The following is a 57,671-nucleotide window of genomic DNA, read 5'->3' as shown; positions in this document are numbered from 1 at the left end:
ACGGTAATCATTACAATTTTAATTTGCGGATATTTAGATTTGATGATTTCCGTTGCTTTAATTCCGTTCATTACTGGCATTTCGATATCCATTAGGATTAAATCTACCACATGATTTTTCTCTAAAATAGCGATTGCTTCTTCACCATTTTGAGCCGTATCTTTAATGACAATATCCGAAAAATTAGATAGTTTTTCTTCCAATGCTTTTTGCAGAAAGAAATTGTCTTCCACTAAAATTACTTTTATCATAATTACAATTTAACCGTAATGGAATAATTAGTTCCTTTTGCTTCATTAGATTCAACTTGCAAACTTCCGTTTACTTCTTGAACTCGATTTTGGATATTGGTTAACCCAAATGATTTTTTCTTTTTGGATTCGTAATCAAAGCCAATTCCGTTATCTGAAATTTTAATTTGCAATTCATTTTCTATTTGAGAAATTGAAACCGAAATATCTTTTGCATTAGCGTGTTTAATGGCATTATTTACAATTTCTTGAAGAATACGATATAAATTAATGGCTTGTTTTGAAGACAACTGAACATCATTCTGAATATCAAAATCAAACTGAAAACGAATAGTATCTACCGATTCTCCTGCATCTTTTATAAAGTTAAGCATTCTAGATTTTAATTCAGACAAACTCAATTGTTTAGAATTTAAAACCCAAATTGTGTCACGCAACTCAGAAATAGATTTGTTGGCGAAATTAGTAAGTGTATCTATTTTTTTGTCAATGGCATCATCAAACTGAACCGAAGAGCTTTTTAAATTATCTAAAATCGAAATGATAAATGTTAATTGCGAACCCACATTATCATGCAATTCTCTGGAAATATCCAAACGTTGTTCCTGAATTTTATAATTAGATTGTTCTTCTAATAATTTATTTTCTAATTCTAATTGCTCTTTTTGCAATTTGGCTTTTGCTCTAAAATTTCTAAACAGAATAAAACCAATGATTACGAAACTTGAAATTAAGAGTAACCAAATATTTTTTTGCTTCACCTCGGCTTGTTGTTGCAAAATTTGTTTTTCTTTTTTTTCAGTTTGGTATTTAATATCCAACTCTTTTACATCTTTGTTGTTCTTCTCATTAATTAATGAATCCTTTTGTTTTAAATACAATTTATGAAAATGCAAAGCTTGCTTGTAATCATTTTTTGATTCATTTAAATAGGAAAGAAGTCGAAAACTCTCTGTCAATTCTCTTTTATTATTTGCTTCAATTGCATACTGCTTAGCTTTGATGATGTTTTCTTCGGCTAACTCGAATTTTTTTAAACCAATGTAAATATTTGCGATATTGTTATAACTAAAAATTAATCCGTTTAAGTCTTTCAATTGTGTTCGTATATCAATTGATTTTTTTAGGTAATTTACCCCTTGAATTGTGTCACCTTTATCTTCGATATAAACGCTACCAATGTTGTTATACACAAAACTTAAATTTTCTAAGTTATTTGTTTTAATGGAAATTTTCTCCGCTTTTTTATAATTGTCAAGTGCATTATTAGCATCATACTGATTGAAGTAACAATTTCCAACATTAATGTAAGCACCCGCAATTTGCTCATCATCTTTTAAATTAAGAAAAACTTGCAACGCTTTATTTGCATACTCTAAAGCTTCTTTCTGTTTGTCTTGATTTGAGAAAACAACACCGATGTTTTTATAAATTAAACCTGATTGATGGTTGAATTTGTTTTTTTCGGTAATCTTTAATGCTTCAAAATAATTAATCAAAGCGTTTTTGTTATCGCTTTGCCATAAAAACAAATTTCCTTTATTCATTGTTGACAACGCAACTTGTTTCAGGTTATTCGCTTTTTTATAATAGCTAATAGATAATTCGATACTTTTTAAAGCTAAATCTCGTTTTAAAAAGTTATTGTAATGATTAAATTTCACTCGATGATATAACCCAAACAATGAATCAACATCTTGCGCTTTAAGTTTTGGCTCTAATGATTCAATTGATTTTAAAGACGTTTGTTCGTTCTCGAATTTTTTCTTACCCAACAAACTTAATTCTTCAAATAACTTTTTATTTTCTTTTGAAAAATCATTGCTCTCTTGTCCAAATGAATGAGAAACAAGAAAAAACAGTATAAGAATTTGATATATTTTAATCATTTTGTAGAATTTAATTTAAAAGTAATAATTTTTCATAAATTATTTAAAATATTTATGAAAGACTAACTTGTGCAAATCGCAAACTTGTTTAAAAATCTGATTTACATGACCTGATTGCTCTAAAATAGTAATCTTCTTATCTTCAATTAGGTCATTCCTTTTTTTAAATTCCTCAATTTTTTGCTGAATTTCCATTGATTTTTCTCTATAATCTTCTTCCATTTTAAAAAATTTAAAAGTTAAAACTATCACTATTAAAACAACTGGAACCAGAATAAAATACAAATTTTCCATATTCATCTATTTTTAGACAAAAATGGAAAATCGTAACAAGGCAAACAATTAGCCGAAAAGCGTATTTTAATTTGAGATAAATTCAGAGTATGTACTTTTTATTATAATCTCCGAATTCACATACGGATTTTGAGCATTTGAAATGATTATTTTCGTTGGATTTCCTTCTGCATCATATTCGTATTGATACAATGTTGGCGTTTCGTTATCTTTTTGTTCGGAAATTACATTTCGTTTTTCGTCGTACTGATAAACTACTTTACTTTTTAAATCGAAAATCTGATAATTTGCTTCTATTAATAATCCGTTTTTATATATTTCGATTGCCAAATTTGCTTCTTTCTTGGCATCTTTGTAATACGAAGTTTTGGTATAACTATCGTCAGACGTGTAATTAGAATATTCGGTAATTTCAGAAAAACCGGTTTCTTTTTCTCTACAAACTAATTTCATCAATCTATTCTGCTTGTCATATGAATATTTCGTTTCCGAAAACAATCTCCCTTGCACAAATTCTTGGGATTTGGTTAATCGCAATTCTTTATCATAGAAAAATAAGGTTTTATCTTGTGTTTCGCTTTGTAGATAATAAGTATATTTTACTTTTAAATTTCCATCGATGTTATAATTACACTCGGTAACTTCTTTTGCATTTCCTAAATCAACCACCATTGTATCTAAATAGGTATTATAAAAAACATAAGTTTCCGTTTTTATCCATTCCTTTTCATTGGTTTCCGAATTAAAACCATAAATTTCTTTTTGAATGCTTTGTGTTTTTGGTGACCAATTAAAATGCGACGTACGAAATTGTTCTTGCGCTTGTAAACTCAAACCCAATAAAACAATAATTGAATATAATAAACTTTTCATTCTGTTACTTTTTAAATAATGGATATAATCTTCCCGCTTCTGAAGTTTCAACATTTTGAATTTGGTAAGTTGTGCCATCAGCTGATTTTACAATCAAATGATTTGGATTTTCGTCATCATAGATAGAAAAATTACTGCTTTGTAAATACTTTCCATCTTGGTAAAACGAAATTTTAAACTTGTTATCTTTTACCCAAAATATTCTTGTTGGCGATTCCAATTTTATAGCATCATGCCATTCATGTTTTGCAAAATCATCCAAATAAAATCCTTTCACAAAATGCACGGATTGATCTACTTCATTAAAAATTACTAAACTGGAATGTTCTGGTGTATCTACTAATTGTACTACTTTTTCAAAATTATTATCATACGAATCTTGGATTTCGATTACACTATCTTCGCCTTTTAAAACCGATAAATAATCTTTTCTTGAATACACTACTTTTTGATATTGTTGCATCAAGGAATCTTTCTCTCTGAACAATTTATCGTGTTTTTTAACGAAGTCTATATCCAACGATGCACTTCCTGAAGTAGTTCCATCAGCATACGTAATTTTAATAAATGTAAACGAATTATCATCTGGCACTGCTTGACTCAACTTTGCAATTTTGATTCGGTTATTTTTGGCGTCGAATTCGTAATTAAAATCAATTCGAGAACTGTCTTCATAAACCTGTGACAATATATTTTTATTCTTATCATAAGTGTAAGTCGTAATTGATTTAAAATCACCAGAAACTAATTCTTTGCGTGCAACAATACTGTTTTCAAAGTATTCCTTTGTAAAATCAGCTCCTGTTCCATCGCCATCTTTTTGAATTTTTACATAACTACTTTTCCCTTTGTAATCTTGATAAATAGTCACTTTTACCACTTCATTTTTTACATCTTTTTGAATTTCTTTGATTAGATTTCCCGTTCTATCATATTCGAAATAAGTGGTTGATATACCTTGAATAATCATTTTTACCAACTTCCCTTTTTCGTACTGAAATAAAAATTTCATTGGGTAACCAAAATTTCCTTCCAATGGTTTATAATTGATTTCTTTAAGTGTGAAATCTGAATTATAACTATACGTGTATTCTCCAATTAATGTTTTATCACCAAAATAAGATTCAAGTGTTTGCTTTTGGAAATAGGTGTTTTTGATTTCAGTTGTATAGGTGTTTTCTCTAACAAATTCTTTTGTTTCAATATTAAATTTATAAAGCGATTCTTCCACTTTTACCACATCATCAGAATAACCAAAATCGGAAGTTCTAAATTGTTGCTGGGCAAAAATATTAGCAAACCAAAAGAGAAAAAGAATAGTAAATTTCATATGTAGATAATTATTTGTTTTTAAAAGGTCATATGTAATCGCCTATCTTCATTGGTGTTGCTTACGCAACTTGTTGTTAGTGGCGATTTCATGTTTAATTATTTAAAAATTCCAATGGATAAAATGTTTCAAAACCTTTTGAATTCAAATTGCGAATGATGTATTTGTCAATTCCGGCTTCTTGTACAATGAAATCATCGTCTTTTTGTGTTTTTACCAATTTGTACAAAGATGAATCTAAGATTACTCCGTTTTGAATCACAAAAAACTCTGGTGCTTCTGAAAATATCCAATACATTCCTGTAGGCGAAGACAATTCTTTCATTTCATACCATTCTCCAACTATTACTTCATCGTTATAAAAGTTTTTTAGTAATACTGATTTTTCATACAAAATGTCATAAACCAAAATGTCATTTTTACTTCTAACGGCATCTACGCTATTTGTAATTTCTTCCTCTTTTGAATCTTTTATTGTAAAAGAATTATCTTGATTTTTCTTAATCTTATAGGTTGATTTTAATAACGCTTGCAAATCGGCTAAAGCTTTATTTAATTCTTCGTCAGAAGCGCCATGAAAAGATGTGCTCACGTCATAAGAAGCCGAATTTGAATCGTACTTTTTAACATAATTTACATCAAAATCAGTTTTACCAGCAGTTTTACCGTTTGAATATGTAACCTTTGCAAATGTGAAATAGTTAACTTTATCATCAGTATCAAAATCGAGTTGTTGAATTTGTGAACGCACAATATTCCCTTTACTGTCGTATTCATAACTGCTTTTAAAAACCTTATCATCTCTTGTGTATTGAACTTGATTTCTGCTTTTATCGTATTGATAGGTTTCGGTTAAAGTTGAATATTTAGTCGTGTTTTTTTCTGAAATCAATAACCCATTTTTGATAATTTGCTCATTAACTTGATCTTCTTCATTGTTAGCATATTTAATTGACTTTTTAGTGTATGAATTTGGTGCAGTGTAATTAGCATAAGTAATTTTTTCAACCATTGCATCTTTTTCATACACTGTTTCTTTACTCAAATTTCCTTTGGCATCATATTCAAATACACTTTTTTTAGTAGTATCCTTTTTTTCAACGATTTTACCATTTTTGTGCACAAAGTTTTCGGCGTATTCACCCATTTGTGTTTTAGTATGAATCGATTGTAGTAATCCATTTTTATAATTAAATGTGTTAGTCGCTTCCATATACATGAAATAATTGGATAGGTTTTCGATTTTTGTTACCAAACCTTTCTCTAAATAAATCGTTCTTGTGTTTGATAACTTATATTTATTTAATTCGAAATCATAATAAAATTCTTTCTCTTCATATTTTGTCACATCAGCAGATAAATTAAAATCCGAAGCTTTGTATTTTGCGATTTGAGCATTCGTAAAATTGATTACCAATACTGCTATTAAAGTGATTATTTTTTTCATTTTTATACTATTTAGAAGTTATATTGAACACCAAAGCCTACGTGGTTGCTTTTGAAAGATGAAGTTCCCCCGCCAGCATTTTTCCAAGAATATTTCCCGAAATCGAAAACTGCATTACACGACCATTTTTCTGAATCGGATTGGAAAATTTGTGGTTGAAAACCCCAGCCGAAATATTTCATAGTGCGTTTTACCGTTTCGTCTTGAAAGTTAACTTCATCCACATAAGCAGTTTCAAGAATTTTACCACTTCCTACACCATAATCAAAATGTAAACTATTAAAAACTGAATAAATACCGATATAAACAGGAATTTCAACTAAAAAAGGTAAACCCTCTGGAAGTAATTGTTCTAATCCATCTTCAATATTTCCGTCGTATGAAAGTGGATATACTCTTAGCTTTGCACTTGTAACAGCAACTTTTAATTCGGTACTTCTATCAGCTGCTAAAAAGTTAGCCCAATCTCTACCAATAACTGCTGCACCTTTGAAACCAAATTTGGTGTTTTTGGTGAAATTTACATGGTAAGAGCCTTCTAAACTGGCAAATAATTGCATTGCTTTTCCTTTGTCGGCTACTTCACCTAAATCGTCTCCAGGTTTTGAGAACGACATTCCCGTATTGAATTTTACGGCTAATTTGTCTAATTGCGCAGTTGCATTTTGAAAAGCAAAAGCCAAAATAAGTATTGAAAATAATTGCATTTTTTTCATAATAATCTTCAGAATTAGTGAAACATTTTTTGTTCTTAATTATGAAGTAAAATTATGCGGTAGAAATACGTAAAGAAATACGTAGAAATTCGTATATTGATTAAATCAACTTATTATTTTTTGCTTTTTGAATGGCTTCTAATTTATTGTGGACTTGAAGTTTAGTGTAAATATTCTCCACATGTTTACGAATAGTTCCTGGTGAAAGAAACAAATTTTCGGCAATGGCATTGTATTTTAATCCTTTGCTTAATTGTTCCAACACTTCAATTTCTCTAGTAGTTAAACTGATTTCTTCTTTGGTAATTGAATCATCAAAAACTAAAGGTTCACGTAATAATTTAAGCGTTTTTAATGCAATTGAAGGCGTCATTCCTGCCCCACCTGATAAGGTTTCTTGAATACCATTGTACAATTCTTGTGGATTCACTTCTTTTAGGAAATAACCATCAGCTCCCGCTTTTATGGCTTTGAAAATATTCTCATCATTATCAAAAACCGTTAGCATGATTATTTTGATTTGTGGAAACTTTGATTTAATAATTGCCGTTGCTTCGATACCATCCATTTTTGGCATTTCGATATCCATTAGAATTAAATCGAGGTTGTGATTTTTTTCTAATTTTTCAATGATATCTTGTCCGTGAATGGCTTTCATTCGCACCTCAACATCAGCAAAAAAACTCAATTTATCTTGTATCGTTTTTTGCAGAAATGTATTATCGTCAACTATGGCAATTCGAATCATGGATTATTTGTTTAGTGAAATTGTAATTTGAGTTCCTTTTGTAAGTTCGGATTGGATTTTGAAAACACCCCCAATTTCTTCGATACGCTTTTGCATGTTTACAATTCCGTTTCCAAAATCAATTGTTTCCAAATCGAAACCTTTTCCGTTGTCTGAAATATCAATTACAATTCCGTTTTCATTTGGTTGTACTTGAACTGAAACTTCCGTTGCATCGGCATATTTAATGGCGTTATTTACCGCTTCCTGAATCGTTCTATACAAATTAACACCTTCTAAAGATGAAAATTTACTGTTTTTCAAACTATCATCAACCAAAAATTTAAATGCTGTGTTTTCTTTAGCCGATTGCGCTTTTTCAATAAAATTATAAATTCTGGAACTTAAATCATCAAACGTAAATTCGTTGGCATTCATGGCCCAAATCGTATCGCGAAGTTCTACAATTGTGGTTTTCGTAAAATCGCTAATCTTGGTCAAATGATTTTTAATGGAATTCTCAATCGTTGGAAAACCGAATTTTAAATTCTCAACCGAAGAAATAATAAATGTCAATTGTGCACCAATGTTATCATGCAAATCTCTTGAAATCGCCAATCGTTGTTCGTGTAATTTATTTTGATTTTCAATTTGAGCAATAGCCGATTGCAATTCAAATTCTTGCTTTTGTTGCACATTTTTCAAACGTTGTTGACGGTAAATTAAAAATCCAACAATCGCAATGAAAAAAGCTAATAGCGAAAGAATAATTATGGTTGTGGTTTTCTTTTTGGCTTCAGCTTCTTTTTGTAACAGTTGTTTTTCTTTTTCGGCTGTTTGGTATTTGGTTTCCAATTCAGCCGTTTGTTCTAAAACAGAAGCCTTTAGCTTTTCCTCTTTCAAATTGGTGTATTGATTGAAATAAAAAGCACTACTATCTTTCATTTCTTGGTACAAACAAACCAAAGTTAACTTTTTGTAGGTTTCTAATAAATATCGGTCAGACTCGTATTCTTTGTGAATCTTTTTAACTTGCAACAATATTTTATAAGCTTCACGATATTTTTTTTGTTGAATGAAGTCTTCCGACTTTGATAATAAAACATTGGTTTGTTCAATTTCAGAATTTAATTCTTTCAAAAGTTTTTCTGAAATTTGATAATATTTCTTAGCACTTTCCGAATTTCCTTTTGCGGAATGAACAGCACCAATTCGTTGATTTAAAGTTGAAATTCCAAGATTATCTTTACATGATTTACAATTTTCAAGGCTTGTTTTATATGAATTCAATGCTTTTAAAGTATCTTTTTTATCCAAATACACATCGCCTAGTGAAAGATAAGTATGACACAAACCTTGCTTCATGTCGTTTTTCTTTAAAAAATCGGTTGATTCTTCTAAATATTTAATGGCTTTTGCATAGTTCTTCATCTCAAAGAAAATCAAACCCAAATTTCCTTTAGTCAAACTTACAATGGTATCGTTTTTGCCTTCAAAATATTGAATTGCTTGAATAAAATACTTAGTTGCTGGTACATAATCTTGCTTACTTGCAAATACATTTCCAATATTGATTTTTGCTTTAGCAACTCCCTCAAAATCTTTATTAGCGGTTCTAATTTGAATGGCTTTTTGATAACTTTCTTCTGATTTTTTAAAGTTTTCTTTTCGCAAATAAACGCCACCTAGGTTAGAATAGCATTGAGAAATGAGTTGATGTTTCTTCGTTTTCTGGGCGAACAATAATGCTTTTTCCCCATAAACTAATGCAGAATCAAGAGAAACATCGATATAATCCCAAGTTAAATCCGAAAATATTTGAGTAGTTCTTTCTAAATTAGGATTTGATTTTAATTCTTTCTTCAACGTTGCAATATGTTGCTGCAAATCTTGAGCAAAACCAAAACAACTCATTAAAACCAATAAAATAGCGTATTTTTTCATTTAAATATTAGGTTCTATTGTTAACTAAAAATACAAATTTATTTCTTTGTAAGTAACTCAAATATTCTTTTTTGCAACACAAAAATTTCTTCACCTAATTTCTTCATATCCGATTTATAATTGGATTGAAAATCAGTTGAAATAGAAGCTTTTTGACTTAATATTTCCTGCTTACTTGACAAGTTTTTGAAAATATCTTTTAGTTGCTTCATCTTCAAATAATGCATTTGCTTAATTCTTTTATTTGCAATTATGAGCTTAATCGCTAAAAGTGATAATAAAACAAGAACTAATATTATTAATTTATCCATAAAAAAAAGTCATTAAATCAATTACAAATTTGACTTAATGACTTGGTTTTTTCAATACGAATAAATGCGTATTTAATCGATTATTTTTAATTCTAAATCTTTATCGTTTTTTACTACATTTCCTTTGTAAGATAACGTCCAACCTAAAGAGTTTGTTACGATCAACATTTTAGAAAGCTCGCTCAATAATCTATTTTGAGCATTAGTTTTTAGTGTAGATTTTTCGATTTTTTTAGCCAAATTTGCTCTCGCAATTTTATTGATCTTATTGTAATCTTCGCCTGTAAATTCATTAAAAGTAGAAGATTCAGTGTCATAATATTTAAAATCGGGACTAATCTTTATTTCTTCTTTTGGAATATTAGTAATGGTTAACATTTTATTTTTTGCATCAATATCATACGTTACTTTGCTCAAATCAAAACCAACCGTAACATCAGCATTTATAACAACCAATGCTTTTTTGTCGAAAGACAAGCCTGGAATATAAGTTTCTTTTTTGTCTTTATACGTTAAAACTTCGGCAAAATGTCCTTCCGTTACTACTAATTTTCCAACATTTTTAATTTGAACTTGAATCAAATTGGTATCGTATTCAATTGTCGTTGTATTCGATTTTTTTGTAAAAAACTGATACCCCAAAAACCCAACGATCAAAAAAATCAACAAGTAAATTAACTTTCCCGAGCGGCCAATAGCTTGCACTAATGGAATGAGCATATTTTTTATTGCGGTTTCGGTAGAACTTGTTCGTGCCATGTTTTAAATTTTACACGAAGATAGAAAAGTTCCTCGAATTATTTTTCTAAAATCACAAACTCTACTCTTCTGTTTAATTGTTTTCCTTCTTCGGTTGTATTTGGCGCAATAAACTTGGTTTCTCCGTATCCTTTTGCTACAATTCTATCTGAAGAAATACCTTTTCCCAACAAGTATTTTTGAACTGAGTTTGCTCTGTTTTTAGACAATTCCATATTAGCAACATCAGAACCAACTGCATCTGTATGACCAGCAATTTCAATTTTAATATTTTTATTGTCTTTTAATAATCCGAATAAAATATCTAACTCAGCAAATGATTCTGATAATAAATCGTACTTTCCAGAATCGAAAAATATATTATTTAAACGAATAATCGCACCTTTTTCAATTGGTGTTAAATACAAATCCACTTCCATTTCTTTGTATTCTTTCAAATTAGATAAATCAACGTTTTGAGTGATGGCGTAATAGTTTTCTTTATCTGCCATGAAACTATAATTAAATCCGTAAGGCAATACAATTGAGTAACTTCCAGTTTTTGGATCAGAAATAGCTGTTCCAATCATTTTGTTGGTTTTTAAATTGTTGTATTCAATTTTAGCACTTAAAATTTCTTTGGTTTTAGCATCGTAAACTTTTCCTTTAACTAAGACAACCGGATCTTGCTTTACAGTGTTATCAACTTCCCAGATATCTCTTTGTTTTCCTATGTAGGCCTTATCTCCTTTAGCTGAAAGAAAAATACTTAATTCATATAATGGAGAATTGATAATATTACCTAAATTTTCAGGTATTGTCCAATTTGTCCAAGAATCATCTAATCGCTTGGTGACGAATAAATCAAACTGACCATATCCTGGATGTCCTTTACTTGCAAAATATAATGTTTTACCATCTGAAGCTAAGAACGGATTTGCCTCATCTTCAAAAGTATTAACAACATTACCCAAACTTTTAGGTTTAGAAAATGTTCCATCTTCTTTAACGAAACTAACATAGATGTCTTTTAATCCAAGCCCTTCAGGTCGTTCTACCGTCATTAATAAATTTTTATTATCGTTAGAAAGAAAATACCCAACATATCCATTTGTATTTATAAAATCCTCAATAACTACATCTTTCGGAATTTCCCATCCCGATTGTCCTTTTTGAGCAATTGAAACGCCACCTCCATTAGGTGAAACACCATCTGATGCATATTTATTTCCCAACAATAATGTATTATTATCAGGTGAAGATGAAATAACAAAATTGTTGTCGCGATTATTTAATGGTCGACCAATATTTTTAGCTTCTGACCAGTTTCCATTTTTATCTTTTACCGAATACCAAATATCGTCTTTAGGGCTTTCAACATTTAATGGATTTTCTTTTCTATCAAAATATAAGATAGTACCATCTGCCGAAATTACAGGATTTGCTTCTTCTATAGTTGGACTAGATACTGTTTCTGGCAATTTTACCATTTTCAAGTTTGGATTGAATTCTTCAACTACTTTGATTGAAAAAGGCTGTTCTGTTATTTTTAAATCTTCAACTTCAACAGTAACGCCAGCATCTACAATAAATCCAAACGAAGTGCCATAATACGAATTATCTCCCGTTTGATGCTCTAAAACACCATTAACATATACCTTAAAAGTATTAGCTCTTTTCTCTACTTTTATCTTATTCTTTTTGCCTTTACCTCCTACATTTTTTGAGGCAGTCCATTTCTTACCATAATGAAATTCTTTACCGTAATAATGATAAATTTGTATTTGATTGTTTGCAGATAATTGCACAACTCTGTAATCAGAATTATCGCTATACATGCCCCAAACCAAACCATAAGTAGCATAATCATTTGGAGTTTTATCTAGAGTTATTGTAGCTTCAATATCAAAATCTACCACTTCGGTATTTTGAGTTATTGAAATGTAGCGCCACTTAGAATTAGTAGCATGCTTATTTTCTAAAATTAGTTTTCCGTCATCAACTTTTGAGTCGAATCCATCTCCACTGTATGTCCATTTGTTAGTATCATCTTGAAATGTATCATTGAAAAGTGCTTTTTGAGCAAATCCAAAAGTTGTAACAAGAAAAAAAGTTAAAAGAGTAAAAGTAAATCGCATAATTGTAAAGATTTGATTGTATTAACTTTACAAATATAATTTAATCCTTTTTAGATTATATACGTAATATGCCGTATTTTATTTAAAAGGATGACGTTGTTGCCAATGAAGTTCTGGCTCTAATTGTTTGAAGATTTTACCAATAAATTTGTTTACCAATTTATTATTGTGATAAATAAAACCCGACATTTGAACGGGTGTTGCTCCTACAGAACTCTTTATTTCCAGAGCCGTTCTTCCGAAAATAATCTTTTTGAATCCGTTTTCAATTCCATATTTCGTCATGTTGTACAACATATTCAAATACAGCATATTTTCTTTTTGAATGGTTTCATCATAACCTAGAAAGTAGGTTTCTAGTGTAAATTCGTTAAGCAATAACGTATGAAAACCTACTAATCTATCATTCAAAAAATATCCAAAAATTTGAAAACGATTACCACATTGCCCTTTTAAAGTTGAAAAATGATTTTTTGCTAAAAAGAACGTATTAAAAGGCGCATTTTTAGCAACATAATGATACAAATCGTAAATCGTATTTTCATGCTGAACCACTTCTTCGAAAGAAAGATTTTTAACGATTATTCCGTCATTCTTTTTTCGAGCCCTTTTAAATTGGTCACGATATTTCTTCGAAAGTGCGGCTACATAATCTTCTTCTGATTTCCATTTTTCATCTAAATAGAAAATCATATTAGGTTGCGTATTGAACTCGTATACATTAGAAAAACGAAACTTCTTCAATTCCACCGAACAATGCTCGTAAAAATCCTTGAAAGAAACCAAATGAATATTTATCCCTTTTTTCTTAAAATACAAGGTTATTTCCTCTGCACTTTGAATTAGAATATCACTGATACACTCAAAATCGATTTCTTTTGTAAAAACATAACCGTTTTGACCCGTAATCATGTTATTACCAAGGAAAAGTGTGTGAGAAGCGAAATTTTTGAAGATAAAATTTCGAATAGCAATTTTAAACGATTTGTCTCTTTCTCCAAAAGATTCCAATTTATTCAAATCTAAATATTGCGCCAACGAAACACCTATTAATTCCGATTTTTCAAAAATACCAATATAAAAACACTCCATATTTACAGGAGCCGAGCGCTCAAGCACAGATAGATAAGGCGTTTGTAGAAAAACATTACTCTGAGCCACAATGTCCCAAAGTGCTGGTAATTCCTTAACTGAATTGTATATTTTAAATGAAATTCTGTCCAATGTAAAAGTAAAATCGCCCCACAAATGTAGAGCGATTCCTATATAATTAAATGTTAAAATTTATTTTATTTCCAGCCACAAATAATAGCTCCCATTATGGTCATAACTATAACCCAATAACCCGATGTGATTGCTGCATATCTAAATGATTTTTGCTCAAATAAACAATTGGTCGCTATAACGGGTAAAGCAATAAATAATCCTGCCATTAATCCGTGCAATGCTCCATGTTTAAAAGATCTAAAAGCATCTCCATAATCTGCCATAAAAGCTGCATAAGAAGGCTTAGCATGAGCAACATCTCCTCCCACTAATCCCATAACAGAAAACTGGTGAATTGTTAGGGGTTGCATAAAAAAGGCTAACATAAAAGCAAAAACAAAAGTCAATCCAAAGATTTTTGCCATATTTCCTTGTTTGGCTTTTTCCTCGGTCATCCCGATTTCGTTCATCCAAATCGTTCCAAAAACTTTAGGATTATACCAAACAAATCCAACAACAAAACTTGAGAGTGCTGCCACTAGAACAGCTAAAAAATTAATTTCCATAATTGATATAGTTTTTTGGTTAGTATATCAAAAATAGGAATATTTTTTTAACAATTGTTTATTCAGCTACGATTTTGCTTGCACTGCGGTATAAAAACTCATTGTAAATGTGTCGTCTTGCAAAACGACTAGGCGATTCTGCATTAACCATTTTAATGTATGTTACTTTTGGCACACTAAAATACTCGTAATTGCTACCATCTAAAAACGAAATATACAACACTCCATTATCCATATAAAAATCTTGGATATTTACAGTTGAAGTTATTTTTTGATATACTTCTTTGTTTTTTTCTTGTGTTTCAGGAGCAATACTAACCAAAAAATGGTATGCTTCAATAATATTTTTACTTCTTTCCTCAGCAGCTAAACGCTCCACTGGATCAGCAATAGTATCAGGATGATCTTCCTTCATACTATTTCTATAAATGGTTTTTAATTCTTTCAGCGTAGCTGTTTTGGTAACATCAAGTAACTTTCTGTACTCGGCAATTTTCTTTGGATTCATAGTTATTTTAAAATAAAGGTGCAAAAGTAGTGTTTTAATATTGAATCAAGCCAAAAAACTAAAACAATAAACAAAAACATAACCATTTATTAATGAATTAATTACATAAAAAAAGCTCCACATTTCTGTGAAGCTTCTTAGTAGCGGGAACAGGACTCGAACCTGTGACCTTCGGGTTATGAGCCCGACGAGCTGCCTACTGCTCTATCCCGCGATGTACGGTTGTAATTCAATAAATTCTTAGTAGCGGGAACAGGACTCGAACCTGTGACCTTCGGGTTATGAGCCCGACGAGCTGCCTACTGCTCTATCCCGCGATGTACGGTTGTAATTCAATAAATTCTTAGTAGCGGGAACAGGACTCGAACCTGTGACCTTCGGGTTATGAGCCCGACGAGCTGCCTACTGCTCTATCCCGCGATGTACGGTTGTAATTCAATAAATTCTTAGTAGCGGGAACAGGACTCGAACCTGTGACCTTCGGGTTATGAGCCCGACGAGCTGCCTACTGCTCTATCCCGCGATTTGTGAGTGCAAAGGTACACTCTTTATTTAAAATTACAAGACTTTTTTAAAAATAATGTTTTCTTTCTACTATTTAAGGCGTTATCACTACCTTTGTACCCATAAATATATTGAAATGGAGCACAGAGCAGGTTATGTAAATATTATTGGAAATCCGAATGTAGGAAAATCAACACTTATGAATGCGTTTGTAGGCGAGCGTCTTTCTATTATCACATCGAAAGCACAAACTACAAGACACCGTATTCTGGGAATTGTGAATGGAGATGATTTTCAAGTTTTATTTTCAGATACGCCTGGAATTATAAAACCGGCGTATGAATTACAAAATTCGATGATGGATTTTGTGAAATCGGCTTTTGAAGATGCTGACATTTTAGTGTATATGGTTGAAATTGGAGAAAAAGAATTAAAAGACGAAGCGTTTTTTAATAAAATTATTCATTCTAAGATTCCTGTTTTATTGTTATTAAACAAAATTGACAAATCGAACCAAGAACAATTAGACGAGCAAGTTCAATTGTGGAAAGAAAAAGTACCTAATGCCGAAATTTATCCTATTTCAGCTTTAGAGAACTTTAATGTGCAAACTGTTTTTGATAGAATTATCGAATTACTTCCTGTTTCTCCGGCGTTTTATCCAAAAGATGCTTTAACTGATAAACCAGAGCGTTTCTTTGTAAACGAAACCATTCGCGAAAAAATCTTGTTGAATTACGATAAAGAGATTCCGTATGCGGTTGAAATTGAAACGGAAGAATTTATTGAAGACGACAACATCATTAGAATTCGTGCTGTAATTATGGTGGAACGCGATACGCAAAAAGGAATCATCATTGGTCACAAAGGTGCTGCTTTGAAGAAAGTTGGGATTCAAGCCCGTGAAGATTTGGAAAAATTCTTTGGCAAACAGATTCACTTAGCCACTTACGTTAAAGTAAATAAAGATTGGAGAAGCAGTGCTTATCAATTAAAACGTTTTGGATATAATCAGAAATAAGGAAAAAGAGCAAAGAATAAAGATAAAAGATGCCTGATGAATGTTCATCAGGTTTTTTTATTCCAAAACCTTATACATCAAATCTTCTAATTCGTGCATTTGTGGCACACCGCGTTCTCTGTTTAATCGTGCCATAAAATAGAGCGAAAACCAAAACACTACCATGATTCCCATGATGCTAAAATCTAAAACCGTGGATTGTTTTAGCGACCAGTGTGTGTAAGCCATCATAGCGAATACTAAAAATAATCCTGCGATGATAAAGTGTAGAAACATAAAAAGCGTCCACAACAATTGCTCAGGACCAAATAACCCTTTAACTGTTGTCTTATCTTCATTGGCTTCTAATTCCAAATGTAAAAACGGGGAATAGTATTTTCGTTTTTCTTTACTGAAATAGAAATACAAATGGTCATCGATTATTTTAATTTGGTAATCGGCTTTGAGTTCAGTTTTTAGCTGTTTTGCTTTTTCTAAAATTTTATCGACACTATTTTTTGATTCGAATTCAAACTTTGGTCTTAGCGCAATACTTTTTTCAGGTTCCATTTCTTCTGATTTTAAAGCTAATATATACAATTTTAACAAATGTTGAACAAATTTCACACCCTAGCCCAGATAAAAACGGAAACCCCGCAAATTTTTGACCTATTTTTTCTTTTTATTTGGACAGCGACCTTTGAAGCTGACTGAATAAATTTAGAAAAAAAGAGCTAAAATTGTGGAGTTGTAGTGGATAGCTGGAAAAAGCTCCAAAAAAAATCGTACTTTTGCCGATTCAAAATAAGATTATGAATAATATTGTTGCAATTGTAGGAAGACCAAATGTTGGAAAATCCACATTTTTTAACCGTTTAATTCAGCGAAGAGAAGCTATTGTTGACTCGGTAAGCGGTGTTACGCGTGATAGAAATTATGGAAAAAGTGAGTGGAACGGAAAGGAGTTTTCTGTAATTGATACGGGAGGTTATATCAAAGGTTCTGACGATATTTTTGAAGCTGAAATTCGTAGACAAGTAGAATTAGCTATTGATGAAGCTGATGCTATCATTTTTGTAGTAGATGTTGAAGAAGGTATTACACCTATGGATGATGAAGTGGCTAAATTGCTTAGAAAAGTCACAAAGCCTGTTTTATTAGTAGTAAATAAGGTAGATAATGCAATGCGTGAAAAAGACGCTGTTGAGTTTTATAATTTAGGATTAGGAGAATACTATTCAATTTCGGGAATGAGCGGAAGCGGAACAGGAGAACTTTTAGACAAATTAGTCGAAGTGTTACCTGAAATGCCAGAAGTTACCGAAGAGGTGGAACCATTACCACGTTTTTGTGTAGTTGGAAGACCAAATGCTGGTAAATCATCTTTCATCAATGCTTTAATTGGCGAAGATAGATTTGTTGTAACCGATATTGCTGGAACAACACGTGATGCCATTGATACGAAATACAACCGTTTTGGATTTGAATTCAACTTAGTAGATACTGCCGGAATTAGACGTAAAGCGAAAGTAAAAGAAGATTTAGAATTTTACTCGGTAATGCGTTCGGTTAGAGCTATTGAGCACAGTGATGTTTGTTTATTGGTTATTGATGCTACTCGCGGATTTGAAGGTCAAGATCAAAGTATTTTTTGGTTGGCTGAAAAAAACCGTAAAGGTGTAGTAATCTTGGTTAACAAATGGGATTTGGTTGAAAAAGACACCATGTCGACTCGTGATTACGAAAGAAAAATTAGAGAAGAATTACAACCATTTACTGATGTGCCTATTCTTTTCATCTCGGCTTTAACCAAACAACGTTTATTAAAGGCATTAGAAACAGCGGTTGAAGTATATGAAAACAGAAAACAACGTATTTCAACTTCTAAATTCAATGAGTTGATGTTGCCAATTATTGAAGCAACTCCTCCACCAGCTTTAAAAGGAAAATATGTGAAAATTAAATATTGTATGCAGTTGCCAACACCAACACCTCAGTTTGTGTTTTTTGCTAACTTACCACAATATGTAAAAGACCCATATAAACGTTTTATTGAAAATAAATTAAGAGAACAATACAATTTTAGTGGCGTTCCAATTGATATTTATTTCAGACAGAAATAGTTAAAAAACCGGAGTTAACACTTCGGTTTTTTTATGGTTATTGTTAAACTTTTCGTAAGAAAATTTTTATTTACACAATAAATATTTTATTTCGTAGTTAATTACAACTTAAACTATTTAACCGCTTATCTATGTTCAATAAAATCCTTTTCATTGGTTTATTTTTATTCTCAGCCATAGGTTTTAGTCAAAACACAATTTCTTTAAAAGGAAAAATTATCGACAAAAACACTTCTGTTCCACTTGAATCGGCAACTATCTATTTAAAATCGGTAAAAGATTCCACTTTGATAGATTATACCATTTCAGACAAGAATGGAAATTTCACCATCAAAACAAAAAAAATAGATAATGCCATTTATTTCAAAATTTCATACATTGGTTATAATGACTACACAGAAAAAATTGAAAATTTAAAAGCAGACAAAGATTTTGGTGCTATAAAACTAGAAGAAAATGTAAGTTCTTTAAAAGAGGTTGTCATACAATCTGAAGCACCACCGGTTACTATAAAAAACGATACTTTAGAATTTAATGCTTCGTCGTTTAAAGTTCGTCCTGATGCTAACGTAGAAGCATTATTAAAACAACTTCCTGGGGTTGAAATAGATGAAGAAGGCAAAATTACGGTCAACGGAAAAGAAGTAAACAATATTTTAGTCAACGGAAAACCTTTCTTTGGTAAAGATGGTAAAATTGCCACTCAAAATTTACCAGCTGAAATAATCAGTAAAGTTCAAGTGACAGATACCAAAACCAAAGAAGAAGAATTATCAGGACAAGACGCTACTTCAGATGAAAAAACCATCAATTTAACAATTCAGGAAGATAAAAATAAAGGTGTTTTTGGAAAAGCAAATATGGGATATGGAACCGACGAACGGTATGAATCGAGTTTGCTTTTTAACTACTTTAAAGACACTCAAAAAGTAAGTATTCTTGGCTCATCTAACAATATAAACTCAATTGGGTTTTCAATGGATGAAATCTTTGACAATATGGGTGGCGGAAGAAATAATTCCATTTGGATAAATGACAACGGTAGCTTTGGTATTAACGGAATGCAATTTGGAGGTAATAACGGAATTACACAATCCAATATGATAGGGATAAACTTTGCAGACGAATGGGCTAAAAAGAAAATTAATCCAAACGGGAGTTATTATTATTCAAACGCAGAAACAAACAATAACAGCAGAACTAACAGAATTAATTTACTTCCAACAGGAAATACAAACACACTTGCCGAAGCTAAAACAAAATCCATAACTGACGGACATAATATTGGAGCAGATTTTGAAATAAAATTAGATTCTACTTCAACATTATATATTAGCCCAAGTTTTTCAATTAGCGAAATAAAAAATAGAAACTCAGGTTTTGACGCTACATTTGATGCATTTGGAACAGCTTTGAATGAAAACACAACCAATAACAATTGGTCAAGCCAAAACAACACTTTTAAAAACAACATCTATTTCTATAAAGGATTTAAGAAAAAAGGAAGAGGAATTAGCGCCTCGCTAAACAACGAAAACAGTAAAAACGATTCTGATTTATTTACTAAGACAACAACAACTTTTTTTCAATCTGGAAGTTCAGATGACGATAGAAATCAATTCAGAATTGACGATTCTAAAAAAGATAGTTTCAGAGCCGAAATAGGTTATAACGAACCCTTAAGAGATTCTTTAGTATTTAATTTTGAAACTACATATAGTTATAAAAAATCTAGAGACGTGAGAGAAACGTATGACTTTGATAGTGGGTTTAATTCGTATACTGATTTCAACGACTTACTTTCAAATGAAATTACCTCAACAACTTCATCAGTGGCTCCAATGGTGGGAATTAGTTTACGAAAAAAGAAAATTAGAGGTAGTATTTCGATGGGAACAGAAATTATTAATTTCAACAATCAATCTACTTATTTATCAAACAAAACTTCAGTCAATAAAAACTATATGTATCCAAAAATGAATGGATATATCAATATTACTTTAGGAAAATCAAAATCTATTTACAGCTATTATTCTTACGAAGTAAATTTACCTAGTGCAAATCAAATCTTACCATTCGAAAATTTAGGAAACCCACTAAATACGTTCATTGGAAATGCTGATTTAAAACCTAACGAAAATTACTCACTTTATACCAACTTCAACAATTATGATTATGCAACCCGAAGTGGATTTTACGCTTATGCTGGAGGAGATTACAATGTGAATCAAATCGTAGCTTCTACTACTTATGATAGCGATTTTAAAGCAACTACAACGTATCAAAATGTAGACAGAGCTTATAATACCTACATTGGTTTTAGTTTAAATAAATCATTAAAAAAAGAAAAAAGAACGTTTAAATACGGATTTGGAATGCAGTTAGGTTACAATTACGACCAAGGATTAACCAACGCAGCATTATTTGAATCAAAGGGTTTGACATTAAACCCAAGAGCAAATATTTCGTGGTCAATTGATGAAATGATTACTATTAGTCCGTCGTACAAATACACTTATATTACTAATGATTTTACGAATTATGTAATTGACAATACTAAAAATTTCAAGCATAGTGCTAAGCTAGAAATCACAAGTTATTGGCCTAAAAAAGTAGTTTTGGGAAGTGATTTTGGATACAACTACAACTCTAATATTGCAGATGGTTTTCAAAAAGATTTCTATTTATGGAATTTGAGTTTGGGGTATAATTTCTTCCAAGACAAACTATTAGCTAAAGTAAAAGTGTATGATGTTTTAAATCAAAATATCAGCGCAACAAGAACCATTACTCCAACCGCCATAACCGATATGGAAAATACAGTACTACAACAATATGCGATGTTTTCTCTAACCTATAAATTAGAAAAATTTGGTGGTAAGAAAAAAGATGAAGGTATTATCATTATGAACTAAAATAAAAAACTCGTTAGCAAACACTAACGAGTTTTTTTTATGATTACTTCGTGATTTAATTTACCAACTTCCGCCAGCGCCACCACCTGAGAACCCACCGCCGCCAAAGCCACCGCCAAATCCTCCTGATGAACCACCGCCAAAGCTTCCGCCACCACCAAAACCGCCACCGCTTCTACCTAGGCTGCTTAAAATAATAATGTCGCCTAAATCTAAGCCGCTGCCACCTCTAAAATTTCCACCACCTTTATTTCCTCTGGAAGCTAAAACTAACAGAATAATAATAAAAATAACAATCAAGATGAATGGTAAAGGATTATTTGTTTCTTTTCTAGAACCTTTGTATTTTCCTTTTAAAACTTCAAAAATAGCATCGGCACCTTTGTCTAAACCGTTGTAATAACTCCCAGCTTTAAATTCTGGAATAATGATATTTCGGATAAGTTCTCCGTTGATTCCGGCTGTTAATCTATCTTCAACACCATATCCCGGAGCAATCCAAATTTCTCTATCGTTTTTAGATAATAAAATCAGAATTCCGTTGTCTTCTTTTTCTTGACCAATTCCCCATTCATGTGCCCATTTTGGAGTTAAAATCCCAATGTCTTCACCTTTTAAATCTTCAATTGAAATTACTACAATTTGAGTGGAAGTTGAATCAGAATAACGAATTAATTTGTTCTCTAATTCTTTTTCTTCTTGCGAATTTAAAACATCAGCATAATCGTAAACACTCGTTTGAAAACTAGGTTTTTTCGGAATATCAAACTGCGCTTGGACAATCATTCCACTTAAAGCTAATACAAATAAAAATAACTTTTTCATATTAACTTCTTGAGATTTCGTTAGACAATTCGTTAGTATCATCTGATTGATAAGGGAAATATTTTTTCAATCTCTCGCCAGCTCTGAGAATTCCTTCTACCAAGCCTTTCTTGAAGTTACCTTCTTTAAAATTAGCAATTACTGTATCTTTTGTACAATCCCAAAAATCAGATTCAACTGCTTCGTTGATTCCTTTATCGCCAATTATAGCAAACTTTTTATCGGAAACACATATGTAAAACAAAACGCCATTTCGATCTTGTGTTTCGTCCATTTTCAATTCAAAAAAAACCTCCTGAGCTCTGTCAAGAGGTGATTTTTCTGTATGTTCTTCAATGTGCACTCGAATTTCTCCCGAAGTGTTTTTTTCGGCTTCAACAATAGCTAGAACAATTTCTTGCTCTTCTGCTTTTGATAAGAAATCTTCGGTTTTTGACATTATTTTTTCTCTTTATTGAAATCAAATTCTACATCCACTGGTTTTTCAGCACCTGCAACTGCATCGAAATATGGTTTTTCTTTGTAGTTTCCTAAGAAAATAGAATTAGGGAAAACTAAAATGTAGTTGTTGTATTTTTGAACCGATTCATTAAAACGTGTTCTTGCTGTTAAGATTTGATTTTCTGTACTAGCTAACTCATCTTGTAATTTCAAGAAGTTTTGATTTGCTTTTAAATCAGGATATTGCTCAACAGTAACTAATAATCTTGACAAAGAACTATTTAAATTTCCTTGCGCTTGATTGAATTGGGTTAATTGTTCTGGCGTCATATTCGTTGGGTCAATTTTTACAGAAGTCGCTTCAGAACGCGCTTTGATTACTGCTTCTAAAGTTGATTTTTCAAAATCAGCCGAACCTTGAACCGTTTTAACTAAATTCCCAATAAGGTCATTTCTTCTTTGGTACGAAGTTTCAACATTTCCCCATTCTTTATTTACTTCTTGATTTACACGAACAGCTCCGTTTTTGATACTAAAGAACCAAAATACAAGGATTAACAATAATCCACCACCGATAATAAAAGGCAAAAATTTTCTCATCATTTTTTTAAGTTTAAAAGTTTAATTAATTGTTTATAGTTGATTTTTAATTGTGTTCAATTGTGCTTTAATCGTTTCTAATTTGCTGATAATTTCAAATTTATCTAAGGTTTTTTTCTGACCCTCTTTCAAATGTGTTTTGGCGCCTTCTAATGTAAATCCGCGCTCTTTTACCAAATGATAAATCAATTGCAAATTCTTAACATCTTCTGGTGTAAACATGCGATTTCCTTTGGCATTTTTCTTTGGTTTTAGAATATCAAATTCTTTATCCCAAAAACGAATTAAGGAGGCATTTACGTTAAAAGCTTTGGCTATTTCACCAATGCTGTAATATCTTTTGTCTGGTGCTAATTCTAAATGCATTAGTCTAATGATTGATTTTCTTGATTCGCTAATTTTGAAATCTCTATATATTCTTTTGCTGAAATACTTCCGTAATAGAAATTCAGCGGATTTACACGTTCTCCATTTTTAAACACTTCATAATGCAAATGTGGTGCCTGACTTCTTCCTGTACTTCCCACATAACCAATAATATCGCCACGTTTTACTCTTTGACCTGGACGGCACTTATATTTGCTTAAATGCGCATACAAGGTTTTGTAGCCATAACCATGATTGATTTCAATATGATTTCCATATCCTGATAACGAAGCATCTGCTTTATAGACAACTCCATCTCCAGTGGCGTAAATAGGTGTTCCTGTTCTAGCTGTGAAATCCATTCCGTAATGAAACTTTCTAATTTTCGTAAATGGGTCGCTTCGATAACCAAAACCTGATGCCATTTGCTTTAAATCTTCATTCTTAACCGGTTGAATTGCCGGAATTGCCGCTAACAACTTCTCCTTTTGCTTCGCCAAAGCCACAATTTCATCTAACGATTTGGATTGAATTACCAATTCTTTTGTCAATACATCCACACGTTTTGTAGTGTTTTCCATTAACTCCGAATTATTAAATCCTTGCAAATCTTTGTATCTGTTTACACCTCCAAAACCCGCTTTTCGTTCTTCTTCTGAAATAGGAGTTGTATTAAAATATATTCTGTAAATATTATTATCTCTATTTTCAATCGCTTCTAAAACTTCATTCATAAGATCCAGTTTCTTATTCAAAACCTTATAATTTAAAGCTAAAGCTTCAATTTCTCTCGCTTGAATTTTATCTTTTGGCGTTTCAAAATAACTGGTGTTAATCAATAGCAAAAAAATCAAGAATCCAAACAAAGCCGAAGACACCAAAAACAAGACAACATAGCCAAACTTCTTCCTTTTTCTTGTCTGAATACGCTTGTAGGCTAAATTTTCTGAATCGTAATAATATTTTACCTTCGACATAAATGAAAATATACTATTTTTGTGCCAAATTTATTGATTGACATAGGTTATACGAACAAATTTAAGAAATGTTTCATTCTAAAGCTATTTTATTTTTTAGTTGGGATATTTTTCGAAAATCTAATTCCAAATTCCTACCAAAATCAATAATTAAAATCAGAACTAAATAATTGATAATGAAATCACAAGACATTCGTAAACAGTTTTTACAATTCTTCGAATCTAACGGACACTTAATTGTTCCTTCTGCGCCAATCGTTTTAAAAGACGACCCAACCTTGATGTTTAACAACTCGGGAATGGCCCAATTCAAAGAATATTTCTTAGGCAATGGAACTCCAAAAAGCCCAAGAATAGCCGATACGCAAAAATGTCTTCGTGTTTCAGGAAAACATAATGATTTAGAAGATGTAGGTTTTGATACTTATCATCACACCATGTTCGAAATGTTGGGTAACTGGTCTTTTGGCGATTATTTCAAAAGAGAAGCAATTAATTGGGCTTGGCAATTATTAACGGAAGTTTATAAAATTCCGAAAGAAAATTTATATGTTTCTGTCTTTGAAGGAAATCCAGATGAAAATGTTCCGTTTGATCAAGAAGCTTGGGACATTTGGAAGGAATTAATTAGCGAAGACCGAATTATTTTAGGAAATAAAAAAGATAATTTCTGGGAAATGGGAGACCAAGGACCATGTGGACCTTGTTCTGAAATTCACGTAGATATACGTACCGAAGCAGAAAAAGCGTTAGTTTCTGGAAAAAGTTTAGTGAATAATGACCATCCACAAGTAGTGGAAATTTGGAACAACGTATTCATGGAATTCAACCGTAAAGCTGATGGTTCTTTAGAAAAATTACCAGCACAACACGTAGATACCGGAATGGGATTTGAGCGTTTGTGTATGGCATTACAAGGAAAAACATCTAATTATGACACCGATGTTTTTACACCACTTATTGAAAAAGTAGAACAAATTACAGGATTAAAATACACTTCAAACGAAGTTAAAAATATATCAGAAGAACAAAACAAAACCAACATTGCGATTCGTGTAATAGTTGACCACGTTCGCGCGGTAGCTTTTGCAATTGCAGATGGACAATTACCTTCAAACACAGGTGCGGGTTATGTAATTCGTAGAATTTTACGTCGTGCGATTCGTTACGGATTTACGTTTTTAGGAACAAAAGAACCTTTCATTAATAAATTGGTAGAAGTGTTAGCGAATCAAATGGGTGAATTTTTCCCTGAGATTAAATCGCAACAACAATTGGTTACCAATGTAATTCGCGAAGAAGAAGCTTCTTTCTTAAGAACTTTAGAACAAGGATTACAATTGTTAGAAAACGTAATGACAGAAACCACTGGAAAAGAAGTTTCTGGTGCAAAAGCATTTGAATTGTATGATACTTTTGGTTTTCCAATTGACTTAACAGCTTTAATTCTTCGTGAAAAAGGATACGATTTAGATGAAGCTGGTTTCAATGTGGCGATGCAAGAACAAAAAGCGCGTTCTCGTGCAGCTTCTGAAGTTTCTACGGAAGATTGGAAAGTTTTAATTCCAGGAAATGTGGAAACGTTTGTGGGTTATGATAAAACTGAAAATGAAGTAAAAATTACACGTATTCGTAAAGTAGATTCTAAAAAAGATGGTGTTTTATACCAAATTGTTTTAGATAATACGCCGTTCTATCCAGAAGGTGGTGGACAAGTGGGTGATAAAGGAACATTAGTTTCTGCAAATGAAACCATCGAAATTATTGATACTAAAAAAGAGAACAACTTAATATTACATTTCGCAAAACAACTTCCAGAAAATATTGAAGCTGGATTTGTAGCAAAAGTAAATACTGACTTAAGAACTTCGACTTCTAAAAATCACTCGGCTACGCATTTGATGCATTTGGCATTGAGAAACATTTTAGGAACACATGTGGAGCAAAAAGGTTCGTTAGTAAATCCAAATTACTTACGTTTTGACTTTTCGCATTTCAGTAAAGTTTCTGATGAAGAATTACGTCAAGTAGAAGCAAGTGTGAATCAACAAATCGAAGCACAATTACAATTGGTAGAACATAGAAATATTCCAATCAAAGAAGCATTAGATAAAGGTGCAATGGCTTTGTTTGGTGAAAAATATGGTGATTCTGTTCGTATGATTGAATTTGGTGACAGTAAAGAGTTATGTGGTGGAATTCACGTGAAAAACACCGCTGAAATTTGGCATTTCAAAATTGTTTCAGAAGGAGCTGTTGCTGCTGGAATTCGTCGTATAGAAGCTATTACGGGTGATGCGGTGAAAGATTTTTACACTTCGCAAGAAAACACGTTAGCGGAAATCAAAGAAGTATTGAAAAATCCGCAAGATGTTTTAAAATCTGTGGCTTCATTACAAGATGACAATGCAAAATTGAAAAAACAATTAGAGCAATTAGTGAAAGAAAAAATCGAAGGATTAAAAAATACATTAGTTGCTGATTTCCAAGAAATCAACGGAATCAACTTTTTAGTAAAACAAGTAGATTTATCTATGAGTTCGACTAAAGATTTAGCGCAAGCTATTGGGACTTCAAAACCAAATGCATTTGTATTTTTAGCTTCAATTGAAGATAATGCTCCAAATATTCACTGCTATATTTCAAAAGAATTAGTTACTGAAAAAGGGTTAAACGCTGGAAACGTAATTAGAGAATTAGGAAAATTCATCGACGGAAATGGCGGTGGGCAGCCGTTCTTCGCTTCAGGAAAAGGAAAAAATGTAGATGGGATTAAGGAAGCTTTGGAGAAAGCGGTTGATTACATTAAATAAGAAATTAAAAGCATCTAAAATAAAAATCCCGACAAATTTGTCGGGATTTTTTTATTCTACAACGGCAATTGCTTCAATCTCAATCAACCATTCTTTTCTACCTAGACTATGAACTCCAACTAAAGTACTGGCTGGATAATTTTCATTTCCTAAAAAGGCTTTTCTAACTTTTCTAAATATTGGTAAATCTACTTCTGGATTGAAATTTACGATATAGGTATTCATTTTTACCACATCTTTAAAAGTAGCATTACAATTTTGAAGTTGCTTTTCTAAATTTTGAAATGTGGCAATTGTTTGTGCTTCTAAATTTGCACCATCTCCTATTTGTCCAGAAATGTAAAGTGTTTTAAAATTTCCTGTTTTTATTACAACCGTTTGAGAAAAACCTTCATTAGGTTCGATATATTCTTTTTCAATCATTTGTATGGTATTAAATCTTGAGTAAAAATACTCGTTTTTTGTAAAAAGTAGTTTAAATTTGAGGTCTAAACCTAAATGATTTGCAATTCACCACCAAAATACCCATTCAAAAAAGCAGCTTTCCAATCGATTACGATTCGAAAATCTTGTTGCTGGGTTCTTGTTTTGCGGAGAATATGGGTGAGAAATTTGACTATTTTAAATTCCAAACAACAATAAATCCGTTTGGGATTATTTTCAATTCCGTTTCAATAGAAAAGTTAATTCGTCGATCTATTGAAAAAAGAAAGTTTACCGAAAACGATATTTTCTTTCATAATGACTTGTGGCATTGTTTTGAAGTTCATTCCGAATTATCAAATTCGGATAAAGATATTTTTTTAGAATCTTTAAATGATTTAATCAGTACAACAAACAAACAATTAAGCGATTCAACTCACATCATAATTACATTAGGGACTTCGTGGGTGTATCAAAACATTGCATCTCATGAAATTGTTGCCAATTGCCATAAAGTACCACAAAAGCAATTTACAAAAGAATTACTTTCTATTCAGCAGATTGAAGAAAGTTTAGAAAGCATTATTTCGTTAGTACATTCGGTTAACCCAAATTGCAAATTCATTTTTACCGTTTCTCCTGTTCGTCATATTAAAGATGGATTTGTTGAAAACACGCTTAGTAAAGCACATTTGATTGCTGCTATTCATAAAACAATTATCCTTCATCCATCACTCATCACCTATTTCCCTTCATACGAAATTATGTTGGATGAATTGCGCGACTATCGTTTTTATGCCGAAGACATGTTACATCCTAGTCAAACAGCTATTGATTATATTTGGATTCAATTCTTTGAAAACTACATTTCGGAATCACAATTTAGTTTGATGAATGACATTTGCTCCATTCAAAAAGGATTAAAGCACCGACCTTTTAATCCAAACACTGAAAGTCATCAAAAATTCCTTCATCAGCTTGAATTAAAAATTAAAACCATTCAAAATCAGCACCCTTTTATAAAATTTTGTTAAAATACGGCAATTGTCGTATTTCCTATGTTTCCTTTTTTTGTGAATTTTGATTTATCAATAATCATAAAAATTCACAATTATGAAAACTTTAAAAAATTCAACACTATTTTATTTATTTGTTTTATTAATTTCTGTTCAATTTGCTACAGCTCAAAAGTTAGTAACAGCCGCTGAAGTTACACCTTCTTTATTAAAGGAAACTTGCGATAACGCATACATAGAAGTACTAGAAGTTAAAGACACTTATATAAAAATCAAAAACACTTATAATGTTTATCTTGACATTGATGCCAATAAAAGATTCGTTACATTTAGTAGCGTTTATAACCTTGTAGAAGGTGCTTCTAAAAAAGATGCTTTAGAACTAGTAAACAAATTAAATGCGGAAGTAGCTTTAATTAAAACTTACTATTCAGAAAGCACAAACACTATTACTTATTTCTATTATTTTTGGACTGAAGGCGGATTTACTCAAAAATCATTAATTAGCTCTTTACGTCTATATAAGACTGCTTTAGATTTAACATTAGAAAAAGACACTGGTAAACTTATTAAATAAAGTTGTTTATGAAAATAAGAATCGCCTTTGTATTCCTTGTGATTACTCTTTTTTACAGCGAAACCATCTGGTCTCAAAGACCAGTTCTTACTGACGAAGAAACAGTTTCCGAAATGGTTACAACTGAAATGCATGAAGTGTTTCAATCTCCTGATTTTATTAAAAAGAAAAACAAGAAATTTTCTGAAATAACTGGCAATATGACTATTGATATTACAGTAATTCAGAGCGGTAAAGTAGCTACTTTTTTTAAAGTAGATAGCACTATAAAAGACATCGATTTCATCAACTTCATGTCGGAATATATTCTTACTCATAAATTTAAATTCAAATTAGAGAAGAAAAAAAGATACAAAATTAGATATAACATATCATTCTAACATTAAAAACAAAACTCATGAAAAAATCATTTATTATGTATTCCCTTATTATAGCAATAGTAGGAACTACTCCTGCAACTGCTCAATTTGGGAAATTATTAGACAAAGTCAAAGGAAGTGGCGGTTCTAAAAAATCGGGAAGTTTTGCTACTGTATGGGAATCAGAATTTGGCAACAAAGCAACAAGATTAGCCGTAAACAACCATGATGGTTCTTATATTTTAGGTACGGATGACAACTCGGCTTCTGTATTAAACGGAGAAGGAAAGCTAATTTGGAATGGTGATTACAAAAATATCACAACAAACAAAACAAATAAATGCGAATATCAATACGTTATTTGGAAAGACAATGGCGGTTATTTATTCTTGTTTGACGAAAGAAAAATGGGTACAGATCGTGTTGCCGTAATTGATATTGCATCAGGAAAAGAATTATGGAATTCAGAATTGTATCAAAATTTACTCCCAAAAGGAACAAAATCGGAAGACGGTGCTGATCAAGGTGAATTAGAAACCGTTAAATACATTTACGAATTAGATGCCTTTTTAATTTCTCAAAAAGCCTCAGTTATTTTAGTAAAAGCAAATACAGGAGAGAAAATTTGGGAAACCAATCGTTTTAAAGGTGGTGTTGGAAAATACATTTACGATGCGAAAAAGAATGAAATTATCATGGTGAATTTTAAACCAACTGCTCTAGGTGCTTTGTTTGCAGGATTTAAAAATCAAATGGTAAAATTAAATGCTAACAATGGAGAAATCATTTGGGAAAATACATTTTTTGGAACTGTAGAAAAAGAATTAGTTACAAGAAGAGCAATCTTAGATTTATGGATTAAAGGCGATAAAGTTTTCATGTACTTGAATGGATTACAAGTTTACAACATTAATTCAGGACAAAAACTTTGGGAATCAGTGTATGAAAACGACATGGATGGCGGAGGCGGAGGCATGTTCTCTAATACAACTCAAAAAAAATATTATAGAACTATTGCCGATCCATTATTTACAGACAATGCTGTGTATATTGTAATGTTAGGCGGAAGAGATCGAGCTAAATACGTTCAAAAACACGACTTAGAAAGTGGTAAAATTATGTGGACTTCTGAAAAAATTACAGGCGCATTCTCTATGCCAAATATTTTCAGAACAGGCGACAAAGTAATTGTGCAAGTGGGTGGTAAAGTACAAGTTCAAGAATATAGAAAAGAACAACAACAAAGTTTGTATGGTGGAACTTACACTTCTCATGTTCCTTACATTTATTGGGATTACAAAGCGCAAAAAAATAGCTTAATAGCAATAGATGATAAAACAGGAACAACTTCTTGGCGCTCTGAAAAGTTTGACAAACGTATTACCGATTTTATTATTCATGAAAACAAAAATGTATTTGTTGGAGATGGAGATCAATTCTACTGTTATGAAATTGCATCTGGAAAACAAATTTTTGATGTAAAACACAACGATGCTGGTGTTGGTAAAGCTACTGACGTAATTGATTTTGGAGAAACTGTAGTCGTATTATCTGAAAAAGGATTAGCGTCTTACAATAAAAAAGATGGTTCAAGAGCATATGCAACAGAGAAAATCAGAGGTGTAGATTATTTCTACGATGTAAATGGAAATTACTTTTTACGTGATCAAAGAAATAGTAAAAATATCCTTCACGCAATTGATATGACGAATGGAGAAACAAAAGGTTCAGTTCAATCAAAAGGAAAAGGCGGAAGTCCTAAATATGGTGATGGTCTAGACATTACAGATGATGGAGAATTCATCTTTGCTTTCAAAGGCAAAAAAGTAGAAAAGATAAAAGTGAACAATTAATTTGTTTTTATAGTTTGATTAGTTTGAGTGGATTGATATGTTATCAATCCACTCTTTTTTTGCAAATACGTCAAATGTCGTATAGGAAAACGCCTTATTTTAAACGAATTTTACGTAATTAATAAACCTGAATTATGTCTAAATTATTTCTTTCAATCGAATCATTGAGCCACAAGAAAGATTTGCTTGTCATTCTTTTTAGACTATTCGTTTTACTTTGTTTGCTATTAAATATTTATAATCTTATTTACGTATTACATTAATTTAAACGTACTTTAAATTTGATTTTTATACTTTTATAGTAACAATAAATTTAATAATGAAAAACACTATAACATACATAATCGCCTTACTTCTTTCTCAACTATTTACTTTTAGTTGGAGTCAAACCTATTCTAAAAAACAAATCGACTCTATTAACAACATGCCTTTTGATGATATTATTGCGAATAGTACTAAATCATTACAGCTGTTTAATAAAGTTCTAGCCGATTCAAAAAAACAAAACTATAAACTTGGAATTGCTACCAGTTATGAAAAAATGGCGCTTTGCTATTTTTACCAAAGCAAGTATGATTTGCACTCAAAATATACTTTCATTGCCATTGAAAACTTTAATCAATTAAAGCAAAATGGCAAAGTAGCTTCTCTTTATGCCAGTTACGGTTATCATTTAAGAAAACGTAATTTGGATTCTGGTATCATGTACATGCAAAAAGGACTAAAAATTGGCGAAAAAATCAATACAGAATACGAACTTAGAGGTATTTATGACAACTATGGCGTTTTAAAAGAAATGAAAAAAGAGTACGATAGTGCTTTTTTATTCTATAATAAATCCTTGACTTTAAAAGAAAAAGCGAATGATAAAATTGGGATTCCATATAGTTTGAATAAGATTGGAATGCTTCAATTAACGTTAAAAGACTTTGCAAAAGCAAAACAAAATTTAGACAAAGCCTATCAAATACGACTTGAAATTGATGACAAAATTGGAATTGCAGAAAATTTAAATTTTTACGGATATTACTTTTTTGAAACTAAAAACAATCAAAAATCAATTGAATATTTCACTAAGGCATTAAATGAAAGTAAAGCCTACAATTACAATTATTTAACTCAAGATAATTATCAAAAACTTTCGGAATTATATGAATTAAATTCAGATTACAAAACGGCTTTAGACAATTTCAAAAACTATACGACTTATAAAGATAGTATCTCAAATATTAATCTTAGAATCAAACAAGCGGAGTTAGACACTGAATTTGATACCGAAAGAAAAGAGAAAGAAATTCTAGAACAGAAAGCCAATTTAGCTGTAAAAAACACTTACATAGTAATCATTATTTCACTCCTAATTTTATCCATAATTGTTGGCTATTTTATGCTTAAAAATCAAAAAATGAAAACCCTTCAATTGCAAAAAGAAAACGAATTAAAAGATGCTTTACTGAAAATCGAAACTCAAAATCGCCTTCAGAAACAAAGACTTCAAATTTCGAGAGATTTGCATGATAACATTGGCGCGCAGCTTACGTTTATTATTTCGTCTGTAGATTCCTTAAAATATGCTTTTGCCGATGGAAATCCAAAGTTAGAAGACAAACTAAACAATATTAGTTCGTTTACTAAAGAGACTATCTACGAATTAAGAGATACGATTTGGGCCATGAACAAAGAAGAAATTACCATTGAAGATTTGAAAACAAGAATTTCAAATTTTATCGATAATGCCCAACTTTCATTAAATGGTATTCGATTTAATTTTAACTTTGATACAAAGTCGTTTCAATCTTTCACTTCTAGAGACGGAATGAACATTTATCGTTTAATACAGGAAGCAGTTAATAATGCTATCAAACATGCGAATGCCTCTCAAATCGACGTTTCATTTGTAGAGTCTGACAACAAAATAACTATTGTGGTTTCTGACAATGGAAAAGGATTTGATTTGACTACAACCGAAATTGGCAACGGACTTAATACAATGAAAAAAAGAGCTTCCGAATTAAAAGGAAATTTCAATATTGAAGCTAGCGAAAAAGGAACTAAAATTTATCTAAGCTTACCTAATCAAAACGAAGTTTAATTAGACTAATCATCAAAAAATGCAAAAAATTATCAAAACGGTTATCGTAGACGACAATACTTTCCTAATTAAAGCTATTCAGGAAAAACTTTCTTTTTTTGATGATATTCAGATAAAATTTACAGCTTTAGATGGTTCTGATTTACTGACTAAAATAAGTAACAATCATAATATCGATGTAATTTTAATGGATATCGATATGCCTATTCTAAACGGAATTGAAGCCACCGAAATCATAAAAAAAAAATATCCTCACATTAAAGTGATCATGTTAACTGTTTTTGATAATGATGAAAACATTTTTAATGCTATCAAAGCAGGAGCTGATGGTTATTTACTAAAAGAAGTAGAGCCAAAAACCTTGTACGAAGGCATTATAGATACTTTAAATGGAGGTGCTGCGATGAATCCTTCCATTGCATTGAAAACTCTAAAATTACTTCGTAATCCAATTGATTTAGACAATAAAAAAGAAGAAGAAATCATTAAATTATCCGCTAGAGAAATTGATGTTTTAGAGCAACTTAGCAAAGGATTGAATTACATTAATATTGCCGAAAACTTATTTTTATCTCCAGCAACGGTAAGAAAACATATTGAAAACATTTACACGAAACTTCAAGTCCACAACAAACTAGAAGCCGTTCAAAAAGCCAAGAAGAACAATCTTATTTAAATAAAATACGCTATTTAGCGTATTGATTCATGAATCAAGTTATTGCAATTTTACCACATTATAAATTTGACAAAATGAAGCGGAATGTTGGTGCATTTATAAGAAAAAACAAAATGACCATGATTATCATAATCATAGTCATTTTATTCTTGTTGCTTAACTGCTATTATATTTTGTATTGCAATTAACTATTTACCATTTCAATTTCTAACTGCACGTTTTCCCAATCTTCTAATAATTGTTCCAACTCTTTTTTCTTTTTTTCGTAAGCGGCAAAAAAAGTAGCATCTTCAATATGTTTGTCATAATTTGAAGCCAATGCTTTATCGTCTAATTGAATATCTTTTTCTAGTTGTTGAATTTGGCTTTCAATCTTACTCAATCTATTTTGCAATGATTTAGCTTTCTTTTGGTCTTCGTAAGAAATGTTTTTAACTGCTTTATTTGTGTTTGCATTCGAAACCACTTCTTTCTTTTCAATTTCGCGCATATTCATGGCATTTTTCTGCTCTAAGAAGAAATTGATATCGCCTAAATATTCTCTGATTTTCTGATCTTTGAATTCGTACACAATATTAGACATCCCTTGCAAGAAATCACGGTCGTGAGACACCAACAACAAAGTTCCTTCAAACTGCTTTAAAGCGGCTTTTAAAACGTTTTTAGACTTAATGTCCAAGTGATTGGTTGGCTCATCCATTACCAAAACATTTATGGGTTGTAAAAGCAATTTACAAAGTGCCAAACGATTTCGTTCACCACCCGAAAGTACTTTTACTTTTTTCTCTACATCATCACCACGGAATAAAAACGAACCCAACATATCGCGAACTTTAGAACGGTTCGTATCAGTTGCTGCTTCTTCCATAGTTTGTAGCAGCGTAATTTCGCCATCTAAATATTCCGCTTGATTTTGAGCGAAATATCCCAATTGTACATTATGACCTAATTTAATAGAACCTTCATACTCAAATTCGTTTACGATTGCTTTCATAAACGTTGATTTTCCTTGACCATTTTGACCAACGAAAGCCACTTTACTTCCTCGTTCTACTAAAAGCGAAATATCTTTTAAAATGGTTTTATCACCATAGGCTTTGGTAACATGTTCTGCTTCTACAACAACTCTACCTGGCGTTTGCGAAACAGGAAACGAAATATTCATTACCGAATTGTCGTCTTCATCGACTTCAATTCGTTCTACTTTATCTAATTTTTTAATCAAAGATTGCGCCATCGATGCTTTAGAAGCTTTAGCACGGAATTTCTCGATTAACTTTTCAGTTTCTTCAATTTTTTTGGCTTGATTTTTTTGTGTTGCCAATTGCTTTTCGCGAATTTCCTGACGTAACACTAAATATTCAGAATACGGTTTGTTGAAATCGTAAGCTTTACCTAATGAAATTTCAATGGTACGATTCGTAACATTATCCAAAAACATTTTATCGTGAGAAACAATTACAACTACGCCTGGGAAGTTTCGTAAAAAACCTTCTAACCAAATGATACTTTCAATATCCAAGTGGTTTGTTGGCTCATCTAAAAGTAAAATATCGTTTGATTGCAATAATAATTTTGCCAATTCGATACGCATTCTCCATCCTCCTGAAAAAGTATCAGTTTGATTGTCGAAATCTTCTCTTTTAAATCCAAGACCTAATAAAATTTTCTCAGTATCTCCAACATAGTTATATCCTCCAAGAACTTCATAATGATGCGTAACATCACTCAATTCTTCAATCAAATCAGAATATTCCTGACTTTCATAATCGGTTCTCGTTACTAATTGGTGATTGATTTCATCGATTCGGAATTCGGCACGTTTAATTTCTTCAAAAGCTTGGTATGCTTCTTCTAAAACGGTTCTTCCTTTTACAAAATCGATATCCTGACGAAGAAATCCCATTTTCAATTCTTTCTCTGTCGCTATTTGACCAGAATCTGGAGCAAAATCTTTGGCTAAAATTTTCAACATGGTTGATTTTCCAGCACCATTTTTTCCAACAAGTCCAACTCTATCACCAGAACCCAATCTAAAAGTTACTTCTTCAAATAGATATGTTCCACCAAATGAAACCGATAAATTATGTATGTTTAGCATATTGAATGTTACAATTGTTACACTAGGAATAGTTAGTTATTGTACCTTTGTGTAAAATATTTTGCAAATGTTAAAAAAAGGATCCAAATTAAATAGTATTTTAACAGGAAGTTGTCCAACTTGCAATGAAGAAAGCATGTATTTAGACAAAAATCCTTACAATGTTCTAAATGTGTACAAAATGCATGAAAATTGTAGCCATTGTGGAACCAAATATAAAATTGAGCCTTCATTTTTTTATGGTGCCATGTATGTTAGTTATGCCTTAGGAATTGCATTTGGTGTAGCGGCTTTTATCATAACCTATTTCTTTGTTGGAGAAAAGAATTTGGTAAACAATTTTATTGCTATTATTATTACTCTAATTGTTTTTATGCCCGTAATTATGAGACTATCAAGAAACATATGGATCAATATGTTTATGAGTTTCGACAAGGATTGGAAACAACATAAAGGCGAAAAGAAAGCCACACTCAGATAAACAAAAAACCGAAACAAATTAGTTTCGGTTTTTTTTATAACATCTTATTATATCTATTTCTTTTTCCAAAGGAATATCGTTTTCAATATGCTGAAATAATTGATTGGCTAAATATGGACCAAGCATTACACCACGAGTTCCTAAACCATTTAACACATGCAATTGTTTGAACTCAGGATGCGTTCCAACTAATGGTCTTCTGTCCTTAACTGTAGGTCGCACGCCACCAAAGTGCTCTACAATTTCAAAATCACAAGAAATAATTTCTTTTAACTTGTCAACCAATTCTTGTTTTCCTTCCTCAGTTGGAGTATTTGTTTTGTCTTTCCAATCGTAAGTAGCCCCTACTTTATACAAATCATTACCAATCGGAAGTATAAATACACTTGACTTTATCACAACATCTAAATCTAAATTTGGAGCTTTGATGATTAACAATTCACCTTTTGTACCATCTAATGGCAAATCTTTAAAATAAGGATTAGCGTGTAATCCAAAACCTTCAGCAAAGATGATGTGCTTGGCTTGTATGTTTTTATATTGAATACCATTATCTAAAAATTCAATTTCAGTATAATTGAAACCTTCATTTGAAAAACTATTTAGTGATTTTAAATAATTAGAATAGGCTTCAATCAAAGTTGAAATTTCTAAATAACCGGTATGATTCACTTTTCCATAGTGAAATGGAGATTGAATGCTTTCATAAGAACTTGTAACTAATTTAGCATCTAAAAAAGGAGCTAAATTTGGTTTATCAGCAGCTTGGAACCAATTGTTTTGTTCTTCAACTGAGTACAATTTACGAAGTATAGGTAATTCAAAATCGAAAACGACATTCAATTTGGATTGAATTTCATGGTATAAAGGAAAAGCAAAATCAATTTGTTCCTTTGCTTTCCATACTTCACTGAAACGCTTTAACACCACAGGATTATATAATCCTCCGGCCACACGTGATGAAGGTTGCGAATTATTATCAAAAACAAAAATTGATTTATTGTTTTGCAAAGCAATTTCCGCAAATGAAATTCCAGCTAGACCATTTCCTACGATTATAAAATCTATCATGCTGTAAAATTAAAAAACTCTTACCAATGGTAAGAGTTTTTTTAAATGAAATTGGAGAAATATTATTAATAATTCCACATATCTTGTTCGAAGTCACGAATCTTTTCTTTTACACGATCAGATTCTAATAATTGCATTTGAGCGTTTTCTTTCATGTAATCAGCAATCTTACGATCACCATAAACATTTTCTTCTAAATAAATCATACCACTAAAACGACGTGCGTTAAGTAAATGATCGAAAGAGAAAGGCATCGCTGAATTTCTGTTATTGAATGCTTTTGCTTCATGCAGAATATCTCTTGTTGATGGGAAATAAACCCAGAACAAATCAATATATTCTAATTCAGCATCATTATTCTTTTTAGAGAACACGTCTGGAACAACTGGACATATACCTAATAATCTGTACTTTAATTCACCTTGTCTTTTATCGAAATACCAATATCCAACAATACGGTAAGCACTTACATCATAAGCTTCAATCTCAGTTTTTCTAATAAACTCTTCATCGATTTTCTTAGTACCATTTCTATAAGCATCCATATCTTCATTCATTTGTTCACGACCTACGTCAGTAGTATCAACTGTAAACAAAGAAGATTCGATATCTTTAAGGGTTTTTTTAGTTGTAAAATAACTTGAGTCATAAACTTCAGTAATTTTACCTTCTTTAATCCCGCTAATTAATACATTATATAAAGGTCTTCTATCTGGTGAAGACATAACATCACCTTCAACAGGAAAATAAAGTGGAAAGTTAACTCTTTCATCAAGATCAACAAATTCCCAAATACGTTTCCCCATTAAGATATCTCTATCATGAACATATCCATAAGGTAAAGGTTTGTCGTTATCAGCGCTTAATTCAGCCTCAGTTTTTTTCCCGATTTGATCAGGTGTCTTAGCATTTAATAAGTTTGACTGAGCAAAAGTAGTAGCACTTAAACCTAATACTAAAATTGCAATACTATTTCTCCAATTCATTTTATTCATTTTTTATTTGGTTTAAAAATATAAACTCAAATTAATTTAAATTATTGTATTTCGTAAGTACAAATAGATACTTTCTTAGCCATCTGATCAATTCCAGAGAAACTAGCTTTGATTTCAGAAATAACTACAACATCACCTTTTTGTGCTTTTGCAATTGCAGATCTAGCTCTAGAATCCATTCTATTACCAGAAACAACAATTGTTGGTTGACCAGGAACTTTAACGTTAAATTGAGTTACGTTAACTGTAACAGGGAAATCGAAATCTTCCATAACAGCAGTAACAGAACAAACTTCTAAGTTACTTTTAGGCCCTTTATTTTTCTCAGAACCACCTACTTTTCCTGTTGGAGCAGGTAATCCTTTGATTCTAAACACCTGAGCACTTGACATTGTCTTACCATCAGGCATTGTAGCATTTACGCTAATTTTAACTTCACTACCAGAACCTGGCTTTAACATGAATTTACCATCACCAACTTTTGACATTCCAGGAGCACTAGCATTAACTTTATTAGAAGCAATACCAGGTACTGAAATAGAAATTGGGTTAGGAACTCCACGATAAACAACATTCATTTTATCAGCTGAAATAATTGCTTGGTTTGGACGAGGAACAACAACGTAAGTTCCTTCGAATTTTAAAGGAATTTCTTTACCATCCTCTAAGAAACCAAATTCTCCAGAGATGTTTTGTTCTCCAATTCCACCAGCAGTCATCGAAATAACAGCTTGACCATTTTCAATTTTACCAGGACCTTTAAAAGATGTTGGTTGTGTGTTAGCGTCATAACGACCTAATACAACTTTACCTTTAACAGTTTCACCTTGGAAATAAGCATTTTTCTCTAAAACTACAATTGCTTGAAAGTTTTTCATAGAAGCTGCAGTTTTCAATGCATTTCCTAAGAATAAGTTATAAGCACCAGCTTCAGTGTTTTTAACATCATTCTGCATTGCAGTTAAAAATGTTAATGTAGATACTGCAGGGAAACCTTTAGTTTTATAATCTAAAAATTTAACTTTAACATTTTCTCTATTAGTAATGTCAGCTGTAGAAAATTTCTTTTCAATTTCTTTGATAAAAGGAATGTATTTAACATCATTTCCTAATACTTTTTTGATATCAGCAACATATTTATCTATTTTAGAAACAATTTCAGTTCCTCTTGGACTATAACCGTCACCAGCGAACCATTTTTCATCAATAGTAGATTTGTCCATAGATTCGAAAGGTAATTTACCATTCTCATCTGGTTCAATTCCTTCAGTAACTTCACCTTTAACAGTTTCTAAGAAAGCAACGAATTCTTTAGAAATCTTAGCTACTTCTTTAGCTTTATTAGCAGGTTCTGCATACTTAGCAGGCTCATCTGCTGCTTTAGTGTTCAAAGCAGATAATAAATTACTATTTGCTTCTTCAGTTAGTTTATTTGACTCTGTAAATTTGTCATTGAAATTACCAAAAGCAGTTAATACTTCTTTTGACATATTTAATGCCAACATTGCGATGAAAACCAAGTACATCAGGTTAATCATCTTCTGTCTAGGGGTTAATTTTCCTCCTGCCATTTTCTTTAAATTAGTTTTTTAATTAATAAATATTTAATGATAAAACTAATTATCCTCTGTTACTCATAGCAGATAACATACCTCCATATACTGCATTTAAAGAAGCAATATTTGAAGTCATAGATTGCATTTGCTCTTTTAATTTAGCAGCATTTTCAGCAATCTCTTTGTTTGCTTGTGCATTTCTATCAGCACTTTCTAATTGAACTTTATATAAACCATTTAAAGCTTCCATTTGAGCTGCAGCTGTAGACATTTCTTCAGCATATTTCTTTTGTCCAGCCATAGCATCAACTGTAGGAGAAATTGATTTAGCCGCACCTTCAAAGTTTTTGATACTGTTTCCTAAGCTTGCCATTAATTCACCATCAATTTTAGCTTCTTTTAACATATTATCTAATTTTTGAGATAATAATCCTTGAGCTTCAGTTGGGTTTTCTTTTTTATCTTTAGCTTTAGCTTCTCCACCTGCTAATTCAGGGTAAACTAAAGACCAATCTAATTCATGTTCTACTGGTTCAAAAGCAGATAATGCGAAAATCGCTGCTTCTGTTAATAAACCGATTACAAGCATTGGTCCTGCACCTGGCCAGTGCATTAATTTGAATAATGCTCCAACGATTACTACTGCTGCCCCCATTCCGTAAAGGAATCCCATCACTTTTTTGCTTAAAATTGCCATAATAAATAAAATTTAGTTAGTTAAGTTAATTATATAATAAAATTGGTTAAATACTATTTAGGTCTAGTTCCTGTTGCAGCTGTACCCATGTAATCTTGCACAGTTCTGAATCCGATATAACTTCTTGCAGAATCAGCATACTCATAATCACGAGTAGAAACCTGTAAGAAATAAGCAACATCTTTCCAAGAACCTCCACGAACAACTTTTCTTTGATTTTTCTTATCAGCTACATGAGGATTCATTGTTGAAACAAACTCATAAGCCTCAGCATAATAAGAAGACTCTGTCCATTCAGAAACATTACCCGCCATGTTATATAAGTTATAATCATTTGGCTCGTAAGATCTAGCTTCTACTGTATATAATGCACCGTCAGCTGCATAATCTCCACGATTTGGTTTGAAGTTAGCCATAAAACAACCTCTGTCATTTTTAGCATAAGGACCACCCCAAGGATAAGTTCCTCCTTCAATTCCACCTCTTGCAGCATATTCCCATTCAGCTTCTGTTGGCAAACGGAATGAATTTACTTGATCTCTTCCTTTTTTCTTTTTAATAAATGCATTTTTATACATTGTTCTCCAAGCACAAAATGCTTTTGCTTGATTCCAAGAAACACCCACCACTGGATAATCTCCATAAGCTTGATGCCAGAAATAGTCATTATGCATTGGCTCATTATAAGAATAAGCAAAATCTTTTATCCAAGCAGTTGTATCAGGATAAATTTCAATAGGTGGCGCATCCTCATAAAAGTTTTTACGACCTTTTTTCTTTACCGCTTTATTCAAATCTACTTGATTGTATTTGAATTTTAATTTAGAAGCATCAATAGTTTTCAAACCATTGAATGATTCAGACTCAGGTAAATACATAGAATCCATTACTTCAACATAATGCTCATCTGGATATTTACCAGGCTCTTTGATAAGCTTGATTTTTTTATTTAATTTTCTTCCAGCATAAATATCATCATCAGTACCAACACTGTAATAATTTTCATACATGTACTTGTCGTATGGAGTCATTTTCTCAGGATCAACGTCTGCAAAGGCAAAATCACCAATGCTTCCACCTTTTCCTCCACCAGAACCAGGCTTTTGACCTTGTTCATCTGCAAGAATAGCTAGACGAGTTCTGATAGTCGAATCTTTTACCCATTCAACAAACTGACGGTACTCACTGTTAGTAATTTCAGTTTCATCCATATAAAATGAACGAACTGTAACTGTCTTAGTAGGCGCGTCTTGAATGTTAGCTAAATCATCATCGGCTTTACCCATAATAAAAGCTCCTCCAGGGATTAACGTCATTCCGTAAGGCTTCTCGGGATGCCATTTTCTCCCTTTAACTCCTACTAATTCTCCTTTATCGCCTTTACCACAACTGATAAATAATGACAAAATTGCTGAAAATGCAACAAACTTCTTCATATAAACTTGGGTTAAATGTAATTTCTATTTAAGGGCGTAAACCTATTCAATAATTTTGAAAAAAACAACATTTTTTTAAAAAACGTGCAAAAAATATTAAATTTTAGCTTTACACCTGCGTTAACATTGCTTTAACACTTTGAAAAATAACGACTTTTACAAAATATTCCTTCTTTGGGCTTTCCACCATCTTTCTGGAATTTCCTGCTCGCAAGCTGCTAAATAATCTTCATGTGTGCAAGGTAATAACGTATTTCTTTTTAATTTATTATTAACATTTGTTAAAAACGGGATTTCTATCCACCATCTTTCGGTTTTATTGCTCTTATAAAAGATTAATTCTTCATCTTCTGTAGGAACAATATATTTAATATAATTTTCTTTTGTACCAAAAGGATACTCATTAGAGCGAAAACAAAATCCTTCAATAAAATACCACAACATCTGAGCCGACAAAACAACTTCATGACTATTTGGATTAAAATTAAAAATTCCAAACGAAGTTACTTTATCACTAATTCCTGCATATCGGGCCAAAGCACATATTTCTTTTCCAGTAAATCCATTAGGATTAAATTCTTCAAAATTACCAGAATAAGACGATTGTACTGAGTTCATATCGAAACTCACTAAATCAGCATTTCTAAAAACTGGCTCAGCAACCGATATATTATTCGAAACCTCACCTAAACGATAAGCTTCAAAATACAATTTCTCAATTAAATCAATTTCTTCTTGTGAATTAAAATACGTTTGGTATCCTAAATTACTAAAATTAAATAAATTATTTGGTTCTTCAACAATTATTTTTGATAAATAAGCATCCTTATCTAATTTATTTTCTTTTGAAAAGTCAAATTGGTTATCTACTGAAACTAAATTCACCATCTGATCTAAATTATCATAGGCACGATACATCGGATAAGTCAAATCCTGAGTTCCGCCAATAACAACTGGAATAATTTGTTTCTTGATTAACTCCGCCATCAAACTTTTTACAACAAAATAAGTATCTTCAACACTTGCTCCTGCCTCAATAGTTCCTAAATCTACAATTGAAGTATTCCAATTCCCCGGAAACATTCCGTAGAATTTCTTTCTGAAAGCGTCAAAAGAATAATCTTCATTATCTTTATTATTACCTCTATGTTCATTAACGGTAAAAACAGCAATAGAAACACCTTCTAGAATAGGAAAATCGGTTTGTGTATGAAATACTACTTTTTTACCCAATGATTGATTGGATAAAGTTTGAAGATAGCTTTCAAAAGATTCGTCTATCGGTTGTAGAAAATCGAATACCATTTACTATTTCTTTTTTGCTGTTGTTTTCTTTGCAGGCGCTTTTTTAGCTGCCGATTTTTTTGCTGGCGATTTCTTCTCAATCATTTCTTGTACTTGTGCCAAGGTTAATTTTGAAGCATCAACATCTTTACTTAATTCTATTTTGACTTTTCCTTTCGTAATCACAGAACGTCCCCAACGTGCTTTTTCTACCTTGATTCCTTCTTCTTTCCAATCGTGAAGTACTTTATCAATGTCTTTTTGTTGCTTTTCTTCAATTAATTCATTCAAATCAGCTTGTGATAAATTATCGAAATTGTACTTCTTATTCACATTGATAAACATTCCGTTCCATTTAATAAAAGGACCAAAACGCCCCACTCCTTTTTGAATTGGCAATCCATCATAAGTTCCAATCGGCGCATCAGCCTGAACTTTTTCATCAATTAAACCTTGAGCGGTTTCCATTGTAACATCCATTGGATCTAGTCCTTTTGGTAATGAAATAAATTGAGATCCAAAACGAACATAAGGACCAAAACGACCATTATTCACTTCAATTTCCTCTCCTTTATAGGTACCTAATTGTTTTGGAAGTAAAAATAAGTTTAATACTTCTTCCAAAGTAATGTTTCCAATATTTTGATCTTGGCGTAAACTAGCAAATTGTTTATTTTCGTCATCCGCATCTCCAATCTGAGCCATAGCTCCATATTTCCCTAAACGTACAGAAACTTGTTTTCCTGAAACTGGATGTGTTCCTAAGATTCTTTCACCACTTTCTCTATCCGCATTTTTCTCAACATCAACTACATTTGGATGAAAGTGCTTGTAAAAATCGTTCATCATTTTAGCCCAATCTACTTTTCCTTCAGCGATTTCGTCGAAATCTTGCTCTACTTTTGCAGTAAAATTGTAATCTAAAATCGTATTGAAATTTTTTACCAAGAAATCATTCACAATAATTCCGATATCAGTTGGAACTAATTTTCCTTTGTCCGAACCTACATTTTCAGTTAAAACTTGCGCTTTTACTTCGCTATTTTTTAAAACTATTTGCGTGTATTTTCTTTCTTGCCCTTCAAAACTTCCTTTTTCTACATAGGTTCTTGCAATAATTGTAGAAATAGTTGGTGCATAAGTAGATGGACGACCGATTCCTAATTCTTCTAACTTCTTAACCAAAGAAGCTTCTGTGTAACGACTTGGCGGACGAGAGAAACGTTCCGTAGCCGTGATATAATTATTTATAAGCTTTTCATTAACTTTTAAAGCAGGCAACATTCCTTCTTGTTCTTCATCATCATCGTCATTGCCTTCTAAATATACTTTTAAGAAACCTTCAAATTTGATTACTTCTCCAGTTGCTGTAAAGGTTTCTGAATGATTACTTGCTTCAATTTTTACATTGGTTCTTTCTAATTCGGCATCGCTCATTTGAGAAGCTAATGTTCTTTTCCAAATTAAATCATACAGACGCGCTTGATCTCTATCAATATCAACTGTGTGACGCGACATATCCGTTGGACGGATTGCCTCGTGTGCTTCTTGTGCTCCTTTTGATTTGGTATTAAAATTTCTTGGTTTCGAAAATTCCTTTCCGTAGTAACTTGTGATTTCGGCTTGAGCCGCTACCATTGCTTCTTGCGATAAGTTAACGCTATCCGTTCTCATATAAGTTATAAGTCCGGCTTCGTATAAGCGTTGTGCAATTTGCATGGTAATTCCAACAGGCAAATACAATTTTCTCGCTGCTTCTTGTTGCAACGTTGAAGTTGTAAAAGGTGCTGCTGGTGATTTTTTTGTTGGTTTGGTTTCTAAATCTCCTACTTTGTATGATGAACCTATATTTTTAGATAAGAAATCTTCAGCTTCTTTTTTAGTAGCGAAGTTCTTTGGCAATTTTGCTTTAAATGTTTTTCCAGCTTCGTTAGTAAATTCCGCAGTAATGCTGTAAGAAGCTTCTGGATTGAAGTTTTGAATTTCTCTTTCACGCTCTACAATCAAACGAACAGAAACCGATTGTACACGACCAGCCGATAATCCTCCTTTAACTTTTTTCCAAAGTACAGGAGATAATTCGTAACCTACCAATCTATCTAAAACTCTACGCGCTTGTTGTGCGTTTACTAAGTTGTAATCAATTCCTCTTGGATTTTCGATTGCTTTTTGAATCGCCGTTTTCGTAATTTCGTGAAAAACGATACGTTTTGTTTTTTCTGGTTTTAAATTTAATTCTTCAGATAAGTGCCAAGAAATTGCTTCTCCCTCACGGTCCTCATCGGAAGCTAACCAAACCATTTCGGCATTTTTAGCTAATCCTTTTAATTTGGTCACTAATGCTTTTTTATCGGCCGAAACTTCATATTTCGGTTTAAAACCATTTTCTACATCTACACCAATTTCTCTCGAAGGCAAGTCGGCAATATGTCCATAACTTGACTCTACTTGATACTCACTTCCTAGAAATTTCTCGATGGTTTTTGCCTTAGCTGGTGACTCAACGATTACTAAATTCTTTGCCATTTCACTTTTTGTTTGTTCGGCAAAAGTATAGGTTTTTTTTAAATTTTAACATCGTGAGTATTTTTTTACCTACAATTAACCAAAATATCGGTCAAATTACTCCTATATATATAGGTGTAAAAACCACGAAAAACGGCTACTTAGAATTCGAACAAAAAATAATTTAAAAATTTCATGTTAAACCTTTTCTGCCATCTTGTCAGATTTTATAATTTAGTATTATCTTTGCAGACTGATTTAAAGGAAATCTTTATATGGAAAAGGAAATTGACGAGAAAAAACAAGGTCAGAGTTTAGTGCTTGACCAAAAAGAAGGAAATACAAAAAAACTTTTTATAGAGAGTTATGGTTGCCAAATGAATTTTTCGGACAGCGAAATTGTGGCGTCTATTCTTTATGAAAACGGATATAATACAACTCAAAACTTAGAAGATGCGGATTTAGTTTTGGTTAACACTTGTTCTATTCGCGATAAAGCGGAACAAACGATTCGTAAACGTTTAGAAAAATACAACGCTGTAAAGAAAATCAATCCTACAATGAAAGTTGGGGTTTTAGGTTGTATGGCAGAACGTTTGAAAAGTCAGTTTTTAGAAGAAGAAAAAATTGTAGACATGGTGGTTGGACCAGATTCTTACAAGGATTTACCAAATTTATTAGCTGAAGTAGAAGAAGGAAGAGATGCCATTAACGTAATTCTTTCGAAAGAAGAAACGTATGGCGATATTTCACCTGTTCGTTTGAATAGTAATGGAGTAAATGCTTTCGTATCGATAACAAGAGGTTGCGATAATATGTGTACGTTTTGCGTTGTTCCTTTTACACGTGGTCGTGAGCGTAGTCGTGAACCACAAAGTATTATTGACGAAATTCAAGATTTATACGATAGAGGTTTCAAAGAAGTAACCTTGTTAGGACAAAATGTTGACAGTTACCTTTGGTATGGTGGTGGTTTGAAAAAAGACTACGACAAAGCCACTGAAATGCAAAAAGCTACTGCTATGGATTTTGCGCAATTGTTAGACAAATGTGCGATGTTGTTTCCAAAAATGCGTTTTAGATTCTCAACTTCGAATCCACAAGATATGCATGAAGAAGTATTGCATGTTATTGCGAAACACCATAATATTTGCAACTACATTCACTTACCGGTTCAAAGTGGAAGCACTAGAATTCTAAAAGAAATGAATCGTCAACACACGCGTGAAGAATACATGGCGTTGATTGATAAAATATATTCAATTATTCCAGATATTTCATTGTCTCAAGATATGATTGCTGGTTTCCCAACAGAAACAGAAGAAGATCATCAAGATACTTTGAGTTTGATGGAATATGTAAAATATGATTTCGGATTTATGTTTGCGTATTCAGAACGTCCTGGAACTTTAGCTGCTAGAAAAATGGAAGACGACGTTCCAGAAGAAGTTAAAAAACGTAGATTAACCGAAATTGTAGATTTACAACAAAAACACGGATTAGAAAGAACGCAACGTTTCATTGGACAAGAAGTAGAAGTATTGATTGAAAAAGAATCTAAACGTTCTGACGCACATTGGAGCGGAAGAAATTCTCAAAACACCGTAGTGGTTTTCCCAAAAGAAAATTACAAAGTAGGAGAATTCGTAATGGTTAAAATCACAGATTGTACCGCTGCAACACTAATTGGAGAAGCGGTTGGATATTCTGAAATAATGAACTAAAAAAATTAACAATGGATAATGAACAATTAGAAAACTTCTAAATTATCAATTGTCAATTATAAATTATAAAATGGAATCAGTACAAGCTATAAAACAACGATTTGAAATTATTGGGAACGACCCAAAACTCAATCGTGCCGTGGAGAAAGCCATTCAGGTTGCTCCAACGGATATTTCGGTATTGGTAACAGGTGAAAGTGGTGTTGGAAAAGAAAGTATTCCAAAAATTATTCACTCGCTTTCACACAGAAAACATGGAAAATACATTGCAGTAAACTGTGGTGCTATTCCAGAAGGAACAATTGATAGTGAACTTTTTGGTCACGAAAAAGGTTCGTTTACTGGAGCAACCAACACACGTGAAGGTTACTTTGAAGTAGCCGATGGCGGAACTATTTTCTTAGATGAAGTTGGTGAATTACCTTTAACCACTCAAGTGCGTTTATTACGTGTTTTAGAAAATGGCGAATTCATCAAAGTCGGTTCTTCGCAAGTTCAAAAAACGAATGTTCGTATTGTAGCTGCTACCAACGTAAACATGTTTGATGCGATTGAAAAAGGTAAATTTCGTGAAGATTTATTTTATCGTTTGAGCACTGTTGACATTATGTTGCCACCACTTCGCGAACGCAAAGACGACATTCATTTGTTGTTTAGAAAATTTGCAGCCGATTTTGCGCATAAATACAAAATGCCTCCTATTAAATTGGATGACGATGCGATTCAATTACTTATAAAATACAGATGGAGCGGAAATATTCGTCAGTTACGAAATGTAGCTGAGCAAATCTCTGTTTTAGAAACGAAGCGCGAGATTTCTTTGCAAACGCTTCACTCCTATTTACCACAGGAAAATGCAAATTTACCTTCGGTAATTGGAACTAAAAAATCGGAAAGTGATTTTAGTAACGAAAGAGAAATTTTATACAAAGTTCTTTTTGATATGAAAAGCGATTTGAACGATTTGAAAAAGCTTACGATGGAATTGATGCAAAACGGAAGTTCTAAAGTACAGGAAGCAAACAAAGGATTAATTCAAAAAATTTACGGTAAACCCGAAGAAAATACTATTTTTGAAGAAGAACCGAGAGTTGAAATGCTTCCGAATCAAAATAATCTGATGCAAGAAGAGTTTGAAGACGATGATGATGAGAATTATCTATTTGCTGAAACAGTTGACGAAGAAGAAACTTTGAGTTTAGAAGCGAAAGAAATTGAATTAATCAAAAAATCGTTAGAACGCAATAAAGGAAAAAGAAAAGCTGCGGCTGATGAATTAGGGATTTCGGAACGAACGCTTTACAGAAAAATCAAACAATACGATTTATAATGAGATATTTAATAATTGCTTTTTGCGTCACTATTTCACTACTTGTAAACAGTTGTGGAGTTTATAATTTTACAGGAGCAAAGCCCGTAGATGCTAAAACATTTCAGGTGAATTACTTTCAAAACAATGCACAGTTAATTGAGCCTGGAATTGAAAGAACTTTTACTTTAGAATTACAAGATATTATCCAAAATCAAACAAATCTAAATTTAGTTTCTCAAGGTGGCGAATTACTATACGAGGGAGAAATTGTAGATTACCGCATTACGCCAATGACTGCAACTGCAGATCAAAGAGCAGCACAAAACAGATTGACTATTTCTGTAAACGTAAGATTTACAAATAGAAATAAAGAAGACGATAATTTTGAAAAACGTTTTTCATTCTTCTATGATTTTGATGCCAATCAGCAATTAGTAGGTTCGCAATTATCAACGGCATTAGACGTAATTTTCGAGAGAATCACGCAAGATATTTTCAACGAATCATTAGCCAAATGGTAATTAATTTGTAAATTTTGAACATATCCGATTTAACATATCTTTTAAACAAGCCCGAAACTATAAATGAGAAGCAAACCATTGCTTTAGAGAATGTAGTTTTACAGTTTCCTTATTTTCAGGCGGCACGTGCTTTGCATTTAAAAGGTTTATATAATCAAGAAAGTTTCAGATACAATTACGAATTAAAAAAAACAGCGACTTACACTACTGACAGAACAATTTTATTTGAATTTATAACTTCGGTACACTTTTTAGCTATTCAGCAAGATAAAATTGATGAAATTCAAAAATCTATTATGGATATTGAAGTACATCATATGGAAGAAATAATTGTATTACCATCAATAGAAGCTATTTCTACAAAAGAAGAAATTGAAGTAATCGAACCAACCTCGGAAGAAAAATTAGAAATTGGAAAACCTCTTCCTTTTACTCCAACCGAGAGACATTCATTTCAAGAATGGTTACAATTGACTAAATTCAGTCCTATTGAGCGTGAAAAAGAAGAAAAAAACACTCAAAACGACCTTGAAAAACAAAAAAAATTAGACATAATCGATAAATTTATTGAAGCCAATCCAAAAATTGCTCCAGTAAAAGAAACAACCAAACCACCTGCAAATATTAGCAGAAGCATTGAAGAGCCTACACACTTAATGACTGAAACATTAGCCAAAGTGTATTTGGAACAAAAAAAATATACAAAAGCGATACAAGCTTATGAAATATTAATTTTGAAATATCCAGAAAAAAGTAGTTTCTTTGCAGACCGAATAAACGAAATCAAAAATTTACAACAAAATAATAATTAATTATGGGATTCACAGGTTTTTTAATTGCGATAACAATTGTTTGTTTTTTATTAATCTTAGCTATTATGGTTCAAAACCCTAAAGGTGGAGGTTTATCTTCTTCATTTGGTGGTTCTCAACAATTAGGTGGAGTTCAAAAAACAACAGACTTTTTAGATAAAAGTACTTGGACATTAGGAGGAATTTTAATTGCATTAATTTTACTTTCAAGTTTAAGTTTTAACGGAGCTGCATCTGGTTCTAAAGTATTAGGTGAAGATGAAACAGCTGTTCCTACTACAACAGTTCCTACAACTCCTCAGGCTGCTCCTGCTGCTACACCAGCACCAACAGCTACAGATTCTGCAAAATAAGAATTGACAAAATATACAAAATGCCAGCATGTCAGTGCTGGCATTTTTTTTACCGAAAAATTGTCAGAAAATCGCTTTGGCACAATTTCTGAAAAACAACAAACAACAAATTAATTTTAATAAACAAAACATATAATCATGTCATTAAACATTAAACCTATTTCAGATCGTGTAGTAATTGCTCCTTTGGCAGCAGAAACTACAACAGCTTCAGGAATTATAATTCCAGACACTGCAAAAGAAAAACCACAAAAAGGTACTGTAGTAGCCGTGGGAAATGGCAAAAAAGACTACACCATGACTGTAAAAGTTGGAGATACAGTTTTATATGGTAAATATTCAGGAACAGAATTCAAATATGAAGGTAAAGATTACCTGATTATGAGAGAAGAAGAAATTTACGCAATTCTTTAATCACAGATTAATCAACAACATTTAAACAAAAAAATAAAATGGCAAAAGATATAAAATTCGACATTGAAGCTCGCGACGGTTTAAAACGAGGAGTTGATGCATTAGCAAATGCAGTAAAAGTAACTTTAGGACCAAAAGGAAGAAATGTAATTATTTCAAAATCATTTGGTGGACCAACAGTAACTAAAGATGGTGTTTCTGTTGCAAAAGAAATCGAATTACAAGATCCATTGGAAAATATGGGGGCTCAAATGGTAAAAGAAGTAGCTTCTAAAACCAATGATTTAGCAGGAGACGGAACAACAACTGCAACCGTTCTAGCACAAGCTATCGTTAAAGAAGGCTTGAAAAACGTTGCTGCTGGAGCAAATCCGATGGATTTAAAAAGAGGAATTGACAAAGCAGTTGAAACTATAGTAGCAGAATTAAGCAAACAATCAGTAGCTGTTGGTGATTCATCAGAAAAAATTAAACAAGTAGCTTCTATTTCGGCTAACAATGATGAAACTATTGGTGATTTAATCGCAGTAGCGTTTTCAAAAGTTGGAAAAGAAGGCGTTATTACTGTTGAAGAAGCAAAAGGAACAGATACTTATGTAGATGTTGTAGAAGGAATGCAATTTGATAGAGGTTATTTATCTCCTTATTTTGTGACAGATGCTGATAAAATGGTTGCTGAATTAAGTAATCCATACGTTTTATTATACGATAAGAAAATATCAAATTTACAAGAATTGTTACCGGTTTTAGAACCAGTAGCGCAATCTGGAAGACCATTATTAATTATTGCTGAAGATGTTGACGGACAAGCATTAGCAACTTTAGTAGTTAACAAATTACGTGGTGGATTGAAAATTGCGGCGGTTAAAGCACCAGGTTTTGGAGACAGAAGAAAAGCAATGTTAGAAGATATTGCCATCTTAACTGGTGGAACTGTAATTGCTGAAGAAAGCGGATATTCATTAGAAAACGCTACACTTGATATGCTAGGTACTGCAGAAAACATTACTATAGACAAAGATAATACTACAATTGTAAATGGTTCTGGAGATGCTGAAAATATCAAAGCAAGAGTAAATCAAATTAAATCTCAAATTGAAACTACAACTTCTGATTACGATAGAGAGAAACTACAAGAGCGTTTGGCTAAATTAGCTGGTGGTGTTGCTGTTTTATATGTTGGTGCGGCTTCTGAAGTAGAAATGAAAGAGAAAAAAGACCGTGTTGACGATGCTTTACACGCAACTCGTGCAGCTGTTGAAGAAGGAATTGTTGCTGGTGGTGGTGTTGCTTTAGTAAGAGCAAAAGCTGCATTAGCAAACTTAAAAGCTGAAAACGCAGACGAAGCAACCGGAATTCAAATCATCAATAAAGCAGTTGAATCTCCGTTGAGAACTATTGTTGAAAATGCTGGTGGCGAAGGTTCTGTAGTAATTGCAAAAGTAACAGAAGGTAAAGACGATTTCGGATTCAATGCAAAAACAGGAGAATATGTTCAAATGTTAGCTGCTGGAATTATTGATCCTAAAAAAGTAACACGTGTGGCTTTAGAAAACGCTGCTTCTGTAGCTGGAATGATTTTAACTACCGAATGTGCTTTAATCGATATCAAAGAAGAATCATCAAGCATGCCAATGGGTGGAGGAATGCCTGGCATGATGTAATATTTTTCTTAAAAATATGTAAAACCGCTTGATTATTTCAAGCGGTTTTTTTTTATTTACAAAAACTTTAATTATGCGATTATATTCATTCTTGCTTATTTTATTATGTCTCAATGTGTTTTCTCAAAACAACAAAGAAAAAATTGATCAGGCTATTTTAAAATATTATGAAATGGACAGAGAAAATGTTCATTTACATTTTAATAAAAGCACCTACTTGTCTAATGAAACCATTTGGTTTAAAGGATATATAATTGAAAAAAAAGAATCAAAATTAAACTTTCAAACCACGAATGTTTTTGTTCGACTTTTAGATAGTAATAAAACAGAAATTTCAAATCAATTATTTTTCGCCTCTAATGGTACAATCATTGGGCAAATTAAAATAAGTGAGAATTTACCATCTGGAGATTATTTTGTTCATACTTATACCAATTACATGAATAATTTTCATGAAGATGAATCAACTGTCCAAAAAATAAGAATTATCAATACTCAAGATAAAATTACAAACAATACAATTAGTGATAATACTTTAACAATTAAGCTATCTTTTGAGGGTGGAAAATTGCTTTATCAAAGCGATAATAACATAGGTGTGTCTATTAAAAACTGCTTAGGAAAAGGTCAAAAAATAAGCAATATTGAAGTTAAAAACAGTAAAGACATCGTAGTTAACAGCTTTTCAACAAATCAAGAAGGTTTTGGAAAATTTGAATTGAAAAATACTGAAAACGATATCTACAGACTATTCATATCAAATAACGGTGAAACTATAATTAAAGAACTTCCAAAACCTATTATTGAAGGCATAAATCTTCATGTAAACAATTTTGCAATTGAGGGAAAAGTGTCTATTAAAATCAACTCAAACGAAATTACTTATAATAAATTTAAAGGTAAAAATTATACAATTTTAATACAAAAAAACGACTATGCACATTTTGTAGATTTTAACTTAGACAAAATAAATAAAGAATTATTTGTAGAAAAAAGCAGCTTATTTGATGGCGTTAATGTGGTTAGATTACTTGACAATGAACTCAATTCAATATCTGAAAGAATTGTGTACAATCAACCCCAAAACTACACTAAATTAAATCTAGTATCTTCCACTAAGATTAAGGATAGCATCAAAGTAAAAGCATCTATTCTTGGAAAAATAGGTAATTTTAGCATTACAGTACTTCCAAAAAACACGAAATCCAACTTTAACAATAATACCATTTACAACAATCTCGCATTTAAAAATTACATTGATTGTAATGATTTTGATTATGCTTATTACTTCAGTAATTTCAACAAACGTAAAGCATTTGAGTTAGACTTGTTGTTGTTACATACAACCGAGTCTAAATATAATTGGTCGCATATTTTAAATCAAGCACCAAAACCTACTTATACTTTTGATATGGGATTAACAGTCTCTGGAAAAATAAATCAGATTGTTACTAACAAAGAAAACACCAAATTAAGATTGTTCTCTATTAATGGATTAGAAGAATATACAGCAATAAAAGAAGACAATAGTTTTGAGTTTCAGAATATCATGGCAATCGATTCTTCAACCCTGTATTTTTCTCTCATTAAAAAAGATGACAAACTAGAAAGTTTAGGTATTTATTCAAAAATTGAAAACACAAATAGAAGATTTATAAAAAATCTAAATATATTTTCACCAATATGTCAAGAAGTAATTTACACTAAAAACACCTACGACACTAATTATGAATTTCCAAAAATTGAAGGTGTTCTTGAATTAAATGATGTTTCAGTAATAGAAGTTAAGAAGATCAAACTTGAAAGACAAGGAGAATACGGAAATTCAATGGCTAAAGGATATAAAATCAGTGATTCTGATGCTGGAACTTTTAGAGATGTACTATCTTTCATTGGTTCTCATGGGTATGATGTTGTTACACAAGGAGGTCAAGTAACAATTAGAAATCGAGTTTCAACTTCATTCTTGGGAAGTAGAACTCCAGTAGTTTTTTTAGACAACGTACAACTATTTGATTTTACTTTTTTATTAAACATGACTTTAAATGATATAGATGAAATTTATATTAACAAAAGAGGATATGGTATGGGAAGTGATGGTTCTAATGGTTCAATTAGAATTTATACAAAAAAAATTACTGCTATTAAATCAAAACCTAACCAAATTAAATCAAAGCCTGTAGTGGTTAAAAATGGTTTTCAACCTTTCATTGAATTTGAAAAGCCAAAATATGCACTTTATCAAGGTGACGCTTTTGAAAATTACGGAACAATAAACTGGATACCAAATATTTACACGGATGAAAATGGTGAATTTGAATTTTCTACTCCATTTTTTGGACAAAAAGAGTTAACTTTAAACATTCAAGGAATCGACAATAAAGGCCAATTATATAACGAAACCTTAACTATTGAAGTTAAATAGCTAAAACAAAAGATATGCGTAAATTATTATCCCTGCTATGTTTTACCTCTGTACTTACCTTTTCTCAAACTATAAATAAAGAGAAAATCGCACAATCGTTAGACAATTATTACCAGTTTGAGAGAGAAAATATTCATTTACATTTAAATAAATTTTCTTTTTTATCAGGAGAAACAATTTGGTTTAAAGGCTATATTTTTGACAAAAAAACAAATACACCAAATACCGGAACTACAAACGTTTATATTTCTCTCTATAATTCTGAAAAAAAAGAAATATCAAATGATTTATTTTTTGCTTCAAATGGAACTTTAGAAGGACAATTACAAACCTCTAAAAATTTAGAATCTGGCATATATTACTTACATATATATACCAACTTCATGAATAATTTTATTGAAGATGAGTCTACTTATCAAGAAATTGAAATACTGAATACTAATCAAATTAACACTCAAAAAACATACAACAAAACCGACTACTCAATTACTGTAGGCTATGAAGGGGGAAATTTAATCTCTGATTGTGATAATAATGTGGTAATACAAATAAAAGATTGTCAAGAGAAAGGCATTAAATTAGATAACATTAGAGTTTTAGATGAAAAACAAAATAGTATCACCACCTTTTCTACTAATGATTTAGGTTACGGAAAATTTATTTTACCAAAAGTTAAAAACGAAAATTATTCCATAGTAAGTAGTAATAATTCAATAAATTTTGTTGAAAAATTACAAAAACCCAGTTTAGATGGTTTCAATTTAATTCTTGATAATATTACCGGTGATGCTTACACATTAGAAATTAGAACCAATCCCAATATTTTAAAAAAATACGATAACGAAGAATTATTTCTACTAATTCAAAAAGATAGAGCTACGCGATTTATTACATTTAAGATTCAAAAAAATGTTATAATGAAATTTACTTTAGATAAGAAAAACTTCTTTGAAGGTGTAAACACGCTACGATTAATTGATAAAAATTTAAATCAGATTTCTGAAAGAATCATTTATAAAAAAGAAAATTCAGCTGATGCGATTACTTCAATCAATTATGTTAAGTTAAAAGATAGTATAAAAATTACGGGGAATATCATTAACCCCAATTCAATCTTAAGTATCAGCGCTTTACCTAAAAGCAAAACACAAAATAGTTATCAAAATTCAATAATTAAGACCTTGTCTTTTGATAATTATTTAAGCAAAAAAATTGATGCTGAATTATTGACTGCTAAAACTTCTGTTTCAGATTTTGATTTATATTTAATTTCAAATACTTCAAAATACAATTGGCAGTCAATACTAAATCAAAGCCCAACAAATAAATACGAATTTGAAACTGGTATTGATTTATCAATAAAATTAAATAACACAAATACATCAAAAGCAACTAATCAACTTAAGATTTTTACTACCAATGGAATTAGTGAAACTACAAACTTAAGTTCAGAAGGAGATTTTGTTTACAAAAACATTTTAGCTCTTGATTCATTAGCAATCCATTATAAATTTCCAGAAAAGCCTGACTTAGCCAATAAAATAAGCATTTCTCACACATTGAAAAAAAACAGCTCAAAATTTATTAAACTAAATCCAATCATTTTTTCAAAATGTGCCATTACTTATTCAGAAACAAAAAACGAAATTAATTTCAATAACTCTGAAATAAAAACTACTGAATTGAACGACGTAGAAGTTGTACAAAATATCAAACAAAAGCTTCAATACACAAATTACCCCACTACCAGAGGTGCTAAGCCATATAAAGTAACTGAAGTAGTTTCTGATACCTACAAAGATGTACTCTCTTTTATTGCATC

Annotated in this window: 50 protein-coding genes and 4 tRNA genes (2 of these 54 running past the window's edge); 20 read left to right on the top strand and 34 right to left on the bottom strand. The window is 31.6% G+C overall.

What is annotated here, in order from left to right:
- The 19 genes from OJ995_RS03915 to OJ995_RS03825 all read right to left on the bottom strand — a co-directional run.
- Positions 1-251, bottom strand: partial view of a response regulator gene (locus OJ995_RS03915; protein WP_284698663.1) — the beginning only. It extends 397 nt beyond the left edge of the window; only the first 251 of its 648 coding nucleotides appear in the window; its start codon is at positions 249-251; its stop codon lies off the left edge, out of view.
- 2 nt (positions 252-253) lie between these two features.
- Positions 254-2,140 carry a tetratricopeptide repeat-containing sensor histidine kinase gene (locus OJ995_RS03910; protein WP_264368238.1) on the bottom strand — a complete coding sequence of 629 codons (1,887 nt, stop codon included), beginning with the start codon at positions 2,138-2,140 and terminating at the stop codon, positions 254-256.
- A 39-nt stretch (positions 2,141-2,179) separates the two neighbouring features.
- Entirely contained in the window at positions 2,180-2,434 is a 255-nt protein-coding gene (locus OJ995_RS03905) for a hypothetical protein (protein WP_264368237.1), read from the bottom strand.
- Positions 2,435-2,500: 66 nt separating this feature from the next.
- Positions 2,501-3,307 (bottom strand): hypothetical protein, encoded by an 807-nt coding sequence (locus OJ995_RS03900; protein WP_264368236.1) that lies wholly within the window; start codon positions 3,305-3,307, stop codon positions 2,501-2,503.
- Between the two features lie 4 nt (positions 3,308-3,311).
- Entirely contained in the window at positions 3,312-4,637 is a 1,326-nt protein-coding gene (locus OJ995_RS03895) for a hypothetical protein (protein ID WP_264368235.1), read from the bottom strand.
- 94 nt (positions 4,638-4,731) lie between these two features.
- Positions 4,732-6,084: a hypothetical protein gene (locus OJ995_RS03890; protein WP_264368234.1), complete on the bottom strand. Its 1,353-nt coding sequence runs from the start codon at positions 6,082-6,084 to the stop codon at positions 4,732-4,734.
- 11 nt (positions 6,085-6,095) lie between these two features.
- Positions 6,096-6,791, bottom strand: a complete 696-nt coding sequence (locus tag OJ995_RS03885) for a hypothetical protein (RefSeq protein ID WP_264368233.1) — start codon at positions 6,789-6,791, stop codon at positions 6,096-6,098.
- Between the two features lie 109 nt (positions 6,792-6,900).
- Positions 6,901-7,548, bottom strand: a complete 648-nt coding sequence (locus OJ995_RS03880; protein WP_264368232.1) for a response regulator — start codon at positions 7,546-7,548, stop codon at positions 6,901-6,903.
- A gap of 3 nt (positions 7,549-7,551) precedes the next feature.
- A complete protein-coding gene (locus OJ995_RS03875; RefSeq protein ID WP_264368231.1) occupies positions 7,552-9,471 on the bottom strand; it encodes an ATP-binding protein in 1,920 nt (639 codons plus the stop codon).
- Between the two features lie 38 nt (positions 9,472-9,509).
- The gene (locus OJ995_RS03870) at positions 9,510-9,782 is read right to left on the bottom strand and encodes a hypothetical protein (protein ID WP_264368230.1); all 273 of its coding nucleotides are present in this window, start codon (positions 9,780-9,782) and stop codon (positions 9,510-9,512) included.
- 72 nt (positions 9,783-9,854) lie between these two features.
- Positions 9,855-10,502, bottom strand: coding sequence for a DUF4230 domain-containing protein (locus OJ995_RS03865; RefSeq protein ID WP_133609422.1), 648 nt, complete (start codon positions 10,500-10,502; stop codon positions 9,855-9,857).
- Positions 10,503-10,579: 77 nt separating this feature from the next.
- Positions 10,580-12,658 carry an OmpA family protein gene (locus tag OJ995_RS03860; RefSeq protein WP_264368229.1) on the bottom strand — a complete coding sequence of 693 codons (2,079 nt, stop codon included), beginning with the start codon at positions 12,656-12,658 and terminating at the stop codon, positions 10,580-10,582.
- Between the two features lie 78 nt (positions 12,659-12,736).
- Complete coding sequence (locus OJ995_RS03855; RefSeq protein ID WP_264368228.1) at positions 12,737-13,882, bottom strand: GNAT family N-acetyltransferase; 1,146 nt, start codon at positions 13,880-13,882, stop codon at positions 12,737-12,739.
- A gap of 65 nt (positions 13,883-13,947) precedes the next feature.
- Positions 13,948-14,430 (bottom strand): DUF1761 domain-containing protein, encoded by a 483-nt coding sequence (locus OJ995_RS03850; RefSeq protein WP_133608055.1) that lies wholly within the window; start codon positions 14,428-14,430, stop codon positions 13,948-13,950.
- A gap of 58 nt (positions 14,431-14,488) precedes the next feature.
- Positions 14,489-14,938: a KTSC domain-containing protein gene (locus OJ995_RS03845; protein WP_026724150.1), complete on the bottom strand. Its 450-nt coding sequence runs from the start codon at positions 14,936-14,938 to the stop codon at positions 14,489-14,491.
- Between the two features lie 141 nt (positions 14,939-15,079).
- Positions 15,080-15,152: transfer RNA gene (locus OJ995_RS03840), tRNA-Met, on the bottom strand.
- Positions 15,153-15,182: 30 nt separating this feature from the next.
- Positions 15,183-15,255 (bottom strand) — tRNA-Met (locus tag OJ995_RS03835).
- Between the two features lie 30 nt (positions 15,256-15,285).
- Positions 15,286-15,358, bottom strand: a tRNA-Met gene (locus tag OJ995_RS03830).
- Between the two features lie 30 nt (positions 15,359-15,388).
- Positions 15,389-15,461 (bottom strand) — tRNA-Met (locus OJ995_RS03825).
- Positions 15,462-15,578: 117 nt separating this feature from the next.
- Between OJ995_RS03825 and era the strand changes: the two genes are divergently transcribed.
- Positions 15,579-16,463, top strand: a complete 885-nt coding sequence (gene era, locus OJ995_RS03820) for a GTPase Era (RefSeq protein WP_264368227.1) — start codon at positions 15,579-15,581, stop codon at positions 16,461-16,463.
- Positions 16,464-16,520: 57 nt separating this feature from the next.
- Here era and OJ995_RS03815 read toward each other — a convergent pair whose 3' ends face one another.
- Positions 16,521-17,012, bottom strand: a complete 492-nt coding sequence (locus OJ995_RS03815) for a hypothetical protein (RefSeq protein ID WP_264368226.1) — start codon at positions 17,010-17,012, stop codon at positions 16,521-16,523.
- A 242-nt stretch (positions 17,013-17,254) separates the two neighbouring features.
- Between OJ995_RS03815 and der the strand changes: the two genes are divergently transcribed.
- Both der and OJ995_RS03805 read left to right on the top strand, forming a co-directional pair.
- Entirely contained in the window at positions 17,255-18,565 is a 1,311-nt protein-coding gene (gene der / locus OJ995_RS03810) for a ribosome biogenesis GTPase Der (protein ID WP_264368225.1), read from the top strand.
- 131 nt (positions 18,566-18,696) lie between these two features.
- Complete coding sequence (locus tag OJ995_RS03805) at positions 18,697-21,480, top strand: outer membrane beta-barrel protein (RefSeq protein WP_264368224.1); 2,784 nt, start codon at positions 18,697-18,699, stop codon at positions 21,478-21,480.
- A 60-nt stretch (positions 21,481-21,540) separates the two neighbouring features.
- Here OJ995_RS03805 and OJ995_RS03800 read toward each other — a convergent pair whose 3' ends face one another.
- From OJ995_RS03800 to OJ995_RS03780, 5 genes are read right to left on the bottom strand one after another with little or no spacing between them, the layout of a single operon-like run.
- Positions 21,541-22,305 (bottom strand): TPM domain-containing protein, encoded by a 765-nt coding sequence (locus OJ995_RS03800; protein ID WP_264368223.1) that lies wholly within the window; start codon positions 22,303-22,305, stop codon positions 21,541-21,543.
- A gap of 1 nt (position 22,306) precedes the next feature.
- A complete protein-coding gene (locus tag OJ995_RS03795; RefSeq protein WP_264368222.1) occupies positions 22,307-22,744 on the bottom strand; it encodes a TPM domain-containing protein in 438 nt (145 codons plus the stop codon).
- The gene (locus OJ995_RS03790; protein ID WP_133609426.1) at positions 22,744-23,346 is read right to left on the bottom strand and encodes a LemA family protein; all 603 of its coding nucleotides are present in this window, start codon (positions 23,344-23,346) and stop codon (positions 22,744-22,746) included. The genes OJ995_RS03795 and OJ995_RS03790 overlap by 1 nt, the downstream gene beginning before the upstream one ends.
- A gap of 33 nt (positions 23,347-23,379) precedes the next feature.
- Positions 23,380-23,712 (bottom strand): MerR family transcriptional regulator, encoded by a 333-nt coding sequence (locus OJ995_RS03785; RefSeq protein ID WP_133608073.1) that lies wholly within the window; start codon positions 23,710-23,712, stop codon positions 23,380-23,382.
- On the bottom strand, positions 23,712-24,689 hold the full coding sequence (locus OJ995_RS03780; protein ID WP_264368221.1) for a M23 family metallopeptidase: 978 nt from the start codon (positions 24,687-24,689) through the stop codon (positions 23,712-23,714). The genes OJ995_RS03785 and OJ995_RS03780 overlap by 1 nt, the downstream gene beginning before the upstream one ends.
- 176 nt (positions 24,690-24,865) lie before the next feature.
- Between OJ995_RS03780 and alaS the strand changes: the two genes are divergently transcribed.
- Positions 24,866-27,502, top strand: a complete 2,637-nt coding sequence (alaS, locus tag OJ995_RS03775; protein ID WP_264368220.1) for an alanine--tRNA ligase — start codon at positions 24,866-24,868, stop codon at positions 27,500-27,502.
- A gap of 51 nt (positions 27,503-27,553) precedes the next feature.
- Here the strand turns inward: alaS and OJ995_RS03770 are convergent, their stop codons facing one another.
- Entirely contained in the window at positions 27,554-27,925 is a 372-nt protein-coding gene (locus tag OJ995_RS03770) for a RidA family protein (RefSeq protein WP_264368219.1), read from the bottom strand.
- A gap of 80 nt (positions 27,926-28,005) precedes the next feature.
- Between OJ995_RS03770 and OJ995_RS03765 the strand changes: the two genes are divergently transcribed.
- The 6 genes from OJ995_RS03765 (at position 28,006) to OJ995_RS03740 (ending at position 34,498) form a co-directional block, all read left to right on the top strand.
- A complete protein-coding gene (locus OJ995_RS03765; RefSeq protein ID WP_264368218.1) occupies positions 28,006-28,959 on the top strand; it encodes a GSCFA domain-containing protein in 954 nt (317 codons plus the stop codon).
- A gap of 79 nt (positions 28,960-29,038) precedes the next feature.
- Complete coding sequence (locus OJ995_RS03760) at positions 29,039-29,518, top strand: YbjN domain-containing protein (protein WP_264368217.1); 480 nt, start codon at positions 29,039-29,041, stop codon at positions 29,516-29,518.
- A gap of 8 nt (positions 29,519-29,526) precedes the next feature.
- Positions 29,527-29,898 carry a hypothetical protein gene (locus OJ995_RS03755; protein WP_264368216.1) on the top strand — a complete coding sequence of 124 codons (372 nt, stop codon included), beginning with the start codon at positions 29,527-29,529 and terminating at the stop codon, positions 29,896-29,898.
- A gap of 17 nt (positions 29,899-29,915) precedes the next feature.
- Complete coding sequence (locus OJ995_RS03750; protein WP_264368215.1) at positions 29,916-31,730, top strand: outer membrane protein assembly factor BamB family protein; 1,815 nt, start codon at positions 29,916-29,918, stop codon at positions 31,728-31,730.
- A 319-nt stretch (positions 31,731-32,049) separates the two neighbouring features.
- Positions 32,050-33,822 carry a tetratricopeptide repeat-containing sensor histidine kinase gene (locus OJ995_RS03745; protein ID WP_264368214.1) on the top strand — a complete coding sequence of 591 codons (1,773 nt, stop codon included), beginning with the start codon at positions 32,050-32,052 and terminating at the stop codon, positions 33,820-33,822.
- A gap of 19 nt (positions 33,823-33,841) precedes the next feature.
- The gene (locus tag OJ995_RS03740; RefSeq protein ID WP_264368213.1) at positions 33,842-34,498 is read left to right on the top strand and encodes a response regulator transcription factor; all 657 of its coding nucleotides are present in this window, start codon (positions 33,842-33,844) and stop codon (positions 34,496-34,498) included.
- A 184-nt stretch (positions 34,499-34,682) separates the two neighbouring features.
- Here OJ995_RS03740 and OJ995_RS03735 read toward each other — a convergent pair whose 3' ends face one another.
- On the bottom strand, positions 34,683-36,599 hold the full coding sequence (locus OJ995_RS03735; RefSeq protein ID WP_264368212.1) for an ABC-F family ATP-binding cassette domain-containing protein: 1,917 nt from the start codon (positions 36,597-36,599) through the stop codon (positions 34,683-34,685).
- A 67-nt stretch (positions 36,600-36,666) separates the two neighbouring features.
- Between OJ995_RS03735 and OJ995_RS03730 the strand changes: the two genes are divergently transcribed.
- On the top strand, positions 36,667-37,080 hold the full coding sequence (locus OJ995_RS03730; RefSeq protein WP_264368211.1) for a DUF983 domain-containing protein: 414 nt from the start codon (positions 36,667-36,669) through the stop codon (positions 37,078-37,080).
- 18 nt (positions 37,081-37,098) lie between these two features.
- Here the strand turns inward: OJ995_RS03730 and OJ995_RS03725 are convergent, their stop codons facing one another.
- The 7 genes from OJ995_RS03725 to topA all read right to left on the bottom strand — a co-directional run bounded on the left by OJ995_RS03725 (position 37,099) and on the right by topA (position 46,645).
- Positions 37,099-38,151: an NAD(P)/FAD-dependent oxidoreductase gene (locus OJ995_RS03725; RefSeq protein ID WP_264368210.1), complete on the bottom strand. Its 1,053-nt coding sequence runs from the start codon at positions 38,149-38,151 to the stop codon at positions 37,099-37,101.
- A 65-nt stretch (positions 38,152-38,216) separates the two neighbouring features.
- Positions 38,217-39,137 (bottom strand): type IX secretion system ring subunit PorN/GldN, encoded by a 921-nt coding sequence (porN, locus tag OJ995_RS03720; RefSeq protein ID WP_264368209.1) that lies wholly within the window; start codon positions 39,135-39,137, stop codon positions 38,217-38,219.
- A 50-nt stretch (positions 39,138-39,187) separates the two neighbouring features.
- Complete coding sequence (gene porM, locus OJ995_RS03715; RefSeq protein ID WP_264368208.1) at positions 39,188-40,717, bottom strand: type IX secretion system motor protein PorM/GldM; 1,530 nt, start codon at positions 40,715-40,717, stop codon at positions 39,188-39,190.
- A gap of 49 nt (positions 40,718-40,766) precedes the next feature.
- A complete protein-coding gene (gene porL, locus OJ995_RS03710; RefSeq protein WP_264368207.1) occupies positions 40,767-41,399 on the bottom strand; it encodes a type IX secretion system motor protein PorL/GldL in 633 nt (210 codons plus the stop codon).
- A gap of 53 nt (positions 41,400-41,452) precedes the next feature.
- The gene (gene porK, locus OJ995_RS03705) at positions 41,453-42,835 is read right to left on the bottom strand and encodes a T9SS ring complex lipoprotein PorK/GldK (RefSeq protein WP_264368206.1); all 1,383 of its coding nucleotides are present in this window, start codon (positions 42,833-42,835) and stop codon (positions 41,453-41,455) included.
- Positions 42,836-42,991: 156 nt separating this feature from the next.
- Positions 42,992-44,140 (bottom strand): formimidoylglutamase, encoded by a 1,149-nt coding sequence (locus OJ995_RS03700; RefSeq protein WP_264368205.1) that lies wholly within the window; start codon positions 44,138-44,140, stop codon positions 42,992-42,994.
- Positions 44,141-44,143: 3 nt separating this feature from the next.
- Positions 44,144-46,645, bottom strand: coding sequence for a type I DNA topoisomerase (topA, locus tag OJ995_RS03695; protein ID WP_264368204.1), 2,502 nt, complete (start codon positions 46,643-46,645; stop codon positions 44,144-44,146).
- 254 nt (positions 46,646-46,899) lie between these two features.
- On the opposite strand from topA, the gene miaB reads away from it, so the two are divergent.
- From miaB to OJ995_RS03650, 9 genes are all read left to right on the top strand, one after another.
- Positions 46,900-48,348: a tRNA (N6-isopentenyl adenosine(37)-C2)-methylthiotransferase MiaB gene (gene miaB / locus OJ995_RS03690; protein WP_264368203.1), complete on the top strand. Its 1,449-nt coding sequence runs from the start codon at positions 46,900-46,902 to the stop codon at positions 48,346-48,348.
- A gap of 70 nt (positions 48,349-48,418) precedes the next feature.
- The gene (locus OJ995_RS03685) at positions 48,419-49,678 is read left to right on the top strand and encodes a sigma-54 interaction domain-containing protein (protein ID WP_264368202.1); all 1,260 of its coding nucleotides are present in this window, start codon (positions 48,419-48,421) and stop codon (positions 49,676-49,678) included.
- Positions 49,678-50,181 carry an LptE family protein gene (locus tag OJ995_RS03680; protein WP_264368201.1) on the top strand — a complete coding sequence of 168 codons (504 nt, stop codon included), beginning with the start codon at positions 49,678-49,680 and terminating at the stop codon, positions 50,179-50,181. Before OJ995_RS03685 ends, OJ995_RS03680 begins: the two co-directional genes overlap by 1 nt.
- Before the next feature lie 14 nt (positions 50,182-50,195).
- Positions 50,196-50,993 (top strand): tetratricopeptide repeat protein, encoded by a 798-nt coding sequence (locus OJ995_RS03675; RefSeq protein WP_264368200.1) that lies wholly within the window; start codon positions 50,196-50,198, stop codon positions 50,991-50,993.
- Positions 50,993-51,346 carry a preprotein translocase subunit SecG gene (gene secG, locus OJ995_RS03670; RefSeq protein ID WP_264368443.1) on the top strand — a complete coding sequence of 118 codons (354 nt, stop codon included), beginning with the start codon at positions 50,993-50,995 and terminating at the stop codon, positions 51,344-51,346. The genes OJ995_RS03675 and secG overlap by 1 nt, the downstream gene beginning before the upstream one ends.
- A 138-nt stretch (positions 51,347-51,484) precedes the next feature.
- Complete coding sequence (locus OJ995_RS03665) at positions 51,485-51,760, top strand: co-chaperone GroES (RefSeq protein WP_113987944.1); 276 nt, start codon at positions 51,485-51,487, stop codon at positions 51,758-51,760.
- A 38-nt stretch (positions 51,761-51,798) separates the two neighbouring features.
- The gene (gene groL, locus OJ995_RS03660; protein ID WP_264368199.1) at positions 51,799-53,424 is read left to right on the top strand and encodes a chaperonin GroEL; all 1,626 of its coding nucleotides are present in this window, start codon (positions 51,799-51,801) and stop codon (positions 53,422-53,424) included.
- A 172-nt stretch (positions 53,425-53,596) separates the two neighbouring features.
- A complete protein-coding gene (locus OJ995_RS03655; RefSeq protein ID WP_264368198.1) occupies positions 53,597-55,849 on the top strand; it encodes a hypothetical protein in 2,253 nt (750 codons plus the stop codon).
- Positions 55,850-55,863: 14 nt separating this feature from the next.
- A protein-coding gene (locus OJ995_RS03650; RefSeq protein WP_264368197.1) for a hypothetical protein crosses the window boundary here: on the top strand, positions 55,864-57,671 show its 5' portion. Its footprint extends 529 nt past the window's final position; 1,808 of the gene's 2,337 nt are visible here — the first part of the coding sequence; its start codon is at positions 55,864-55,866; the stop codon falls past the right edge of the window.

Source organism: Flavobacterium lacisediminis (assembly GCF_025909975.1).
Classification (GTDB): domain Bacteria; phylum Bacteroidota; class Bacteroidia; order Flavobacteriales; family Flavobacteriaceae; genus Flavobacterium; species Flavobacterium lacisediminis.
The sequence above is the reverse complement of the archived record's forward strand: the minus strand, read 5'-3'. Positions and strand labels throughout refer to the sequence as shown.

Excerpts from the sequence above, each read along its gene's own strand:
- OJ995_RS03910 (WP_264368238.1), bottom strand. The coding sequence starts at position 2,140 with ATGATTAAAATATATCAAATTCTTATACTGTTTTTTCTTGTTTCTCAT.
- OJ995_RS03905 (WP_264368237.1), bottom strand. The coding sequence starts at position 2,434 with ATGGAAAATTTGTATTTTATTCTGGTTCCAGTTGTTTTAATAGTGATA.
- OJ995_RS03900 (WP_264368236.1), bottom strand. The coding sequence starts at position 3,307 with ATGAAAAGTTTATTATATTCAATTATTGTTTTATTGGGTTTGAGTTTA.
- OJ995_RS03895 (WP_264368235.1), bottom strand. The coding sequence starts at position 4,637 with ATGAAATTTACTATTCTTTTTCTCTTTTGGTTTGCTAATATTTTTGCC.
- OJ995_RS03890 (WP_264368234.1), bottom strand. The coding sequence starts at position 6,084 with ATGAAAAAAATAATCACTTTAATAGCAGTATTGGTAATCAATTTTACG.
- OJ995_RS03885 (WP_264368233.1), bottom strand. The coding sequence starts at position 6,791 with ATGCAATTATTTTCAATACTTATTTTGGCTTTTGCTTTTCAAAATGCA.
- OJ995_RS03880 (WP_264368232.1), bottom strand. The coding sequence starts at position 7,548 with ATGATTCGAATTGCCATAGTTGACGATAATACATTTCTGCAAAAAACG.
- OJ995_RS03875 (WP_264368231.1), bottom strand. The coding sequence starts at position 9,471 with ATGAAAAAATACGCTATTTTATTGGTTTTAATGAGTTGTTTTGGTTTT.
- OJ995_RS03870 (WP_264368230.1), bottom strand. The coding sequence starts at position 9,782 with ATGGATAAATTAATAATATTAGTTCTTGTTTTATTATCACTTTTAGCG.
- OJ995_RS03865 (WP_133609422.1), bottom strand. The coding sequence starts at position 10,502 with ATGCTCATTCCATTAGTGCAAGCTATTGGCCGCTCGGGAAAGTTAATT.
- OJ995_RS03860 (WP_264368229.1), bottom strand. The coding sequence starts at position 12,658 with ATGCGATTTACTTTTACTCTTTTAACTTTTTTTCTTGTTACAACTTTT.
- OJ995_RS03850 (WP_133608055.1), bottom strand. The coding sequence starts at position 14,430 with ATGGAAATTAATTTTTTAGCTGTTCTAGTGGCAGCACTCTCAAGTTTT.
- OJ995_RS03845 (WP_026724150.1), bottom strand. The coding sequence starts at position 14,938 with ATGAATCCAAAGAAAATTGCCGAGTACAGAAAGTTACTTGATGTTACC.
- era (WP_264368227.1), top strand. The coding sequence starts at position 15,579 with ATGGAGCACAGAGCAGGTTATGTAAATATTATTGGAAATCCGAATGTA.
- OJ995_RS03815 (WP_264368226.1), bottom strand. The coding sequence starts at position 17,012 with ATGGAACCTGAAAAAAGTATTGCGCTAAGACCAAAGTTTGAATTCGAA.
- der (WP_264368225.1), top strand. The coding sequence starts at position 17,255 with ATGAATAATATTGTTGCAATTGTAGGAAGACCAAATGTTGGAAAATCC.
- OJ995_RS03805 (WP_264368224.1), top strand. The coding sequence starts at position 18,697 with ATGTTCAATAAAATCCTTTTCATTGGTTTATTTTTATTCTCAGCCATA.
- OJ995_RS03800 (WP_264368223.1), bottom strand. The coding sequence starts at position 22,305 with ATGAAAAAGTTATTTTTATTTGTATTAGCTTTAAGTGGAATGATTGTC.
- OJ995_RS03795 (WP_264368222.1), bottom strand. The coding sequence starts at position 22,744 with ATGTCAAAAACCGAAGATTTCTTATCAAAAGCAGAAGAGCAAGAAATT.
- OJ995_RS03790 (WP_133609426.1), bottom strand. The coding sequence starts at position 23,346 with ATGAGAAAATTTTTGCCTTTTATTATCGGTGGTGGATTATTGTTAATC.
- OJ995_RS03785 (WP_133608073.1), bottom strand. The coding sequence starts at position 23,712 with ATGCATTTAGAATTAGCACCAGACAAAAGATATTACAGCATTGGTGAA.
- OJ995_RS03780 (WP_264368221.1), bottom strand. The coding sequence starts at position 24,689 with ATGTCGAAGGTAAAATATTATTACGATTCAGAAAATTTAGCCTACAAG.
- alaS (WP_264368220.1), top strand. The coding sequence starts at position 24,866 with ATGAAATCACAAGACATTCGTAAACAGTTTTTACAATTCTTCGAATCT.
- OJ995_RS03770 (WP_264368219.1), bottom strand. The coding sequence starts at position 27,925 with ATGATTGAAAAAGAATATATCGAACCTAATGAAGGTTTTTCTCAAACG.
- OJ995_RS03760 (WP_264368217.1), top strand. The coding sequence starts at position 29,039 with ATGAAAACTTTAAAAAATTCAACACTATTTTATTTATTTGTTTTATTA.
- OJ995_RS03755 (WP_264368216.1), top strand. The coding sequence starts at position 29,527 with ATGAAAATAAGAATCGCCTTTGTATTCCTTGTGATTACTCTTTTTTAC.
- OJ995_RS03750 (WP_264368215.1), top strand. The coding sequence starts at position 29,916 with ATGAAAAAATCATTTATTATGTATTCCCTTATTATAGCAATAGTAGGA.
- OJ995_RS03745 (WP_264368214.1), top strand. The coding sequence starts at position 32,050 with ATGAAAAACACTATAACATACATAATCGCCTTACTTCTTTCTCAACTA.
- OJ995_RS03740 (WP_264368213.1), top strand. The coding sequence starts at position 33,842 with ATGCAAAAAATTATCAAAACGGTTATCGTAGACGACAATACTTTCCTA.
- OJ995_RS03735 (WP_264368212.1), bottom strand. The coding sequence starts at position 36,599 with ATGCTAAACATACATAATTTATCGGTTTCATTTGGTGGAACATATCTA.
- OJ995_RS03730 (WP_264368211.1), top strand. The coding sequence starts at position 36,667 with ATGTTAAAAAAAGGATCCAAATTAAATAGTATTTTAACAGGAAGTTGT.
- OJ995_RS03725 (WP_264368210.1), bottom strand. The coding sequence starts at position 38,151 with ATGATAGATTTTATAATCGTAGGAAATGGTCTAGCTGGAATTTCATTT.
- porN (WP_264368209.1), bottom strand. The coding sequence starts at position 39,137 with ATGAATTGGAGAAATAGTATTGCAATTTTAGTATTAGGTTTAAGTGCT.
- porM (WP_264368208.1), bottom strand. The coding sequence starts at position 40,717 with ATGGCAGGAGGAAAATTAACCCCTAGACAGAAGATGATTAACCTGATG.
- porL (WP_264368207.1), bottom strand. The coding sequence starts at position 41,399 with ATGGCAATTTTAAGCAAAAAAGTGATGGGATTCCTTTACGGAATGGGG.
- porK (WP_264368206.1), bottom strand. The coding sequence starts at position 42,835 with ATGAAGAAGTTTGTTGCATTTTCAGCAATTTTGTCATTATTTATCAGT.
- OJ995_RS03700 (WP_264368205.1), bottom strand. The coding sequence starts at position 44,140 with ATGGTATTCGATTTTCTACAACCGATAGACGAATCTTTTGAAAGCTAT.
- topA (WP_264368204.1), bottom strand. The coding sequence starts at position 46,645 with ATGGCAAAGAATTTAGTAATCGTTGAGTCACCAGCTAAGGCAAAAACC.
- miaB (WP_264368203.1), top strand. The coding sequence starts at position 46,900 with ATGGAAAAGGAAATTGACGAGAAAAAACAAGGTCAGAGTTTAGTGCTT.
- OJ995_RS03685 (WP_264368202.1), top strand. The coding sequence starts at position 48,419 with ATGGAATCAGTACAAGCTATAAAACAACGATTTGAAATTATTGGGAAC.
- OJ995_RS03680 (WP_264368201.1), top strand. The coding sequence starts at position 49,678 with ATGAGATATTTAATAATTGCTTTTTGCGTCACTATTTCACTACTTGTA.
- OJ995_RS03665 (WP_113987944.1), top strand. The coding sequence starts at position 51,485 with ATGTCATTAAACATTAAACCTATTTCAGATCGTGTAGTAATTGCTCCT.
- groL (WP_264368199.1), top strand. The coding sequence starts at position 51,799 with ATGGCAAAAGATATAAAATTCGACATTGAAGCTCGCGACGGTTTAAAA.
- OJ995_RS03655 (WP_264368198.1), top strand. The coding sequence starts at position 53,597 with ATGGACAGAGAAAATGTTCATTTACATTTTAATAAAAGCACCTACTTG.